At 67.2% G+C, this 57,671-nt stretch carries 47 protein-coding genes (1 of these 47 running past the window's edge); 24 read left to right on the top strand and 23 right to left on the bottom strand.

The features are described 5' to 3' along the window. Positions 1 to 377 (top strand): thiolase C-terminal domain-containing protein (locus tag ACLP9N_RS39050; RefSeq protein WP_442412402.1); only part of this gene is annotated, 377 nt, incomplete at its 5' end. On the opposite strand, the gene ACLP9N_RS39055 is transcribed toward ACLP9N_RS39050, so the two are convergent. Further along, complete coding sequence (locus ACLP9N_RS39055) at positions 366 to 1,727, bottom strand: alpha/beta hydrolase fold domain-containing protein (RefSeq protein ID WP_442412403.1); 1,362 nt, start codon at positions 1,725 to 1,727, stop codon at positions 366 to 368. The two genes, ACLP9N_RS39050 and ACLP9N_RS39055, sit on opposite strands and share 12 nt — an antisense overlap. A gap of 218 nt (positions 1,728 to 1,945) precedes the next feature. Here ACLP9N_RS39055 and ACLP9N_RS39060 point away from each other — a divergent pair, with 218 nt between their 5' ends. Beyond that, positions 1,946 to 3,196 carry a cytochrome P450 gene (locus ACLP9N_RS39060; protein WP_442412404.1) on the top strand — a complete coding sequence of 417 codons (1,251 nt, stop codon included), beginning with the start codon at positions 1,946 to 1,948 and terminating at the stop codon, positions 3,194 to 3,196. Between the two features lie 10 nt (positions 3,197 to 3,206). On the opposite strand, the gene ACLP9N_RS39065 is transcribed toward ACLP9N_RS39060, so the two are convergent. Continuing rightward, positions 3,207 to 3,938 (bottom strand): maleylpyruvate isomerase N-terminal domain-containing protein, encoded by a 732-nt coding sequence (locus tag ACLP9N_RS39065; RefSeq protein WP_442412405.1) that lies wholly within the window; start codon positions 3,936 to 3,938, stop codon positions 3,207 to 3,209. 192 nt (positions 3,939 to 4,130) lie between these two features. On the opposite strand from ACLP9N_RS39065, the gene ACLP9N_RS39070 reads away from it, so the two are divergent. Together ACLP9N_RS39070 and ACLP9N_RS39075 are read left to right on the top strand one after the other, a co-directional pair. Beyond that, on the top strand, positions 4,131 to 5,279 hold the full coding sequence (locus ACLP9N_RS39070) for an amidohydrolase family protein (protein WP_442412406.1): 1,149 nt from the start codon (positions 4,131 to 4,133) through the stop codon (positions 5,277 to 5,279). A 99-nt stretch (positions 5,280 to 5,378) separates the two neighbouring features. After that, positions 5,379 to 6,842 carry an aldehyde dehydrogenase family protein gene (locus ACLP9N_RS39075; protein ID WP_442412407.1) on the top strand — a complete coding sequence of 488 codons (1,464 nt, stop codon included), beginning with the start codon at positions 5,379 to 5,381 and terminating at the stop codon, positions 6,840 to 6,842. Here ACLP9N_RS39075 and ACLP9N_RS39080 read toward each other — a convergent pair. Continuing rightward, entirely contained in the window at positions 6,829 to 8,358 is a 1,530-nt protein-coding gene (locus ACLP9N_RS39080; RefSeq protein ID WP_442412408.1) for a class I adenylate-forming enzyme family protein, read from the bottom strand. The genes ACLP9N_RS39075 and ACLP9N_RS39080 overlap by 14 nt on opposite strands. A 137-nt stretch (positions 8,359 to 8,495) precedes the next feature. On the opposite strand from ACLP9N_RS39080, the gene ACLP9N_RS39085 reads away from it, so the two are divergent. The 4 genes from ACLP9N_RS39085 (at position 8,496) to ACLP9N_RS39100 (ending at position 12,551) form a co-directional block, all read left to right on the top strand. After that, a complete protein-coding gene (locus tag ACLP9N_RS39085) occupies positions 8,496 to 9,176 on the top strand; it encodes a TetR/AcrR family transcriptional regulator (RefSeq protein WP_442412409.1) in 681 nt (226 codons plus the stop codon). 140 nt (positions 9,177 to 9,316) lie between these two features. Continuing rightward, positions 9,317 to 10,177 (top strand): mycofactocin-coupled SDR family oxidoreductase, encoded by an 861-nt coding sequence (locus ACLP9N_RS39090; protein WP_442412410.1) that lies wholly within the window; start codon positions 9,317 to 9,319, stop codon positions 10,175 to 10,177. Continuing rightward, positions 10,174 to 11,400, top strand: a complete 1,227-nt coding sequence (locus ACLP9N_RS39095) for an acyl-CoA dehydrogenase family protein (protein WP_442412411.1) — start codon at positions 10,174 to 10,176, stop codon at positions 11,398 to 11,400. Before ACLP9N_RS39090 ends, ACLP9N_RS39095 begins: the two co-directional genes overlap by 4 nt. 11 nt (positions 11,401 to 11,411) lie before the next feature. Beyond that, entirely contained in the window at positions 11,412 to 12,551 is a 1,140-nt protein-coding gene (locus tag ACLP9N_RS39100; RefSeq protein WP_442412412.1) for an acyl-CoA dehydrogenase family protein, read from the top strand. Between the two features lie 14 nt (positions 12,552 to 12,565). Here the strand turns inward: ACLP9N_RS39100 and ACLP9N_RS39105 are convergent, their stop codons facing one another. The 5 genes from ACLP9N_RS39105 to ACLP9N_RS39125 all read right to left on the bottom strand — a co-directional run bounded on the left by ACLP9N_RS39105 (position 12,566) and on the right by ACLP9N_RS39125 (position 16,596). After that, positions 12,566 to 13,336, bottom strand: a complete 771-nt coding sequence (locus ACLP9N_RS39105; protein ID WP_442412413.1) for an enoyl-CoA hydratase-related protein — start codon at positions 13,334 to 13,336, stop codon at positions 12,566 to 12,568. A gap of 18 nt (positions 13,337 to 13,354) precedes the next feature. Beyond that, positions 13,355 to 14,029, bottom strand: coding sequence for an NUDIX hydrolase (locus tag ACLP9N_RS39110; protein ID WP_442412414.1), 675 nt, complete (start codon positions 14,027 to 14,029; stop codon positions 13,355 to 13,357). Further along, a complete protein-coding gene (locus ACLP9N_RS39115; protein ID WP_442412415.1) occupies positions 14,026 to 15,234 on the bottom strand; it encodes an acyl-CoA dehydrogenase family protein in 1,209 nt (402 codons plus the stop codon). The genes ACLP9N_RS39110 and ACLP9N_RS39115 overlap by 4 nt, the downstream gene beginning before the upstream one ends. A gap of 15 nt (positions 15,235 to 15,249) precedes the next feature. Next, a complete protein-coding gene (locus ACLP9N_RS39120; protein WP_442412416.1) occupies positions 15,250 to 16,395 on the bottom strand; it encodes an acyl-CoA dehydrogenase family protein in 1,146 nt (381 codons plus the stop codon). A gap of 75 nt (positions 16,396 to 16,470) precedes the next feature. Further along, entirely contained in the window at positions 16,471 to 16,596 is a 126-nt protein-coding gene (locus ACLP9N_RS39125) for a hypothetical protein (protein ID WP_442412417.1), read from the bottom strand. Positions 16,597 to 16,812: 216 nt separating this feature from the next. On the opposite strand from ACLP9N_RS39125, the gene ACLP9N_RS39130 reads away from it, so the two are divergent. Beyond that, the gene (locus tag ACLP9N_RS39130) at positions 16,813 to 17,616 is read left to right on the top strand and encodes a TetR/AcrR family transcriptional regulator (RefSeq protein WP_442412418.1); all 804 of its coding nucleotides are present in this window, start codon (positions 16,813 to 16,815) and stop codon (positions 17,614 to 17,616) included. 30 nt (positions 17,617 to 17,646) lie between these two features. On the opposite strand, the gene ACLP9N_RS39135 is transcribed toward ACLP9N_RS39130, so the two are convergent. The 5 genes from ACLP9N_RS39135 to ACLP9N_RS39155 form a co-directional block, all read right to left on the bottom strand. After that, the gene (locus ACLP9N_RS39135) at positions 17,647 to 18,858 is read right to left on the bottom strand and encodes a CaiB/BaiF CoA transferase family protein (protein ID WP_442412419.1); all 1,212 of its coding nucleotides are present in this window, start codon (positions 18,856 to 18,858) and stop codon (positions 17,647 to 17,649) included. Continuing rightward, entirely contained in the window at positions 18,855 to 21,278 is a 2,424-nt protein-coding gene (locus ACLP9N_RS39140) for a CaiB/BaiF CoA transferase family protein (protein WP_442412420.1), read from the bottom strand. Before ACLP9N_RS39140 ends, ACLP9N_RS39135 begins: the two co-directional genes overlap by 4 nt. Before the next feature lie 141 nt (positions 21,279 to 21,419). After that, positions 21,420 to 22,454, bottom strand: a complete 1,035-nt coding sequence (locus ACLP9N_RS39145) for an NAD(P)H-dependent flavin oxidoreductase (RefSeq protein ID WP_442412421.1) — start codon at positions 22,452 to 22,454, stop codon at positions 21,420 to 21,422. Then, positions 22,429 to 23,226 (bottom strand): enoyl-CoA hydratase/isomerase family protein, encoded by a 798-nt coding sequence (locus ACLP9N_RS39150; RefSeq protein ID WP_442412422.1) that lies wholly within the window; start codon positions 23,224 to 23,226, stop codon positions 22,429 to 22,431. Before ACLP9N_RS39150 ends, ACLP9N_RS39145 begins: the two co-directional genes overlap by 26 nt. Continuing rightward, entirely contained in the window at positions 23,219 to 24,508 is a 1,290-nt protein-coding gene (locus ACLP9N_RS39155) for an FAS1-like dehydratase domain-containing protein (protein ID WP_442412423.1), read from the bottom strand. Before ACLP9N_RS39155 ends, ACLP9N_RS39150 begins: the two co-directional genes overlap by 8 nt. A gap of 484 nt (positions 24,509 to 24,992) precedes the next feature. Between ACLP9N_RS39155 and ACLP9N_RS39160 the strand changes: the two genes are divergently transcribed. After that, the gene (locus ACLP9N_RS39160) at positions 24,993 to 26,450 is read left to right on the top strand and encodes a class I adenylate-forming enzyme family protein (protein WP_442412424.1); all 1,458 of its coding nucleotides are present in this window, start codon (positions 24,993 to 24,995) and stop codon (positions 26,448 to 26,450) included. A gap of 27 nt (positions 26,451 to 26,477) precedes the next feature. On the opposite strand, the gene fadD4 is transcribed toward ACLP9N_RS39160, so the two are convergent. The 6 genes from fadD4 to ACLP9N_RS39190 all read right to left on the bottom strand — a co-directional run bounded on the left by fadD4 (position 26,478) and on the right by ACLP9N_RS39190 (position 35,650). Next, on the bottom strand, positions 26,478 to 27,995 hold the full coding sequence (fadD4, locus tag ACLP9N_RS39165) for a fatty-acid--CoA ligase FadD4 (protein WP_442412425.1): 1,518 nt from the start codon (positions 27,993 to 27,995) through the stop codon (positions 26,478 to 26,480). 23 nt (positions 27,996 to 28,018) lie between these two features. Then, the gene (locus ACLP9N_RS39170; RefSeq protein WP_442412426.1) at positions 28,019 to 29,152 is read right to left on the bottom strand and encodes a hypothetical protein; all 1,134 of its coding nucleotides are present in this window, start codon (positions 29,150 to 29,152) and stop codon (positions 28,019 to 28,021) included. A gap of 49 nt (positions 29,153 to 29,201) precedes the next feature. Further along, positions 29,202 to 30,206 carry a hypothetical protein gene (locus tag ACLP9N_RS39175; RefSeq protein ID WP_442412427.1) on the bottom strand — a complete coding sequence of 335 codons (1,005 nt, stop codon included), beginning with the start codon at positions 30,204 to 30,206 and terminating at the stop codon, positions 29,202 to 29,204. 24 nt (positions 30,207 to 30,230) lie between these two features. Continuing rightward, complete coding sequence (locus ACLP9N_RS39180) at positions 30,231 to 31,442, bottom strand: cytochrome P450 (RefSeq protein ID WP_442412428.1); 1,212 nt, start codon at positions 31,440 to 31,442, stop codon at positions 30,231 to 30,233. Between the two features lie 117 nt (positions 31,443 to 31,559). After that, complete coding sequence (locus ACLP9N_RS39185) at positions 31,560 to 33,059, bottom strand: aldehyde dehydrogenase family protein (protein WP_442412429.1); 1,500 nt, start codon at positions 33,057 to 33,059, stop codon at positions 31,560 to 31,562. Further along, complete coding sequence (locus ACLP9N_RS39190) at positions 33,056 to 35,650, bottom strand: NAD-dependent epimerase/dehydratase family protein (protein ID WP_442412430.1); 2,595 nt, start codon at positions 35,648 to 35,650, stop codon at positions 33,056 to 33,058. Before ACLP9N_RS39190 ends, ACLP9N_RS39185 begins: the two co-directional genes overlap by 4 nt. A gap of 271 nt (positions 35,651 to 35,921) precedes the next feature. On the opposite strand from ACLP9N_RS39190, the gene ACLP9N_RS39195 reads away from it, so the two are divergent. From ACLP9N_RS39195 to ACLP9N_RS39250, 12 genes are all read left to right on the top strand, one after another. Beyond that, on the top strand, positions 35,922 to 37,073 hold the full coding sequence (locus ACLP9N_RS39195) for an acyl-CoA dehydrogenase family protein (protein WP_442412431.1): 1,152 nt from the start codon (positions 35,922 to 35,924) through the stop codon (positions 37,071 to 37,073). Between the two features lie 9 nt (positions 37,074 to 37,082). Beyond that, positions 37,083 to 38,084, top strand: coding sequence for an acyl-CoA dehydrogenase family protein (locus ACLP9N_RS39200; RefSeq protein WP_442412432.1), 1,002 nt, complete (start codon positions 37,083 to 37,085; stop codon positions 38,082 to 38,084). Further along, positions 38,081 to 38,881 (top strand): enoyl-CoA hydratase/isomerase family protein, encoded by an 801-nt coding sequence (locus tag ACLP9N_RS39205; protein ID WP_442412433.1) that lies wholly within the window; start codon positions 38,081 to 38,083, stop codon positions 38,879 to 38,881. The genes ACLP9N_RS39200 and ACLP9N_RS39205 overlap by 4 nt, the downstream gene beginning before the upstream one ends. 2 nt (positions 38,882 to 38,883) lie before the next feature. After that, positions 38,884 to 39,732: an SDR family oxidoreductase gene (locus ACLP9N_RS39210; protein WP_442412434.1), complete on the top strand. Its 849-nt coding sequence runs from the start codon at positions 38,884 to 38,886 to the stop codon at positions 39,730 to 39,732. Between the two features lie 39 nt (positions 39,733 to 39,771). After that, the gene (locus ACLP9N_RS39215) at positions 39,772 to 41,448 is read left to right on the top strand and encodes an AMP-binding protein (RefSeq protein ID WP_442412435.1); all 1,677 of its coding nucleotides are present in this window, start codon (positions 39,772 to 39,774) and stop codon (positions 41,446 to 41,448) included. Continuing rightward, entirely contained in the window at positions 41,445 to 43,067 is a 1,623-nt protein-coding gene (locus ACLP9N_RS39220) for a pyruvate, phosphate dikinase (protein WP_442412436.1), read from the top strand. The genes ACLP9N_RS39215 and ACLP9N_RS39220 overlap by 4 nt, the downstream gene beginning before the upstream one ends. Positions 43,068 to 43,090: 23 nt before the next feature. Continuing rightward, positions 43,091 to 43,942, top strand: a complete 852-nt coding sequence (locus ACLP9N_RS39225; protein WP_442412437.1) for a mycofactocin-coupled SDR family oxidoreductase — start codon at positions 43,091 to 43,093, stop codon at positions 43,940 to 43,942. 74 nt (positions 43,943 to 44,016) lie between these two features. Continuing rightward, positions 44,017 to 44,940, top strand: coding sequence for an alpha/beta fold hydrolase (locus ACLP9N_RS39230; protein ID WP_442412438.1), 924 nt, complete (start codon positions 44,017 to 44,019; stop codon positions 44,938 to 44,940). 293 nt (positions 44,941 to 45,233) lie between these two features. Next, positions 45,234 to 46,361 carry an ABC transporter substrate-binding protein gene (locus tag ACLP9N_RS39235; protein ID WP_442412439.1) on the top strand — a complete coding sequence of 376 codons (1,128 nt, stop codon included), beginning with the start codon at positions 45,234 to 45,236 and terminating at the stop codon, positions 46,359 to 46,361. Next, positions 46,358 to 49,045 carry an NAD-dependent epimerase/dehydratase family protein gene (locus ACLP9N_RS39240; protein ID WP_442412440.1) on the top strand — a complete coding sequence of 896 codons (2,688 nt, stop codon included), beginning with the start codon at positions 46,358 to 46,360 and terminating at the stop codon, positions 49,043 to 49,045. The genes ACLP9N_RS39235 and ACLP9N_RS39240 overlap by 4 nt, the downstream gene beginning before the upstream one ends. An 8-nt stretch (positions 49,046 to 49,053) precedes the next feature. After that, on the top strand, positions 49,054 to 50,049 hold the full coding sequence (locus ACLP9N_RS39245) for a hypothetical protein (protein ID WP_442412441.1): 996 nt from the start codon (positions 49,054 to 49,056) through the stop codon (positions 50,047 to 50,049). Further along, positions 50,046 to 51,080: a hypothetical protein gene (locus ACLP9N_RS39250; protein WP_442412442.1), complete on the top strand. Its 1,035-nt coding sequence runs from the start codon at positions 50,046 to 50,048 to the stop codon at positions 51,078 to 51,080. Before ACLP9N_RS39245 ends, ACLP9N_RS39250 begins: the two co-directional genes overlap by 4 nt. A 12-nt stretch (positions 51,081 to 51,092) precedes the next feature. On the opposite strand, the gene ACLP9N_RS39255 is transcribed toward ACLP9N_RS39250, so the two are convergent. The 4 genes from ACLP9N_RS39255 to ACLP9N_RS39270 all read right to left on the bottom strand — a co-directional run bounded on the left by ACLP9N_RS39255 (position 51,093) and on the right by ACLP9N_RS39270 (position 55,208). Then, complete coding sequence (locus tag ACLP9N_RS39255; protein WP_442412443.1) at positions 51,093 to 51,644, bottom strand: TetR/AcrR family transcriptional regulator; 552 nt, start codon at positions 51,642 to 51,644, stop codon at positions 51,093 to 51,095. Between the two features lie 59 nt (positions 51,645 to 51,703). Next, complete coding sequence (locus tag ACLP9N_RS39260) at positions 51,704 to 52,705, bottom strand: hypothetical protein (RefSeq protein ID WP_442412444.1); 1,002 nt, start codon at positions 52,703 to 52,705, stop codon at positions 51,704 to 51,706. Positions 52,706 to 52,807: 102 nt separating this feature from the next. Next, a complete protein-coding gene (locus ACLP9N_RS39265; protein WP_442412445.1) occupies positions 52,808 to 53,566 on the bottom strand; it encodes an enoyl-CoA hydratase-related protein in 759 nt (252 codons plus the stop codon). Between the two features lie 127 nt (positions 53,567 to 53,693). After that, positions 53,694 to 55,208: a class I adenylate-forming enzyme family protein gene (locus ACLP9N_RS39270; protein WP_442412446.1), complete on the bottom strand. Its 1,515-nt coding sequence runs from the start codon at positions 55,206 to 55,208 to the stop codon at positions 53,694 to 53,696. Positions 55,209 to 55,623: 415 nt separating this feature from the next. Here ACLP9N_RS39270 and ACLP9N_RS39275 point away from each other — a divergent pair, with 415 nt between their 5' ends. Next, positions 55,624 to 56,826, top strand: coding sequence for a cytochrome P450 (locus tag ACLP9N_RS39275; RefSeq protein WP_442412447.1), 1,203 nt, complete (start codon positions 55,624 to 55,626; stop codon positions 56,824 to 56,826). After that, positions 56,823 to 57,671, top strand: the 5' portion of a protein-coding gene (locus tag ACLP9N_RS39280) for a CaiB/BaiF CoA transferase family protein (RefSeq protein WP_442412448.1). 405 nt of this gene lie beyond the right edge of the window; 849 of the gene's 1,254 nt are visible here — the first part of the coding sequence; its start codon is at positions 56,823 to 56,825; its stop codon lies beyond the right edge, outside the window. The genes ACLP9N_RS39275 and ACLP9N_RS39280 overlap by 4 nt, the downstream gene beginning before the upstream one ends.

Raw genomic sequence — 57,671 nt, forward strand, 5'->3', positions numbered from 1 at the left:
CCGCCGCGACCGCCTACGAGCAGGCCGGCGTCGGCCCGAACGACCTCAACCTGGTCGAGCTGCACGACTGCTTCGCCACCGCCGAACTCGTGCACTACGACAATCTGATGCTGTGCGACGAGGGCGGTGCCGCCGACTTCTTCAACTCCGGCGCCACCTGGCGCGACGGCTCGACACCGGTCAACGTCTCGGGCGGGCTGCAGTCCAAGGGCCACCCCATCGCGGCCACCGGCATCGCCAACATCTGGGAGATCTGCCACCACCTGCGTGGCGAGGCCGGCGACCGCCAGATCGCCAAAGCCAAAGTCGGCCTGGCCCACGTGATCGGCCTGGGCTCGGCCTGCGGCGTCCACATCCTGGAAAAGTCAGCCGCCTAGCCCGGACACCGCGTCGGCGTGCTCGCCGGCGGCCTCGCGGTCGGTGGTGTTGCGAACGAACGTCAGGAATCGGTCGATGGCCTCGACGGTCGCCGCGGTGCGGGCGGTCGGCAGCACATCGAAGGAGTGCTGGGCGCCGGGAAGTTCCGCATAGGCGACCGGGTTGCGCGAGACCGCACGCAGCGCGTCGGCGAAGGCACGCGCCTGCTCGTGATTGGTGAAGGTGTCGATGCCGCCGTGAATGACGAAGATCGGCGGCGCGTCGGGCCGCAGCTGTGACAGGGGTGAACCCTGGTCCCACACCTCGTACGCCTCGTGCTGCGGCGCCCCGATCACGATCCGGCTCAAGAACTCCTCCTGCTGCGCGGGTGAGTCACCCGCGCGATCGAGGAGGTCGTACACGCCATAGAGGGGAACGGCCGCGCGCACCGAGGTATCGGCGTCTTCGAAACCCGGCTGAAAGACGGGGTCGTTGGCGGTCAGCGCCGCCAACGCGGACAGGTGCCCCCCGGCCGAGCCACCCGCCAGCACGATGAAATCGGGATCGCCTCCGTGGTCCGCGATTTCGCGTTTGACCCAGGCGATCGCCCGCTTGACGTCGATGATGTGCGCCGGCCATCGCGCGGCAGGCGCCAGTGAATAATTGATCGCCACACACACCCAACCGCGCTCCGCCATGTGCGCCATCAGCGGATAGCCCTGACCCCGTTTGCTGCCTTTCGTCCATGCGCTGCCGTGAATTTGGATGAGCACCGGCGACCGCGCGTCGAGCGGCAGATCGTTGCGCCGCCAGATATCCAGGTGATTGCGTTTTCCGAAGTCTCCGTAGGACAAATCCTCCCGGTGCAGATATCGGCTACGTTCGGTGAAGCGCGGAAACCAGATGTCGCGCAGGGAAAGTTGGGATTCGTCAGGGAGATCTGGCGGCAAGCGCTTTCGGTATCCCGCGCCTAGCGAACTCCGCAGACTCGCATCGAGAACATCAGCGGCGCGCAGCGCGTCCCGCCGCGCCGCCCACAGCCCGTACCAAGCGCTGAGCGCAACCGCAAACCCCAGCACTCCCCGCGGAGTGCGCAGCGCGCCCCGACCGACAAGCCCTGCGGCCGAGGTTGCCTGGGCTACGAGGACGTGCATCGGGAACTCGCTGACCACAAGGCTGACTACGGTGAGCGGGACGACGCCGGCGGCAGAGGCGAGGCCGGGCAGTGGGCGTGCCAGCAACCGGGTGGGGCGTCGGGACCGCGCCACACCCGCGATCAGCGCCCAGAATGCGGCGCGGCGCAACAACGACCGTGCGGAAGACTCCGCGCGTTCCCCACTTGCATCCGACCACCGCGGTCGCAGTCTCATGCTTCACCAATAAAACTATGTTGACTATGTCGTCAAGGACGTTAGCCTAACCTCGCGCTTGCGACAAAGCTCCACTTTTCCGGGCGGCAACCGCCCCGGCCACGCCAGCGCGCCGCACCCGCCCTTCGCGAGATTGCCATTTGCGGTTTGGTCACTCTTCACACGCCCGGGCATCCGTTCTAATTGACCGGGTGACGCAGGACTCGAAGGAGGCAGCGGTGACGACGGTCGACGGGGACAAGCAAACCGAGTTCGATCACCATTCACCGGAGTATGCCGAGCACTCGACGGCCATCAACGCCGAGCTTCGTGCGCACTGCCCGGTGGCGCACAGCGATGCCCACGGCGGGTTCTGGGTGGTTACCCGGTATGAGGACGTCGTCCGGGTGGCCAAGGATGACGAGACATTCGCGTCGGGCCACACGGTGAACGGGGTGAGTCCGCTCGGGGTGACGATCCCACCGGCACCGGTCCCGCACTTCCCGATCGAGATGGATCCGCCGGAGTACACGCCGTACCGCAAGTTGCTGAATCCGATGTTCTCCCCCGCGGTGAGCGAAAGCTGGCACCCACGCATCAATCACTGGGTCGATGTTTGCCTCGACGAGGTGATCGAGACCGGCTCGATCGATCTGGTCGGTGACTTGGCGAATCCGGTTCCCGCGTTGTTCACCTCGGAATTCCTCGGCCTGCCGCTCGAAGACTGGCGGGAGTACGCCGACGTGATGCACGAGATGATCTACACCCCGCCGGTCGAACGGGACGAACTACTCAAGCGGTACTTCAGGCTGATCGGCGGAATTTTCGCAGTCGTCGCCGACCGCCGGGCCAACCCCCGTGACGATGCGATCAGTGCGCTGGTCAAAGCCGAGGTCAACGGAAAGCCGATGCCCGACGAGATGATCGCGTCCATCATCAACCTCGTCGTCGTCGGCGGATACGACACGACGACCGGCGTCGCCGCGAATGCGCTGATCTACCTGGCCGACCACCCCGAGCAACGTCAACTTCTGATCGATGACCCGTCGCGAATTCCGCAGGCGTGCGAGGAGTTCCTGCGGTGCTTTACTCCACAGCAAGCCCTCGCGCGGACGGTGACCAAGCCGGTCACCCTCGGTGGCGTCGAGCTGCGGCCGGGCGAGCGCGTGCTCATGAGCTGGGCGTCGGCCAACCACGACGAAACCGTATTCGAGAACCCGGACGAGGTCATCCTCGCTCGATTCCCTAACCGCCACACCACTTTTGGCATCGGGATCCATCGCTGCCTCGGCTCGCACATCGCCAGGACAGAACTCGCCGCCATGGTCAGTCGCGTGCTGGAACGCCTGCCCGACTACACGGTCGATCATTCCAAGGCGGTGCGCTACCCGAGCATTGGCATCGTGAACGGCTGGATCACGGCGCCCGCGACGTTCACGCCCGGGCGTCGTCTCGGCGCCGAGCACCTTCCGGCGCCGGCTCGATCATAGAGCCCTGGCCTTACAGGACGAATTCGCGGTCGCGCATGTGCGCGGGCACGCGGGGGTCCCGTTCGTGGATCTCGTGTTCGGGCAGCGGGGCTTCGGAAATGACCGGAAGATAAGGCGCCGGGTCGGTCCCCCAGTTCCAGCGGCCGATTTCGGCGGCCGACCGGCGGCCGGACATGGCGCGCACGAATTCGAAGCGGTCGGCAACGACGCAACGCACGGCGCGACCATCGCCGATGATGGTGCCCCACTGCTCGACCGTCACGCGGAGCGGCGGCAGGCCCCTGGCCGCCGCGCGGTCGGAGAACCGTCCGGATAACTCGTCAAGCGCCACCTTGACCGACTCGTCGTCACGGGCCGCGGGGCGATTCAGCGCGGTGCGCAGATCGTGTTCGCACATCGCGGCATCGGCGATGTAGAAGCCGGCGACCGCGGGGTTTGCGCGGAGCACACCCTCCAGCTCGCCCGACGCCGACTTCCAGCGGTCGAGCAGCTCCGCGAGCGTCTGTGAGCGGGCCGCCTCCCCGGCGGAGGGAGGAAAGAGCGCGGCGGAATCCGGCGGCGATGCCGCAGTCCCGACGAGGTGGGCTACCACGTCGCGGACGGTGGCGCCGGGCGCCGTCGGTAACGGGGTGTTGGCGCCGCCCTCGGGAACGGAATTCAGCAGCTCGACGATGCGGCTACGGGTTTGGGCCCAAATCGCGCCATGGTCGCGATTCCCCGCCGGCGTCGTATCGGTTCGCACGCGCCCTCCCTTGGTCGAATCGGATTGAGGATAGAGACGTCCCGTCACGGCGTGGAAGTGCCGGTCGCGGTCGCCGGTGCAAATCCTGTTCTCAGCCGGCCCGGTCAAATCTGGCCGCAATAGTGCGACGATCGACACAGCGGGCGGGCAGCGTGTTCGCCACCGAATCTGCGAGCGACCAAAGGAACACCGATGTTCACATTGTTCAGCGTCGACGACCATATCGTGGAGCCGGCTCACGTGTGGGTGGACCGTGTGCCCGCGAAGTACCGCGACCGCGCCCCGCATGTGGTGGAAGTCGACGGTCGCCAGGTGTGGCAATGGGACGGCGGCCAGGAACTGACGATGGGCCTCAATGCCGTGGCGGGCAAGCCGCGCGAAGAGTGGGGCATGGAGCCCGCTCGGTTCGAAGACATGATTCCGGGCTGCTACCAACCCGAGGAACGTCGCAAGGACCTGTTGTCCAACGGAATCTTCGCCTCCGTGTCGTTCCCGACGTTGCCGGGCTTCGGCGGCCGCAAGTTCGCCACCTTCGACGACAAGGATCTGGCCCTGGCGTGCGTGCGGGCCTGGAACGACTACATGCTCGAGGAGTGGTGCGGCGCCGGACCGGACGTGTTCGTGCCCATGCACATCCTGCCGGTCTGGGACATCGACCTCGCCGTCCGGGAGCACGAGCGCTGTGTGGGTTTGGGCAGCAGAGCGATCTGCTTCATCGAGGACCCCCACCTCGTCGATCTGCCGAATTTCCACAATGGCTACTGGGAGCCGCTGTTCGCCGCCGCGGAGGCTGATGAGACGCCGATCTGCATGCACATCGGGTCCGGTGGGGCCGCGGTGTCGCTGGAGGGCGTCAACCCGATGACCGAGATCGCATCGGCGTTCGCCTATGCGATGCGCTCGTCGGTCAATCTCATGGTGAGCCCGCTGCTGCGGAAGTACCCCGACGCCAAGGTGGTCTGGTCGGAAGGCGGCATCGGCTGGATCCCCGCCGCACTGGAACGCGCCGACCGGCAGTGGGAACGTCACCAGTACTGGTCGCACGTGCAGAACGCGCATATCAAGCCGTCCGAGGTCGCGGAGCGCAGCATGTACTTCTGCATGATCGAGGAGCCGATCGGGATCAAGTATCGCCATGACTTCCGGGTCGACCGCATCCTGTGGGAATCCGACTACCCGCACGCCGACACTCCGTTCCCGAAGACGCAGGCGTCGGCGAAGGTCGTCTTCGACGGAATTCCCCAAAACGAAATCGATCTCATGACGCACAAGAACGCCGAGGAACTCTTCCGCTTCCCCCTGTCGCAAGAATTGATCGCTCAGTACCAGGCCTCGGCATAACCGCTCGGCGGCCCACGTCGCTTGCCGGCTGCGGAGTGCGACTTGACTGATGACATCCGACGTCGGCCTGCACGGGTCGCGAACTGAAAGGTGACCGCGGTGAGTCTGACTCTGCCGGAAGCTTTACCGCGCCCCCGGTTGATCATCGGAGCCGAAGAGGTCGAGTCGGGCGGGGGTGGGCGCTACGAGCACCGCTACCCCGGTTCGGGTGAGGTGCAGGCGGTGGTGCCGTTGGCCGGTCCGGCCGAGGTCGACGCCGCGGTGGCCGCCGCCAAAGCGGCCTTTCCGGGCTGGCGCGCCCTTCATCTCGACCGCCGGCGGGACATTCTGCTGGACATCGCGCGGCGCCTGCTCGCCGAGGGTAAGCGTTTCGCCGATATCGCCACCTATGAAATCGGCATCGCCAACCAGATGGCGGGCAGCAGCGCACAGATAGCCGCCGACTGGTTCACCTACTACGCAGGCTGGATCGGTAAGAGCGCCGGTGAGGTGATCCCGATTCCAGACGGCAGTGCGCTCGACTACACCCTGGATGAGCCGCTGGGCGTGATCGGCACCATCATCCCCTGGAACGGCCCGTTGGTGTCGATCGGCATGAAGGTGGCGCCCGCCCTGGCCGCGGGCAATTGCGTGGTGCTCAAGCCGCCGGAGAACGCGCCGTTCACCGCGCTGCGGTTCGCCGAAGTCGCGGCCGAGGCCGGCCTGCCGCCCGGGGTCCTCAATGTCATCGCCGGCACCGGCGACGCGGGCGCAGCGCTCTGTTCGCATCCCGGCGTCGACAAGATCACGTTCACCGGCGGCGGGGAGACCGCCCGGAAGGTGCTCAGCGCGGCGGGACAATCACTCAAGCCGGTGGTGCTGGAACTGGGCGGCAAATCGGCCAACATCGTGTTCCCCGACGCAGACCTGGCCACCGCGATCCAAATCGCGGTGTTCGGCGGCCTGGTCACCCTGTCGGGCCAGGGCTGCATGCTGCCCACCCGGCTGCTGGTGCACAACGACATCTACGACGACGTGGTCGCCGCGGTGGCCGGGGCCGCCGCGCAAATCCCGGTCGGCGACCCGTGGGACGCCGCCACCCTCATGGGGCCGTTGGCCAGCGACCCGCAGCTGGGCCGCGTGTCGGCGATGGTCGAGGCGGCCAAACGCGACCGCAGCGGCATCCTGCTCCACGGTGGCGAGCGGCTGACCGCGCTGGGCGGCGGGTATTTTTACGCCCCAACGGTTTTCGGCGACGTCGAGCCCGGCAGCGACCTGGCTCAGCACGAGGTCTTCGGCCCGGTGCTGTCGATCCTGCGGTTCAGCAGCGACGCGCAGGCCGTCGAGATCGCCAACGACACCGCCTACGGCCTGGCGTCGTATCTGCACACTAAAGATCTGCGCCGGGCACACACACTGGCCGCGGCCATGGACGCCGGTGGCGTGGCGATCAACGGGATGCCGGTCGTTCCCGCCGGGGTCCCCTTCGGCGGGGTCAAACAGAGCGGGTTCGGCCGTGAAGGCGGGCGGTGGGGACTGCGAGAGTTCCAGCGCGTCAAGAACGTCTACGTCAGCCTGGCCTAGGCCGGCTGCGGCCCAACTCCGTCCGTACCACCTTGCCGAGCGCGTTGCGCGGTAACGCCTGCATGATGACGAACTCGTCGGGAACCTTGCTGTGCGACAACAGCGCTCGAGCGTGCGCGCGCAATTGATCGGCATCGGCCGCAGTCCCGGGACGTGGCTCGACGAACGCAACGATCCGCTCACCGAGCCGGTCGTCGGGCTCGCCGACGACCGCCACCTCGCGAACGGTGTCGAGACCGCCCAGGACGGTTTCGATCTCGCCGGCGGTGACGTTGACACCGCCGCGGACGATCACCCCCGTCTCCCGGGCGTGGACGTACACGGCGCTGTCGGCGTCCAGCGAGCCGAAATCGCCGGTGGCCAGGCAGGTGCCCGTCGGCCGGGCCCGCATGCCGTCCTGGGTCCAGACCCAACGGGGTGGGCTGAAGAGCCCCGGCCACGGCCCGCCGGTGGCCGGGCAGACGTACAACCTGCCGCGATGGCCCGGACCGAGCACCTGCCCGCTCCCGTCCCGAACTTCAATCCTGATGTGGGGCAACGCAACGCCGCTAGATCCCGGGCGGTGGGGAGCGCCGGGCGCCTCCAGACACACCGCCCCTCCGGCTTCGGTCAGCCCGTATGAGCCGAGCACCCCGACGGCGAACTTTTCTTCGAAGCCGGCGCGCAGGCTCTCGGAGAGGTCCGCTCCCCCGCTGCCCGCCCACCGCAGCGAGCGCAGCGAGTCGGGTGAGATGCCGTCGTCGTGCACCAGGTCGTAGATCGTGGTGGGCACCAGCGCGCTCAGCATGGTGAGTTGGTCGCGCGCGCAAGCTTGGGCGACTCCACGCGCGCTGAGCTGGGTGAGTATCACGACGGTCGCCCCGGCCAGCAACGCGGCCATCGGCCCGACGACCATCACGTTGTGGATGCTGAGCGGCAGGATCGCCCCGACGCGATCATCCTCGCGGAACCGTGTCGCCGTCGCGGCGGCGGTCAGCGAGGCGCCGGCGCGCGTGTGGACCACCGGTCTGGCCGTCCCCGTAGTGCCACTGGTGAACGCAATGGCGCAGGGCAGGTCGGCCGCGGGCGGCCGATCCTGTAGCGGAGGCGAGGCGTCCCCGAGGATCGTCGGCAAGTCGACGACGTGCCAATCGCTCGGTTGGCCGACCGGATCCTCGACCACGACGAGCGCGGGCCGCACCAGGGCGCACAGCCGCTGCCGCTCTGCCTCGGGTGCTGCTGGGCTGATGCCGACCCAGACCGCACCAAGCAGCAGGCAGGCCAGGTACAGCTCGAGCGCGGCCGCCGAGTTGGGAACGATCACCACGACTCGGTCGCCCGCGGCCACGCCATGGCGGGCAAGCGCCGCGGCCCGGCGCCGAACCAGCGGCGCCAGTTCTGCGTATGACACGCTGCGCGTGGCGTCCCGCAGCGCCGTGCCGGATCGGTTAGAGGACTCGATCAGCCCCAGCACGTCGGGCGCGGCCGGCACGGAGGCGGCACCTGGGGCCGCACCTGGCGCCGACGGGGGACTCATTGGACCATCACACGTCCCGCGGCCGCATAACGCCAGTGCTCGACCGCAAAGCTGGTTCTCGGAATTCGAGGGGCCCGACACTGCAGGCGCTACAGTGTGACCTGTACCTGAGCATTAGGGAGACCTAGGCGATGACCATGGCCGGTCACGAGCGGCGATCCCCAGCCCGTTCCGCGGACGAAGGCCCCGCCGGTGAAATCCCGGACGCCGCCACCCCGGATGCCTGCGAAGCGGACAATACCGATCCCGAGCGCGAGCGGCTGCTCAGCGCGGCGATGCAGGTGCTGGAACGCAGCGGCTGGTGGGGGTTCAAGGTCGAAAGCGTCCTCAGGCAGGCGAACCTGTCGACCCGCAGCTTCTACCGGCACTTCGAGAAGAAGACCGACCTGCTGCTGGCGCTGCTCGAGATGGAGCTCGGCCGCGCCGCGGTGGCGCTGCGAAAACGCACCGTTGCCGCCGATAGCCCGGCGGACAAGGTGCGCACCTATATCGCCGCCACCATCGACATGGCGTACCGCGAAGATCTGGTCAAGCCGTCATCGCTGTTCGCCTCCCACTGGCGAGAACTGTTGCCGGAGTATCCCGAGGCGATCCATCGCTGCACCGAGACTCTCATCGCCCCGTTGGCCGAGGCGATCGAATCAGGCGTTGCCCGTGGTGAATTCACCTCTTCGGATCCGCTCGCGGACGCCCGGGCGATCTTCTATCTGGTTGCGGGCATCACCGCAGACCAGGCGACCCTGGGCGGCGCCACACCGCGCGAGGAAATCGAGCACATGGTGCTGCCGTTCATCGACCGCGCCATCGGCCTGCGGTAGTTCTTGCCGATATCAACCATGCGGAGGTTCACGCCGCCCCGCAGCTGAAATTTCCGTTCTCACCCAACGGTGCCAATTCCGGCAGGGAATCCCGCCATGCTGGTTGCCGATGGACGTCAGGAGAGAAAGGGGTGCCGACAGTGAGTCGACGGGGCCGGGTTGCGGGAAAGGTCGTGCTGATCACCGGAGCCGGTGTGGGACAGGGCCGCTCCCATGCCCAGCTGTTGGCCGAGGAGGGGGCCGACATCGTCGCCATCGACGTGTGCGCCCAGACCAGCAAACGGGTCCGTTATCCGGCGGCGACGCCGGAGGATCTCGAGCGCACCCGGGAGCTGGTCGAGAAGGCGGGCGGGCGCTGCCTGACCATCCGGGCCGACGTCCGCGATGCGGCTGCGATGGACGCAGCCGCGGCACAAGCGGTCGAGCAGTTCGGCCGACTTGACGCGGTAATCGCGAATGCCGGTGTCATCACGTTCCATCCCGAGGGCTCGTTGGGCATTTCGCCGGAGATCTTCGACCTCGTCGTCGACACCAATCTCAAGGGAGTTTTCAACACGATCCGGGCCACCGCGCCACACCTCATCGCCGCCGGCGGTGGATCGATGGTGTTGACCAGTTCGGTGGCCGGCATCAAGGGCCAGGTGCCCTACGCCCATTACGTGGCCAGCAAGCACGGCGTCGTCGGACTGATGAAGGCGTTCGCCAACGAACTTGGCCCACAACGGATCCGGGTGAACACGATCCATCCCACCGGGGTCAACTCCGCGATGGGCTCCGATCCGAGCGTTCCCGAAGTCGCCGCCGCGCAACCCTTGTTCGTGCCGGGCGCGACGAATGTCCTGCCCGACCTCGACACCCCGGTCGGCGAGGAGTACGTGCCGATCGGCGCCATCGAACCCGGGGAGGTGTCAAAGACCGTGCTGTTCCTGATCTCCGACGACTCGCGGTACATCACCGGGGTTCAGCTGCCCGTCGACGCGGGCAGCACGAACAAGCCGTGAGGTCCGGCGCGGTGGAGCAGGAGTCGCTCGAACAGTTCCGGACCCGGGTGCGCGGCTGGTGTGAGGAGCAGGTTCCCAAGGGCTGGCGCGAGACCCAGGCAGACGCCGACGACGAAGCGGTGGTCGCTTTTCAACGTGAGTGGCGCGCGACATTGGAGTCGGGCGGTTTCCTGGCGCCGCACTGGCCGAAGAGTATGGGCGGCTGCGACATGCCGCTGCCTCAACAGGCCATCCTGGCCGAAGAGCTGGCGCGGGCCGACGCACCGCGGCTGGGGCTCTACCAGGTCGCGATCAACAACGCCGCTCCGGCCATCCTGCACTTCGGCACCGACGAGCAAAAGAATCGTTTCCTCCCCGGGATCCGCAACGGCGAGGTGTGGTGCCAGGGGTTCTCGGAGCCGGGCGCCGGTTCGGACCTCGCGTCTTTGGCCACCCGGGCGGACCGCCGCGGCGACGTATACGTGCTCAATGGCCAGAAAATCTGGACCAGTTGGGCCAAGCACGCCGACTGGTGCTTCATCCTCGTGCGCACCGACCGCGACGCCCCGAAGCGGCGAGGCATCAGCTATCTCCTGATGGACATGCGCAGCCCGGGCATCACCGTGCGGCCCATCAAACAAGCCACCGGCGCCGCCGAGTTCTGCGAGCTGTTCCTCAACGACGTCGAAGTGCCGGTGGCCAATCTGCTCGGTCCGGAGAACCAAGGCTGGCAGGTTGCCGCGACGACCCTCGCATCGGAGCGCGGCATCGCCATCCTCGAGCTCGCCGAACGGCTGCACCGCAACGGATTTCAGCACCTCGTCGATGGAGCCGCGGGCTGGACCATGGAGGACGGCTCACCGGTACTGGCCGACCCGGCGGTCCGGGAGCGGCTCGCCGGCTTCTACGGTGAGGTACAGATCCTGCGGGCGATGTGCCAGCGCCTGATCGAGTCCATGATGTCGCGCGGAGGGGTGGGCACCGAAGCCTCCATCATCAAGCTGTACTACAGCGAACTACTGCAGCGCTTGATGGATTACGCGACGCAATTGCAGGGACTGCCCGGCCAACTCCAATATTCGCTGCTGCTCTCCGCGGGTTGGGAAACCGGCAATTGGCTGGGCGATTTCCTGAACTCTTTCTCCTGGACGATCGCCGGCGGCTCCAACGAAATTCAGCGCAACATCATCGGCGAGCAGCGCCTCGGATTGCCGCGTGAGCCGCGCGCTCCGGGCGACAGCTAAGGAGACCACCGGTGAACGAACTCGACGACTTGCGTGACATGGTCCGCAACCTGCTCGATGATCGAGCCTCGTCGGAGCGGGTGCGCACCGCGCTGGCGACCCCCCAGGGTTACGACATCGAGCTGTGGCACACCGCCGCCGAGCTGGATCTCCTCGGTCTGCTGGTGCCCGAGGAGTTCGATGGTGTGGGAGCGGGTCTTGCGGAGATTGCCGTGGTGCTGCACGAATTGGGGCGCCGCACAGTACCTTTGCCACTCATCGCCAGCGCGGTCCTGGCCCCGACGGCCCTGCTCGGCGGTGAGAACCGCGCGCTGGCCGCCCAGATGCTGCCGGCCCTGGTGACCGGGGAGCGCCGCGCCGCTGTGATCGTAGGCGGCCCCGAAGGCCAGCTGCCACAGACGAACTGGGCCCTCAAGTGGGCCCGGCGAAACGGGCGGTTCGTCATCGACGGTGTGGCTGGCTTTGTACTCGACGCACCGGGTGCCGATGACCTCATCGTCGCCGCCCGCGGCGAGGACGGGGTGCTCATCGCCGCCGTTGACGCCCGGGAGGCCACGGTCACCCCCGCGGCCAGCACCGACCAGACCCGCAGGCTCGGCACGGTGACGTTCGACGGCGTCGCGGTGCCGGCGGCCCGAGTGCTGGCCATCGCCGACGCCGCCGACGCTTTGGTCGCCCGGGTGCAGTCGGCGGCAGCGTTTGCGATCGCGTGCGACGCGGTGGGCGTGGCCGAGCGAACCATGGAGCAGACCGCGGCGTATGCGCAGGTGCGCCAGCAGTTCGGCCGACCGATCGGTTCCTTCCAGGCGATCAAGCACAAGTGCGCCGATATGGCGGTGGCCGTCGAGTGCAGCCGGGCCGGCATTACTCTGGCGCTCGACGCCCTGTGCCGGCCACCGGACGAGCAGGATGACGGCGCGGCGGCGGTGGCGGTTTCGTCCGCCAAGGCGTACGCGTGCGACGCGGCCGTTCGGGTCTGCACCGACGCGGTGCAGGCACACGGCGGAATCGGCTTCACGTGGGAACACGACGCGCATCTGTGGCTCAAGCGGGCCCTGCTCGACCGGGCCCTCTTCGGGTCGCCGTCCTGGCATCGCCGTCGAGTCGCCGCCGCGGTGCTGCCCGCAGAAACGGCACTCGGCGCCGGGTAGCTGGCCGCGGGCGGCTACCGCCACTGCCAGTGCGGAGGTCGGCGCTCGAGGAACGCCCGGCGCGCCTCGGCGGAGTCCTGCAGGGCGAGCAGCCGGTTGGTGTAGTCCTGCTCGATTCGGTAACCCTCGTGCACCGGCAGGTCCTCGGTGCGGTCCATGGCCTGCTTAGCCATCCGCAGGGCGAGGGGGCTCTTCGCGGCCAGTTCGCTCGCCACCCGCTGCACGGTGGCTTCCAGCTCGGCATGTGGCACGACGTAGGCGATTCCCCCGTAGCCGGCCATCTCGTGGGCGTCGACAATGCGGCCGGACAAATAGAGTTCGCGAGCGCGCATGGGGCCGACCATTCGACGAAGGTGTGCGCTCGCACCGAGCAGTCCGACGTTGATCTCGGTGGTCCCGAACCGGGCTCGCTCGCTGGCGACCACGATGTCGCTCAACGCCGCAAAGGACAGTCCGCCACCGATCGCCGGCCCGTCAACCGCGGCGACGACGGGCACCGCGCAGTGGGCCAGCGCCTCCAGCGCCCGGCGAGCCACGGTGCCCCGGTCTACCGCCTCGGCCGGACCGATTTCCCGCTCGGCGTCGATCTCTTTGAGGTCGGCCCCGGCGATGAAGGCCTTCTCACCGCCGGTCCGGAACACCGCGACCGAAACCCGTTGGTTTTCCAAAGATTCGAATGCGAAAGCTATCTCCCCGAGGGCCTGGCGGTTCAGCGCGTTGACCGGCGGCCTCGAGAAAGTCACCGTCGCGATTGATCCCTCGACGACCGTTTCGACCAATTCCATGAAGCACTCCCATGCTCGCTACGTGGACTTCTCCAGGCGCCAACCGGCGCGCGCCAGCACCAGTCGATGGCGCTCACCAGGGGCCGTGGCGTCGGCGGTGTCGTATCCCGCATCACCGTGCCAGAGCACGACACGGCATTCGTCGGTCGCCCCCAGTCGGCTCTCGTAGCTCTCGACCGGGGTCCGATTGATGCCTTCGATGGCGGCCGCGCAGCAGGAGTAGTCGTTCAGGAAGTGCAGCGTCATCCACGTGGGCGGCAGCAACAAGAACTCGCGCCGGGCGTGTGCGCTCAAGGCGTCGCCGGGGCGCAGCCAGCGGTAGTCGATGATTTCGGCACCGTCGACGGTCACCTGCGTGCGCTCGGGGGCGCGCCCGAACAGCATCCACGTCACGAACCGTTTCGGTACCTCCATACCCGGGGTCCACCTGGCCACGGGATACAAGTCCGTTGCGCCCACATCGATCCCGGCCTCCTCAGCGGTTTCCCTTACGGCCGCCCGCCTGGCCGCCTCCAGGCTGTCAAACGGATGACCAACGGCGTCGGCGGGATCGACCCGCCCGCCCGGGAACACCCACGCTCCCGCAGCGAACGAGGCATCGCGGGTGCGCCTTAGCATCAGCACCTCCATGCCTGCCGCCAGGTCGCGACCCAATGCCACCGTCGCAGCGGGCACCGCTGAGGAGTCGCTCACCGCGGGGGCATCGCCGGGTCGTAGGGCAGACCGAGAACCTGCTCTGCGACGGTGTTGCGCTGGATCTCGGAGGTGCCGGTGCCGATGGTGGAGGCCCGGGTCCGCAGGAATCCCCATACCCAGCGCCCCCGTTCGACGCTGTGCGCGTCGCCGCGACCCAGCGTCCCGTAACTTCCGAGCAGGTCAACGGCGAACTCGTGCAGGTCCTGCTCGAAGGCGGTGATGAACAGCCGCGACGTGGACGCGCCGGGGCCGGGTTCGCCCTTGGCCAGGATAGACTCGATGGTCCGCATGCCCTGGTAACCCATGATGCGCACGCGAATCTCGAAGTCCGCCAGCCGATCTCGCACGATCGGATCGCTGGTGGCGCCCCGCGACCTGGCCAATTCGATCAGTTCGGTCAAGACCCGGCGGTACATGGCGGCCTGGTTCATGGTGCCCGCCGCCCGTTCGTGACCGAGGCTGGTCCGCACCAGGCGCCAGCCGTCGTTTTCCTCGCCGATACGGTTGCTCACCGGCACCCGCGCGTCCTCGAAGAAAATCTCGGAGAAGTCTGCGCCTCCGGTGATGTCCCGCAGCGGGCGGATGGTCACCCCGGGCGCGTGGGCGTCGATCAGGAGGTAGCTGATCCCCTTGGCGCGAGACTCGCGTGATCCGGTCCGCACCAGGGTGAAGAGGATGTCGGCGATGTCCGCGGCGGTGTTCCACACCTTCTGCCCGTTGACGACGTATTCATCGCCGTCCCGCCGCGCCGTGGCGCGCAGCGCCGGCAAATCCGACCCGGCTTCCGGTTCGGAGAATCCCTGCGCCCACACCGTGTCCCCGCGCAGCATGGACGGCAGGAACCGGCGCTTCTGTTCCTCGGAGCCGTGGGTAATCAGGGTGGGCCCCACGATGCCCAGACCGGTGCCGAGCGGCCCGGGGACGCGGGCGCGTACGTATTCCTCTTGGTAGATGATCTGGCGGGCGAACGGCAGATCCATCCCGCCGTATTCGCGGGGCCAACTCGGTCCGGCGAAACCCGCGTCGTAGAGCTTGGCCAGCCACGCCTTCTGCCACGCGAGGCGTTCGGCGGGATCCTTCGGTCGCCGGCCGGGGTGCTGGTCGCTCAGCCAGGAGCGCAGGGCCGCCCGGAATTCCTCGTCGGTGTCGGACGCAGCGGCTCGCACGCCGGGCATGTCCGCATCTGCGATCACTTCGGTCACGTCAGACTCCACTTTTCAGATGCCCACCAGCTCGGCGATCCGGGCCCGGTGCACCGAGGGCGCCCCGAAGAGCAGCTCAGAGGTCTTGGCGCGCTTCAGATACAGATGGGCGTCGTGCTCCCAGGTGAAGCCGATGCCGCCGTGAATCTGGATGTTCTCCTTGGCCGCGTGGGTGTAGGCGGCCGAACAGCACGCCGAGACCAGCGATGCGCAGATCGCGAATTCCTCCTCGGCGGAGGCGTCGTCCGAGGCGTTGTCGGCCGCGTCGGTGGTCAGTGATGCGGCGTAGAGCACGGCGGCCTTGGCGGATTCGATGTCGAGCAGGACGTCGGCACACTTGTGCTTGATCGCTTGGAACGATCCGATCGGCCGATTGAACTGCACGCGGAACTTGGCGTATTCGACCGCGGCATCAAGGCAGGCCTGCGCACCACCGACCTGTTCGGCGGCCAGCGCGACGTTCGCCACGTCGATCGCCTTGCGCAAAAACGATGTGGCGTCTCCGCGGGGTCCGATCCGCTGGCCGCGGCAGTCTTGCAGGTCCACGCGGGCCAGCCGCCGCGTCGGGTCCAGCGCGTCCAGGCGCGTGGTGGTGAGTCCCGGGGTGTCTCCGTCGACGGCGAACAGGCCGAGCCCGTCGTCCGCGCGGGCGATGACCAGGATGACCTCGGCGGTCTGGCCGTCGATGACGAACATCTTCGTTCCGGACAAACGCCACACACCGTCGAAGCGCTTCGCCGAGGTGGTGATGTCGGGCAGGTTCCAGGAGCCGTTCTCGTCGCAGATCGCCAAGGTGGCGGTCAACTCGCCTTGAGCGATGCCCGGGAGGTATCGGCGGCACGCCTCGTCGTCCCCGCTAGCGAGCAGCGTTTGCGCGGCGAGGCCGATCGTGGAGAAAAACGGCGCGGCGAGCAGGCTGCGGCCCATCTCTTCGAAGACCACGACGAGTTCGGTCAGTCCGTACCCCGCTCCGCCGTACCGCTCGGGCAGCGCGAGGCCGTGCAATCCCAGTTGCGTGGCCATCTGACGCCACAACTCCGGGTCATAACCTGTGTCAGAATCCATCCAACGCCTTACCGCCTCCCTCGGCGCCTTTTCGGCCAGGAACCCCCGCACCAGATCGCGGAGTTCCTCCTGCGCGTCGGTCAACGTGATGCCCATGCAAGCCTCCGGATCCAGACTGTCTTCGGCTGTTTGGTCTCCCGCAACTCTGGATCAGTCCCCATCATTTGGGACTCAGCGCACCGGACAGGCGGCGGCCCCCGCCTCGGGCGCGTCCTCCTCGTCGAGTGGAAAATCGTTTTGCCACAACGTGCTTACGGCGCTTGCCGCCCACTGTGATTCATCCAGCTGGATCTCCACCTCAACAACCTTCCTGCCGCTGCGTCGAGACGTTACCGCCGGTGGCGACCCGGGTGGGCTCTCGGCGGTGCAAACGCGCTTTGCGCCGGCGACCGGGGGCAGTACCGACGAGGTCGGCCGTGGTGGTAAACATAGTAAGCTAGGTTGCGCCGAGCGTTGGAAAGGCTCCGGTGCGCAGGACCTGAAACACCATGGTCGGCGCTGAAAGGTGACAACATGCAGCAGACGCAGCGGGCGGCCGGTGACTCGCTCAGATCGGCCCAGGGATCGGCCGAGGCGACGACCTCGGCGCATCACGATGCCGCTGCCGCGGCGGAAAACCACCATACGGAGCGACTGCAGTTGATGGCAGCGGCCGAGCATGTGCTGGAGCGCGGCGGGTGGTGGGGCTTCAAACTGGAAAGCGTACTGCGCCAGGCGCGACTGTCGACGAGAAGCTTCTACCGGCACTTCGACGGCAAGGACGATCTGCTCTCGGCGCTGCTGGAAGGCGAACTGCTCGCCATCGCGGATTACCTGAAGTCACTGGGAGGCGATGCGTCCTCACCCGTCGATCGGGTCTGGCTCTACATCGACGCCCTGATCGACCTGTCGTTCGATCAACGGATCATCAAGCCGGCGTCGTTGTTCGCCTTGCACTGGCGCAAGCTGCTGCCCGAATACTCCGAGGTGGTCCAACGGTGCGCGGTCGCGCTGACGGCGCCGCTGGCCGAGGCGCTCGATGAAGGACACCGGTTGGGAAATGTGGCGTGTGCTGACCCGGCTGCCGAAGCCAAGGCCATCTTCTTCCTCATCTCAAGTACTGTCTTCGACCGCCCGAATGTCACCGGGCAAGATGCGCGTGCGCTGGCCGAACACATCATCCTGCCGTTCGTGGCGCGGGCGCTGCGGGTAACGCCCCGGCGCACGGCGTCGCGGCGGTCGCTGCCCGCGCAGCCCGCGCGACCGCACCCCGGCCCGGCGGGGCTGCAGTTCACCCTGGCCAGATACGCCTGGGAGATGACCGACTGCGCGAGCTGAACCCGGCGACGGCGGTCGCCGAGTCGGCGTTCAGGTCGCCCGCCGGAGCTCGCCTAGTTCCTTGAGGATCTCTTGGGTGTGTTCGCCGAGAAGCGGCGCTCCCCGCGGGGGCTCGTAAGGCTGACCGGCCACGATCACGGGCTCACCGATGTAGGTGAAATCACCAGCCACCGGATGGTGGCCAGGCACCAGAATCTGACGCGCCGACAGGTGCGGGTCCGCCAACAGGTCGGCGGCCCGGTGGGCGGGGCCGATGGGCAGATCTTCCGCAGCGGCGAGCCGGACCCATTCGGACTGGCTCCTGGTGGCGAGGATGTCGCGGAGCTGCCGACGCAGCTCGTCTTGACCGGTGGCGAAATCGACCGGGCCGCTTTGGGTACCGCCGGCATCGACGAGGTCGCCGCGGCCGATGATTTGGCAAAACCGGTTCCAGAACTTGGGCTCGATGCAACAGAACAGGACGAACCTGTCGTCGGCGGTGCGGTAGAACTCATACTTCGCGCTGGATTGCCCGTCGGAGTCGGCGCCGGGCAGGCTGCGCCGGTCCGTGATCCGGCGTTCGTTGAGGGCGTAAGTCGCGGCGATCCATGCCGAGGCCAGGACCGAATCGGCGGCCGAGGCGTCCAGGAAGCAGCCGCGGCCAGTGCGCTCGCGGGCGAACAGCGCAGCTGCCACGTGAAGCGCCGCGTGCACCGCACCGGCGGCCGTCCCTTCCCCGCCGCTTTCGATGCCGCCCATCAGACGGGGGGTTCCGTCGGGCTCGGCGAACCCGTCGGGGCCGGCTTGCTGAGGCGTTCCGCCGGCCAACGCATTCATCATCCGGCCGTGTGTCGGGATGCTGGCATAGGGTCCCGTCGAGCCGAATCCGCTGTACTGGCAGTAGATGATGTCCTGGTTGACGCGCTGCTGGGCGGCGTAGCCGATGCCCAGCTTGTCGCAGGCGTCTCCGGCGAATCCGTCCACGAAAACATCAGCGGTGGAGAGCAATTCGAAGAAACTCGCACGGCCGGCCTCGTCGCGCAGATCCAGCACCACGCTGCGTTTGTTCTTGTTGACCTGCAGGTGCGCGGGGCTGTGATGGGGGACGATCTGGCCGAGGAAGTCACGCAGGTAATCGCCGCGGCCGGGTGCCTCCACCTTGATGACGTCGGCCCCGAGGTCCGCCAGCAGCATCCCGAGGCTGTCGCCGTTGAACAGCACCGCGGCTTCGACGACCCGGACGCCGTCGAGCAGCCGGCTCACAGCGTGACCTCCGTCCCGATGACCCGCTTGGCCTCCAACTCGGCGATGAACTGATCGGAGTAGCCACAAAGGTCACGCAGGATCTCGCGGTTGTGCTCGCCGAGCAGCGGCGACGCCGAGCGGTTGAGCCGCTGCGGTCCGGCCGAGAACCGAGCCGGGTAGCCGCAGTGCACGATCGGACCGAGCAGGGGGTGGTGGACCTCCTCGAAGAAGCCGCGGTGCCGCAGTTGCGGGATCTTCTCCTGGTCTTCGGCTTTGATGACCTTGCCGACGGGAACCCCGGCGTTCCAGAGCGTTTCGACGATGTCGTCGGCGCTGCGCACCGATGTCCACGCGGTGATCGCGGCGTCGAGCATGTCCTGGGCGCCCTTACGGCCCTGTCGGGTACCCAGGCGGGGGTCCTCGAACCACTCGGGGTGGCCCACGGTGTGGGCCAGCCGGGTCCACTGGTCTTCGGTGGCCGCCGCGATCGCCACCCAGCTGTCTCGTCGACCCTGGTCGTCCTCGTCGGCCGCCAGGTACAGGTTTTGCGGCGCCGCAGCCGGTCCCCGATTACCTTCGCGTTCAAGCAGGTTGCCATAGGCGCTGTACTCGACGACCTGCTCCGCGGCGATGGCAAGGGCCGCGCCCACCATCGGTGACTCCACCAGGGCGCCCTCTCCGGTGCGCCGCCGGTGTTCCAGCGCCATCAGCAGTGCGATGGTGGCGTGCGACCCCGCAACCGGATCGCCGGGACCGTTCGGGAATTGCGGCTCCTCGTCGGGGTGGCCCGTCAGCCATGCCAGCCCGGAGACCGCCTCCATGGTCTGGGCATACCCCGACCGGTCACGCCAAGGGCCGGAGAGCCCGAATGCCGGCATCCGCACGAAGATGGCATCCGGCTTCAGTTCCCTGATCTTCTCGTAGGTCAGGCCCCACGACTCGGTGACCCGAGGGGTGTAGTTCTCGATGACGACGTCGCAACTCTTGATGAGTTCATGGGCGGCGTCCCTGCCTTCGGAGCTGGACATGTCCAGGGTGAGGCCGCGCTTGTTGGTGTTGCCGCCCTGGTAGCTCGGGCCGGTTTCCCACCAGTGCGGCGTGTCGAATGGCTTGTTCGCGCGGAACCGCATCCCGTCGGGGCGTTGGACGGATTCGACGTGGATGACGTCGGCCCCGAGCAGGCCGAGCACATGGCCGACGATCGGTCCGGCCCAGAACGCGGTGAAGTCCGCGACGCGCATGCCGGCGAAGGGCAGTGTGGGGTCCTGCCCCTGGTCCGCCGGTATGGGCGCGCTGCGAGCCGTTAAGGACCGGTCTTGCAAGAAGTCATTGTGTTCGCCCAGTCGCGGAGCCGGCCGTGCCGGTGCGGTGCCGGCCGAGCTGTGGTGGAAGCGGTACGGCGGCGTGGGCTGCAGGAAGGTGTCGCCGGGATGCGTGGTGAAATACCCGCCTTCGACGAAGTGATCGAACATCGGCACCGTCCGCCCGTTGCCGACCGGAGCGACGGGAACGCGGAGAAGCGTTGCCAGCTCGACTATTTCGTTAACCGTACGCTCGCCCATCCAGGCATCGATGTCCTTGGCCATCGCTTCTCGCTGCTTGATGCGATGGCTGAAGTACATCAGCGATTCGTCATCGGCCCAGTCGGGTTTGTCCACCAGCGCGCAGAAGTCGAGCCACTGCTGTCCGGTGACCACCATGAACGCCACCAGTCCGTCCTTGGCTCGTTCGATCCCCGGGAAATTCTTGATCCGACCGGCGAAGGTGGGGGTGCCCGTGACGCTTTGGTAGGTCACCGGATACATAGTGTGCGTCAGGATCATCGATTCCAGGGCCGACAGGTCGACCAGTTCGCCGGTGCCGGTCCGCAGCGCACGCCAGCGAGCCGACAAGGCGGCCACGGCGGCGATCATGCCGGTCAACCAGTCGCCGGTCCGGCCACCCACCGACACCGGCGGGCGTGCCGGGTCACCGCGACCCGCGATGCCCCCGCACCATGCCTGCAAAGTGAACTCGGTCGACGGACGCTGCGCCCAGGGGCCGTCGAGCCCGAACGGGGTGATGGCGACGACGACGGCCTGCGGGGCAACGGTGCGCACCCGCACGGGTGGAAAGGCCGCGGCGACGGCGGATCCGGCCGACCAGACGACGATGTCGGCGCTTCGCAGCAACTCGGTGGCGCGTCGGCCCTGGCTCGCGTCGGGGGCGTCGATCACCACGCTGCGCTTGCCACCGGCCAGGAACTTGAAGAGGGCGCCGTCGTTCTCGCTGAGGTTTGCCCCCGAGGCCGACCAGCGCCGCAACCAGTCGCCGTCGGGGCTTTCCAGCTTGACGACGTCGGCGCCGCCGTCGGCGAGCACGCGGGTGCAGTACGCGCCGGCGACACCGGACGACAGATCCACCACGACGACACCATCCAGCGGTAACTGCACGTCCACGGGGCTCCTCAGCAGGATCGTCGGCGAGTGGCTGCACCGTCATTGTCGTCGCCGATCGGTCGCCTGTGACCCTGGCCGGGCGCAAATGAGAATCTCGGACGGAATGAGGCCCGAGAAAGAGGCCGATGGGCACGGCCGCGGTCAGGGCTGCATTGCCTCGTCGACGAGCCTGGCGACATCGGCCATGTCCGGCGTCTCGCAGGCGGCGACGTACTCGCGGCGCAGTTGCGCGACAAGGTCTGCGACGGAGGGGATGTCATCGATGAGATCGATGCCTTGCCCCGCCGACCAGAGGTTCATCCAGGGCTTGACGCCATGCGGCAGATGCGAGTAGCCGATCTTGCCGGTGGGCGCTTTTGGCAGGTTCAGCGGGTCGAGCCCCACCGCCCGCATCGATTCGGTCATCCAGTTGGCGGCCACGCCGGCGATGTCGGGGGTGTAGAGCAGGTCCGAGGAGCTGCCGTCGACCAGCATGGCCTTGTAGGCGTCGGCGGCGAGCGATTCCCGGGTGGCGATGAACCGGGTGCCCAGATAAGCGAGGTCGGCGCCGAGGATCTCGCCCGCCCGGATGGCCGCGCCGGTGGTGACCGCGCCCGCCATGACGATGATTCCGTCGAACATGCTGCGAACCTTCGGGATGAGCACCAGATGGCTGATGGTGCCGGAGTGGCCGCCGCCGCCGGCTCCGATGCACGTCATCCCGTCGACGCCCGCTTGGATCGCCTTTTCGGCGAACCGCAGCGAGGTCACGTCGTGCAGGATGATCCCACCCCAGTCGTGGACCCGCCGGGCCAGCTCGGCGGGGTCGCCCTGCGCCGAGATGACGATCTCAACGCCGTTGCGGGAGCACAGCTCGAGGTTGGCCACCAGGTCGTCCTCGCCGAACCGGGTGGCGAGGTTCACGGCGATCGGACCGATGCGCGCGCCGGGATGCTGCTCGGCGTACTGGTCGAGCTCGCCGCGAATCTGGCGCAGCCAGTCACCGAAAATCTCTATGCTGCGAGCATTTTGGCGTGGCAGGGCGCCGATCAGGCCTGCCTTGCAGGCCGCCGCCACCAGCTCGGGGCCGGACACCAAGAACATCGGCGCGCAGACCGCCGGAAGGGTCAACCGGCTGCGGAAACGCTCGTCGAGTGCCATCAGCAGCGCCTCAATGCCCGCCGAACACCGGCTCACGCCGCTCGGAGAAGGCCCGCAGGCCCTCCTTGAAGTCGGCGCTACGAACGGTCGCTTCCACCGACGCCGCTTCAAGCCACAGCGCCTCGTCAAGCCGGGCCGCTGCCCGGTAGTTGAGTAGCCGCTTGGTGTGGCCCAGCGAAAACGTCGGTCCGGCAGCCAGTTCGGTTGCCAGCCGGACCGCGACCGCGTCAAGCTCGCCGGCCGCCACCACCTCGTCGATGAGACCCCACTCCGCCGCGGTGACGGCGTCGACCGCCGTGCCGCGCAGCAGCATCTGCTTGGCGCGGCGCAGTCCGATCAGGCGCGGCAGTAGAAATGAACCACCGCTGTCCACGGAAAACCCGCGCTTGCAGAACACTTCGGCGAAGCTGGCGTCATCGGCGGCCACGGTGAAGTCACACACCACCGCCAAATGCAGACCCAAACCGATCGCCTTGCCCTGCACCGCTGCAACGGTGGGCACGGGGCAATCCCACAACGCGGCGATCATTCCGTGCGCCCCGGTCGCCAATCCGCGGCTCAGCTGACCGGCCGTCGGCTTGGAGTCCACCGTGTTGGCGGCGACCAGATCGGCACCGGCGCAGAAATGGCGCCCGTCGGCGCGGATCAGGATCGCCCGCACTTCGCCGGCGCCGTCCACCTGCTGCACCGACTCCCGCACGGCGGCGCAATCCTGCTGCCGCAGGGCATTCCCCTTGTCCGGACGGTCGAGGCTGATCGTCAAGACCGCACCGTCGACGTCCATCCGAACGCCGACCGCGTCAGCCACGGCCGGCCTCCCCGGCGAGCTCGCCGTGCCGTTCGAACATGCGCACCGCGTCACGCTGCAGCTCGCGCGGGGTCTCCGGCAGCATCGCCGCCCCGAGTTCCCGGCTGGTTAGCGAGATGGTGGCATCGGCCTGTGCGGTGGCATCGCCGCGCTGGTTGCGGACCTCGACCGACACGTCGACGAGGGCCATGCCGTCTTCCTGGCGCTTCCCGTCGATGCGGCCCGTCAGGTACTGGATGTCGCCCTGATAGTTGAACTTGCGGATCTCGTCGTGCTGGCGCAGGACGAATGCGCCGTCCCCCATCCAGTCGGTGAGGAAGTGGTGGATCCAGCACTCACGCAGGACGCCGTAGTCATATGCGCGCGGATTACCGATGGCTTTGGCCCACTCCGAATCCCAGTGCACCCGTTGCGCGACATCAGGAACGCCGTATTCGTTGTCGATGTAGAACGCCGGAATCCGCTGGCGGTTCTTCCAGGCCAGCCGGGACGTCTTGAGGCCGTATGGCACGAACCCGTAGCCACCCGCGTGGAAAACCATCATGTCCGTGGTGGTCAGCGGGCCCTTGGCCATGGTGCCCATGTCCTCGCCGGCGCTCACGTCCTCCCAGTACCGCGGCTCACTGCCGCGTGCCTTCTCGGCGGCATACACGGCGTCGAGCGCGGCGATGTCGTCCTTGGTGTAACAGGGGTCGGGGATGTCGCTGTACTTGCCCTTCTCCCGGGCTTTCTTGCGCTCAGTATAGATGACCAGGGTGCGGTACACGCCCACCACCTCGGCGTGCTGATTCATCTTGACGTCGCGCAGGATCCGGATGACGGACCGCCCGGCGAATTCGGACTGCTTCTCCTCCACCGACTCCAACCCGGAGAAGCTGTAGAGGGTGTCACCGGGGTAGACCGGCCGATACCACTCCCAGGTGCCGCCGGAAACGAACGCGTGGATGCCGCGGTAGCTGCCACCCCGCAGTTCCTTGGATACCTTGTCGCCGCGCAGGGGTGCGTTGAGCACCGCGGCCATGATCTGTGGTGCAACCTGACTCCCCCAGCGCGTATTCGCTCCGTGGCCGGGGTCGGTGTAGAGCGGGTTGTCGTCGCCGTAGCCGTGGGCGAAATTGCGGATCGCCTCGGGGGTGGCCGTGGACAGCAGCTCCTGGTGGCGGGTCGCCGACCAGACACCCAGCGCAGCGCGGTCCTTCTCGATGTCGGCGTCGTCGATCTCGAAGGCGGTGGCCTCGGCGAATTTGTCGGCGGTGCCGTTAGCGGGGCTGGTTTGCGTCATTGGTTACTCCTGGCGGGTGAACGGCTTTTCTTTCGTGAATCGGCGGACGAGACCACCCGGCGCCCCGAGTCCGGCGAGGGCACGCCGCGGCTTGTCTGGAGCGGAAGCCTCCGACACCGGCGGGGTCAATGCCGTCGTCGTCCATCGGGGTCACGCCGGGTTCGGGCCTTTCTCGTTCGGCGCCCAGCCGAGGAGGGCGGGTGCTCGGTTCAACGAGATTAAGACAACCCTCTACCGCGTCGTCAAAGCAAGCCGAAAGCCGCCCCGGGGCGGCAAATCGCGTTCTCACCTTGGGCAACGCGCGTCACTGAAGGGGGATTTCGAGAGAGCCGGTCCGTTCGAAAATACTGCTTTCGCGCGCGACAAGGCCGCGGTGTCGCGCGGCGGCGGATCCGGATCGTACCGTCAGGAGCGATCCTGCGGCGACACGACGGCCCGCACGATCCAAGCCGGTTAAGACGCGTTTCGTCTCGAAGGAGAGCTCATGACGGCGGCCCCGGCGTTACCCGGTGTCTCAGACATCCTGGCCCGCTCGGCGGCGGCCGCCCCGACCGGTACGGCCCTCATCGCCGATGGGGTCGAACACACCTTCGCACAACTCGCCGAAGCGGCCGAAGTGATTGCCGCACAATTGTATCCGGGCACCCGCGTGCTGATCAGGCTGGCCAACAGCGCCGCCTCGGTGGTGGCCGTCCATGCCGCCTGGCGAGCGGGCTGTTCGGTAGTTACGGCCAGCACGATGGTGCCGGAGTCCGAGGTGGCGCGGCGCGCCTCCGAGACCTCCGCCGCCAGCATCATCGCGCCCGGCGCCGACGGCGGTTTGAGCGCGCAGGTCGAACACACCGGTTCGCGCCGACCCGGGCCGGGCGGCGAGGCGGTGGTCATCTTCACCTCGGGCACCACCGGAACGCCCAAAGGGGCGTCGCTGACCTTCGCGGCCCTGCGCGGCAGCCTTGTCGGCATCGCCTCGGGCACCGGCCTCGACGACGCGGGACGGCCCCCGAAGATTCCGGCCCGGGGACCACGGCTCGTGATGGTCCCGATCGCCCACATGGGCGGGCTGCTCGGCACCTTGACGGCGTGGTGGCTCGGTAAGCCGGTACTTCTGGTCACCAAGTTCTCCGCGCAGCTGGTGGTCGACCTGACCCACCGCTATCGCCTCGGCACGCTGCCGTTGACCCCGGCGATGGCTTGGGAACTCACACAACTCGGCGAGGATGCCGAGCTTGCCGGCGTCGATCACGCCATCGTCGGAACGGCGGCACTGCCGGAGGCAACGCGCCTCGCGTTCGAGGCGAAGTACGGCATCCCGATCCTGCGCAACTACGGGCAGACCGAATTCGCGGGTGCGATCGCCTTCGAACGGCCGGATGACGTGAAGGCCGGCCGCCGGCCGGAGGGCACAGTGGGCCGGGTGGCGCCCGGGGTCGAGGTGGCGATTCTCGACCCGGCCGACCAGCGGCTGCCGGTCGGGGAGATCGGGGAGATCGCGGCGCGGGCCGCCTCATCGATGTCGGGTTATCTGGACGCCAGCGGCGACCCCGCCGACCCGGGTGCCTGGCTGCGCACCGGCGACCTGGGCAAGTTGGACGCCGAGGGCTTCGTCTACGTCGTGGGCAGGGTCCGCGACATGGTGGTATGCGGCGGGTTCAATGTTTATCCGGCCCAGGTGGAAGCGGCGCTCAACGACCTACCGGCGGTCGCCGACTCCGCGGTGGCCGGGCTGCCCGACGAACGTCTCGGCGAGGTGCCGGTCGCCGCGGTAGTGCTTACTCCGGGTGCCACGGGTGATCCGGACGCCATCCGTCAGGAGCTGCGGTCGCGGCTGGCCCCGTACGAACTGCCACGACGGTTGGTGTTCGTGACCGCGATACCGCGCCTGGACACGGGCAAAGTGGACCGACCCGGCGTCGCCCTGCTGGTGCAGGCCGTGCAACGTTGAGCCAGCGTTCATTGGATACCGGCGGCCCTACGAGTACTTGTCGATCAACGTCCGCTTGTAGAGTTTGCCGGCATCCGTGCGCGGGAGCGACGGCTCGAAGGAGATCGACCGCGGGCACTTGTAATGTGCCAGCCGGTCCCGCAACCACTTCATCAGCTCGCCGGCGAACTCCTCGGTCGCGCCGGACGGATCGCTCACCTGGACAACGGCTTTCACCGACTGTCCCATTTCGGGATCGGGGATGCCGAACACCGCCGCGTCGAGCACCCGGGGGTGTGTGATCAACAAGTCCTCGGCCTCCTGCGGGTAGATGTTGACCCCGCCGGAGATGATCATGTGGTGGCGGCGATCGGTGAGGTAGAGGTATCCGTCTTCGTCGAGGTATCCGACGTCGCCGACCGTGGCCCAATCGCGGGGGTTGCGCGAGGCGGCGGTTTTGGCGTCGTCACCGAGATAGGTAAACGGCAGCCCACCCTCGCAATAGATGTCGCCGGCCTGCCCGGGCGGCAACTCGTTGAAGTCTTCGTCCAGGATGTGCAGCACGCCGGTCAGGGCTCGGCCGACGGATCCCGGGTGAGCGAGCCATTCCTGCGCCGTGATGAACGTCGTCCCGGCACCCTCGGACGACGAATAGAACTCGTCGATGATCGGCCCCCACCAGTCGATCATGGCCTTCTTGATCTCGATGGGACAGGGCGCCGCGGCGTGCACCACTCGCCGCAGGCTCGACAGGTCGTAGGAATCACGGACGGCCTGAGGCGATTTGAGCATGCGGACGAACATCGCCGGAACGAACTGTCCGTGGGTGATCCGGTAGCGGTCGATGGCCTCCAGCGCACCGCGTGGGTCGAATTGCTCCATCACCACGGTGGTTGCGCCGAATGACTGAGCAGTCATCGACCAATAGGCGGGGGCGGTGTGATACAGCGGTGCCGGGCTTAGATACACCGAGTCGCCGGTGATGCCGACCTTGTCGAAGAGTGGTGCGAGCAAAAGCGGCGCCTCCGCCGGTGGTACGTGCGTCAGCTCCCGGACGATGCCTTTGGGGCGTCCCGTCGTGCCCGACGAGTACTGCAGCAGTTCGCCTTCACGCTCGCCGGCTACCGGCGTAGTGGGGCGGTCAGCGACACACTCGGGGTAACGCTGCCATCCGTCCAGTTCGTCGTCGGCGATCAGCCGCAGAGCCGGCAGGGCGTCCCCCAGGTGCTCGCCGAGCTCTTGGCACACGGACCGTGTTGCGCGCGAACCGATCACGGCCTTGGCGCCGCCGTTGGCAACGATATAGGCGGCTTCCGCAGCGGTCAGGTGGGTGTTGACCGTCGCGTAGTACAACCCGATGCGACGCGCGGCCCACATCACCGCGTGCAGGTGCTCGTTGTTCTCCATGACGACGGCGATCGAGTCGCCCTCGCGTAGGCCGGCCGCGCGGAAGTGGTGCGCCAAACGGTTGGCCCCTGCTTCCATGTCGGCGAAGCTCACCTGTTTGCCGGAGGGGTGCAGGATGAGCGCCGGTCTGACGGAGTCAATGTGCTCGCGGATCTGCACGATCCCCCTTCGCGGCCGATCGGTCAATCCTCATCGACTTGCCCCTTCAACGCCTCGTAATTGGCCAACGGCGCCGTCCCCTCCCCCGCGAACCGGTCGAGCAGCAGATCCGTTGCGGCAGCTGCCGACCAGCCGCCCGCCTCGGAAGCCTCGATGCCGCGCTCGGCGAGCGTCTCGGCCAAGGCTTTGCAGGGACGCGAAAGTGTGGGGAGGTCGGCATGGAGGGCGGCGACGACCGCGGCCGCGTCGGCGGCATGCGAACCGTTGTCAGACGGTGCTCGACCCGCCCAGCCGGCGACGTACAGCCCCGCGGCCGGCGTCGAGCCGATCAGCACTCGGCCGTTTTGCTGGGCGACGTGGCCTCGGTCCTCGACAAATTCTCTCCATCGGAACGACTTCGCACGAGGCCGGAGCAGCAGTTGGGCCCGCAGGTCCTCGCTGATGACCCTGCCGTACGGGTCGGGCCCGTGCAGGCAGCGCAGGGCGCGCGCCCGGTTGCGCCCGACGACACCCACCGGCGTCAGCCCCGTGCGCACGATCAGCTTCCCCGGAAGCTGCTTGGGCAGGCCGAGTTCCGGCCTCGGTCGCGGGTCCACCAGCTGCACGTAGCGCAGCCCGCTGTTCGTCAGGCGGTCTGCCGCTTCATCGGAAGCCGCCGGAGGTCTTCGGCCGCATAGCACTTCGGCAACGCGCACCGACTCGGAGGAGACGCCGATGAGAACCGCACTGTCCACCGCGAGGTCGAGTTCGGCCACGTGCACGTCGGCGTTGCCGGTCAGCCAGGCTTCGACGTGGCTGACGGTTCCGACTCCCACCGAATCGCATCCCGCGATGTCCAAGGGCAGGTCGCGGGGCGCGCCCGTGGCCAGAACCACCGCATCTTCGGTGCGTCGCAGAGCGTCGAGCGGTAGCCTGGTCCCGATTTCGACGTTGCCGAAGAAGGTCACGCGGCCATCGCGCAGAACGGCGTCGACGGTATTGGCAACGTCGCGCAGTCGCCGCGCTCCGGCGGCCGGGCCGTGCCGTAGCAAGCCGTCGGGTCGCGCGGCCCGGTCTATGAGCTCGACCGTCGCATCCAGCGCACGGTCCGCCAGAAGCGCCGACGCTACCGCGAATCCGCCCGGACCGGCGCCCACTACGGCGACGCGAATTGTCATGCCCGAAGTCTGAAGCGTTCGCACTCGCGTGATGCGTCGTTCAGTACGGTCACGCCGTCGCTGTCGTTTTCAGGGCACCGGTCTCGATAAGCCTGCCGTTGTAGGTTTCCATCAGCGCTTCGGTGACCGCGGGCTTGCGGGTTTCGCCGGCTTGGTGGACCCAACCCTGACGCCAGCGATGCCCCTCCTCCAAGTCGTGGCGGACCGGGCAGCGGCCACCTTCGTTGGCCTCCCAGACCCACGTCTGACCACCTCCGTTGTAGATCACTCTGGTGGGGAAGGTCTTCTCATCAAGCGCCTCACCGTCGAGTTCAACCTCGACGTGGATGTCGCGCGGGATGAGCGGCGGTCCATCGGTGCGGTGCACGATCATGATTTTGAAGTCGTCAGTACCATGCACGAGGTGCCCGGAATGCACTGTACCATCCTCGAATTCGGTCGCGAACCCCACCCATGCGGCTTCGCACTTCGCGATGTAGGGACTCGCTATATAGTCGACACCCTCGCCGATGTGGATGCTGCCGTGGAAGACGAGACCACTCACGTCGGTGCCCTTGATGCGGCCGCGGACCCGGAACAACCGCGACGAGTACGCAGAGGGGACATCCTGGTCGGGTGAGAAGAACTGCAAGCCCTTGCCGACGAGATCGCCGAAGAGCGAAACCTCGTCCCCTTCGTTCCATTCCATCTTGCCGTCCCAGGTCAGCATCAGTGGGGTCCCGTCGGGTGTCCACACGCCCCACTTCCCCTCACGCTCACCATGTTCCACCGGACCCGAGTAGGAATTGTTCTGGTCCTTGGCATAGGTGAAGTCCTGGCCGACCTTGGATTCGGAGAGGTGCAGATACCTCGCCTTGCTCGGGTAAAAGCCACGGATAGGCCACCAGTAGTCGCCGGCGGCAGATCGTACCGATCCGTATAAGTACTGCATTCCCATCGGCACCCCGTTGACATCGCCCCATAGCCGTGCGGGATCGGTGTCGATGATCGCGCCGACGGGCGCGTAACCGTAGTGACCGCTGGTCCGGACCGGCGGAGGCGCGTTGAGCGGCATCATGTTTCCCTGTGCTGCGATGTCTCAGTGGTTGTCGTCAAAGACGACCGGCGCCTTGTTGGGTGCGCGCAGGCCGATGCCCTGCACGCGCGCTTTGTGACCCGTCTCGGGGTCGAGCCGCAGCCCTGGTAGCCGGTCGAACAGCGCGGTCATCGCCGCTGTCATCTCCGCGCGCGCGAGATGGGCACCCAGGCAGGCGTGGGGTCCCCAGGCGAAGGCGATGTGCGGCTTCTTCTCCCGGAAGATGTTGAAAGAATCGGCATCATCCCAGCGGGTGTGGTCCCGGTTGGCCGCGCCGATCGACACTTCCAGCACGCTACCTTTGGGAATGGCGACTCCGCCGATTTGCAGGTCCTCCAGAGCGATTCGGCTGATCGACATGAGCGGCGGCTCCCAGCGCAGGCCTTCCTCGATCGCCTGTGGCAGCAGGCTTCGGTCGGCGATGAGGGCATCGAGCTGGTCCGGACGCTGCAGCAGGCCGAGCAGCGTGCTGGCGGTAGAGCGCGCGGTGGTTTCGCCACCGGCGGGCAACAGCAACCGCAGGAACGAGACGATCTCGATGGTCTCCAGCCGGCTGCCGTCGAGTTCGGCGTTGGCCAGCAGGGTGATCAGATCTTCGCCGTCTCCGCCGCGGCGCTCCTCGATCAACGGTGACAGATAGCCCTCGAGTTTGCGGGAAGCCACCAGTGCGCGCTCCATGTCATAAAAGGCCGCGACCGTCTCGCCGGCCCAGGTGTTGAAACGCTCGATGTCCTCGTACGGCAGGCCCATCATCTCGGTGATGATGTACACGGGGAACAACAGCGTGAATTCGCGGTACAGGTCTGCCGATCCCTTGCGATGGAACCGATCGATTAGACCGTGGACCGCCGGTTGGATCGCCGTTTCCTGCCAGCGGTCCAGGGAGCGGCGCGTGAAGGCCTGCGAGATGAGGCCGCGGTGCCGCCGGTGTTCGTCTCCATCCATGCCGATGATGTTGCGGCCCCAGACGCGGCCGATGGTGTCCAGCCAGAATTTCGAGGACAGCCGTTCATCGGTGAGCGCCTGCTGGCAGTGCTCGTAGCTGAGTGCGCACGAGAACGACGCATTGAACGCCTCGTCCTTGCGGTAGTCCTCCTGGCCGAGCAGTTCGGCCTGCTTTCGGGGATGCACCGGTGCGCGCCGGCGCGCCTCCCCCAGCGGGCCGTACAAATCGACGATCCGCGAGCGCGGGGTCTCCGCCGCCGCCGCCGACACATACGCGCTGTCGTCGGCGCCGCGAATGTAGGCACGCAAGTCTGAGCCGGTGCTCGTGGTCATAATGTCTGCTCCCAGGGGATTACGGTTGCCGTCGATTCCACTGCGCGGCACGCTTCAACCGGCATGGAATTGGATCGTTTTCGTCTCGGTGAAGTCGTCGAGCACGTCGGCCCCGAGCTCGCGGCCCACGCCCGACCGCTTGTAGCCGCCGAACGGTGCCCAAGGGCTCATCCCCCCGGTGCCGCCGTTGATGCTGACGTTGCCGGTCTGGATTTGCTGCGCCATCGCGAAGGCCGCAGCCGGGTCGGCGGTCCAAATCGAACCGGACAGGCCGTACGCGGAGTCGTTGGCGATTCGCACGGCCTCGTCGTCGTCGTCGAACGGGATCGCCACCCCGACCGGGCCGAAAACCTCTTGCTGAGCCACCGTCATGTCGCTGCGAACGTCGGCCAGCAACGTGGGTTCGTAGTAGTAGCCGCGAGTCATGTGCGGAGGGCGACGGCCGCCGGCCACCAGCCGCGCGCCCTGATCCAGCGCGCCGGTGACGTACTTCTCCGCCCGAGCGCACGCACTGTCCCGAATCAACGGCCCGACAACGGTATGCGCATCGGTGGGGTCACCGATGGGCAGGCGTTTCAGCATCGCGCTCATGCGCTCGAGGTAGTCGTCGTAGAGCGAGCGGTGCACCAGATGCCGCGTCCACAGCGCACAACCCTGGCCCGAGAACAACGTCAGTTCCTGAGCGCCCCTGGCCGCCGCGGCGTCGAGGTCGGCATCGGCGCGGACGATCATCGCCGACTTTCCGCCGAGCTCGAGCGTGACGTGTTTAAGCGTGGCGGACGCCTGCGCCATGACCTTGGCGCCGACGGCATCGGATCCGGTGAACGCGACCATGTCCACCCGCGGGTCGGTGGTGAGGTGCTCCCCCACGTCGATTCCACCCGTGACCACGTTGAGCACCCCCGGCGGCAGCTTCGCTTCCTGCGCCGCGGCACCCAACAGCAGCGCCTCCAACGGCGTGAAATCCGAGGGCTTCAGCACCATCGTGCACCCTGCGGCCAGCGCGGGGCCGACCTTGAGGAGGTTGACGAAGAACGGGGCGTTGAACGGCGTGATGCCGACGACCACGCCGCGCGGGGAGCGTTGCACGACGCCGGCCCCCAACACGGACGCGCCGTGGCGGTTCCGGAAGGTGGCGACCGGCAGGGGGCGCAGCGCTTCGAACGCGGCGCAGCGCTCGATGAAGAAGTCGAAAAGGCGCATGGGCGCATCGAACTGGCTGGGACGTGCGACCGACACCGGGATGCCGGCTTCGGCCACCACCAATCCGACGATGTCGTCGGCCCAGCCGGCGAGCACGTCGCGCAGCCTGGCCAGTGCCCTCGAACGCTGCGCGGGAGTCATTCTCGGCCAGGGCCCCTCGTCGAACGCGCGGCGCGCGGCCGACACCGCGGCGTCGGCGTCTGCGCAGTCGCCCCACGGGGCGGAGACGACCGTCTCTCCCGTCGCCGGATTCAGCACCGGCGTAGCTGTTTGCGTTGCCCGCCACCCACCGTCGACGAACAGGCCGTGGTAGGAAGACCTGGCCGGGGCAGCAGCGGTCGGCGTGCTCATTCGACCCTGGTCACGACGCCCGACGCGCCGTCCACCTCGACCACATGGCCCGTTCTCAGCACCTTGCTTCCGGTGAAGGTCCCGACGACACAAGGGATTCCGAACTCACGTGCCACGACGGCAGCGTGCGACATCTCTCCGCCGGTATCGACGATGACCGCCGCGGCATAGGCGAAAAACGGCGTCCATCCGGTGTCGGTGAACGCGGTGACCAGCACCTCTCCCGGCTCGAGTTCGTCCATGGAATCGACCGTGAGGACGCGCACCGCGCCCTTGGCCAGGCCGGCCGACACGGCCGTGCCGCGCAGCGTCTCGCCGGGCTTCAGCTCCGCGTCGGCGCCCACGTCGGGCGTCCACGCACCGACAAAGTTCAGCGGCGGCCGCTGGGTCTCCAACCGCTTGCGCTCGGCGCGCCGCCGCGCGGCCACCGCCTTGACATCCGCCGGAGGATTCTTCAATTCGTCGCGAACGAGATAAAACACATCCTCTGGGCTGTCGATCACGCCGCACGCCGCCAGGCGGGCACCGATCTCACGGGCGATGAGCCGGTACTGGTGGGTCTGGCGAATGGTGGCGTCGCGGCCGGTTTCCCGCAGCCGCTGAAACCGCGCGCCCAGCGACGCCAGCATCCTCAGCCGCAGACCGAATCTCGGCGGTTGTTCGGCGACGCGCTCATGAGCCAGGAGCAATTTCGCGACCACATCGATCAATCTCTCGGGTGCGTCGGCGAACACCGCGTTGGCGAGCTCGGTCTCCCGCGGACCGCGGTGGCCGTATTCCGTGACCACCTCGTCGAGTTTGGCGGCGAACCTGGGGCGCTCCCGACGCAGGATGCCCAAGGCTACCGTCGCCGAATTGTCGCGCAGCGTCTGCTCGATCGCGGGATCCGCTTTGGCGAGCTCCGTCAGTGCATAGACGCCGCACGTGACACCGGCGCTTGCGAGATCGTCTGTCCCACCTCGAATCCGGGTCGCGAAACCCTTGCCGCCCTGCGACTGGATCAAGCCCATGAGGGGGACGAGAAAAGAGGAGGCCTGGGCGGCCCCAGACCAGGCGTTGGCGACTTCGTCGCGGATGCGCAGCAACCACGAGTAGAGCTGGGCGTCGGACATCGTTGCGTAGTAGGAGCGGTCACGCGCCGACCGACGCGCGTGCGCGTCGATGTTGCGTACCTCCCGGCCGAAACCGCTGAGCTGGATCGCCGCCAGCGGAAGTCGCTTGGCCATTTCCCACGCGCCGGGCTTGTCGAAGGTAGGGACGTCGGCGCCACCGCCCTCACCGAAAAGCATGTCCTGCCACGATGACGCGCCACCACCGGGCATCACCGTGCCCATGGCGTAGACAATCGACAGGTTGGCGTACACGCCGTGGCCGAAGGCACCGACGGGTTCCTGGCGCAGGGCTCGTCCGAGTTCACCGTCGATGCGCAGCACGTCGGCGGCCTGGGCTCCGGCCGCCCGCAGCGCATCGATCGCCAACTCCAGCGACAGCGGCGTCATCGGCCCCGGAAAGGCCTCCGAGGTGTTCGCGGCCGTGAACACCTGCCAGTTCGGATGGACCGTGGTGTCGAACTCGCCGGCAACACCGTCCGCCGCTGCGGGGCGACGCTCGCGGCCGGTGGGGGGCTCGGGCACGGACCCCCAGGGCCAGCGCCACGGGATCGGCACCCGCCGGGTCGCGAAGAAGACATGAGACCGGTTGGTGCGCGAGAAGTCTTCGACGCACTGCCGCGACGACCAGGCACACCGAAACCCCAACTCGTCGGTCAGCCGCGTGGTGTCGACCAACGGGAAGTTCAGGAACGCTTCGACCGCACCCGGATCGAGGGAAAACCACCCGCGGTCCCACAGGAAGCCGAGCAGCTTGTCAGCCCGATCGGCCCGGACCTCGACGTAACGCTTGCCGAGGATCTCGGCGATCTCGCGCATCGTGATCGTCTCCGGCGCGGCGAGATTGACGGGCCCGGACCACTCCGGGCGGTCCAACGCGTCGGTGAAGAACCGGGCGAGGTCGTCGGGGTGGACGAACTGGAAGAGGTTACGGCCGCCCTTCATGCCCAGGATGACCGGGGTGGCGAAGCCTTCCTGGGTGACTCCGGTGGTCGCCCGCCCCATGATGTTGGTGGCCCGCACCATCAGAGCGTTCAGCGACCGCGCGGCGATCAGCGCCTCGGCCTCCGCCTTGTGCACGGAGTAAAGCTGCTTGGCCGAGGGCCGAAGCGGGTCGCGCTCAGTCAGTAGCGGCGGGTTGTCGGCGTTCGCCCCGTAAGCCATCACCGACGATGCGGTGACCAGTCGTGAGACCCCCGCACGCTCCATCGCCGTGACGACGGCTTGCGTCCCACCGACGTCGATCGCCCGCGTGGCCTCGGCGTCGTGCATGGGATGTGTCGTCCACGCCAGGTGCACGACCGCGTCGACGCCGGACATGGCCTTCGCCACCGCGTCGGCGTCTCTGATGTCGGCGCTGACGTGCCGGTAGTGCGGCGACGGCACGGAGTGCGGGCGCCGGGACAGCCCGACGACGTCGTGACCTCGGGCCAGGATCTCGGGGATGATGCAGGAACCGAAGTCCCCGGAGGCGCCCGTCACCATCACATGCATAAATAGTCGCCCGTCGTTGTGAAGTCCGTTCCCCGAAATCTAGGTTGCGGCAGGTCACGGTGTCAATGCCCCCCGAGTAGAGATTCTCTAGATTCTTGGCGGGCCCACCGGGATCGACCGATGCGTGATTTCCCTCCTCTTTTCGCGTATCCGTGACAATAACCGGCCGTCGCGGCCCGATGCGCCGAACAACACCTTGATTTGATCCAGTTTATCTAGATAAACTGTGCGCTGCGTGTCACGACAGCCAGGAGACCAAGTGGACCTGTCCTTCACCGACGAGGACCGTGCCTTCCGAGGGGAAGTGCGCTCGTGGCTTCGGGACAGCATCCCGACCGACGAGCGCCCAGACGATTTCACGGGCGCACGGGCTTGGGACATGGCCTGGCAACGCAGGCAGTTCGACGGGGGCTACGGCGGCATCGCCTGGCCGCGTGAATACGGCGGCCGGGGGTTGCCCCTGGTTCGGCAACTGATCTGGTTCGAGGAGTACGCCAAGGCGGGTGGACCCGACATCGGCTGCGGCTTCGTCGGCATCAATCATGGCGGGCCGACCCTCATCGCCCGCGGCAGTGAGGCGCAGAAGCGGCACCATCTCCCGAAAATTCTTGCCGGAGAGGAAGTCTGGTGTCAGGGTTTCTCGGAACCCGGTGCCGGCTCGGACCTTGCGGGCATCGCCACGAAAGGGTCCATCGAAGGCGACGAACTCGTGGTCAACGGCCAGAAGATCTGGACCAGTTACGCCCACATGGCCGACTTCCAGGAGCTACTGGTGCGCACCGACCCCGATTCGTCGCGGCATAGCGGCCTGACGTGGGTGATCTGCGACATGCACAGCCCGGGAATCACGGTCCGGCCCATCGTTTCGATGGACGGCCTGGCCGAGTTCTGCGAGGTCTTCTACGACGACGTTCGCATCCCCCTCGACAATGTGGTCGGCGAGATCGGCGACGGTTGGTCGGTGGCGATGTCCACCCTCGGCTTCGAACGCGGCACCGGTTTCATGAAGCTGCAGACCGAACTGTCCGTGGCGCTGGAGCGTCTCATCGGGGACGCGGCGAGCCTTGGGGCACTCACCGATTCAGGCTTCCGCACACAGCTCGGGGATCTGCGCGCCGATGTGCTGGCGATGCGGGCCATGACCTACGCGGCGGTGTCCGCGGCAGCCCGGGCCGATGTTCCCGGCCCGGAGGGTTCGATGATCAAGATCTTCTATGCCGACCTGGCCCAGCGGATGCACCGCACCCGCATGGACATCATCGGCGTCCACGGTCTCGACCGCGGGGGCGGCTATGGCCACGACATCGGCGAGTACCTGTACTCCTACGCGCACACGATCGGCGGCGGCACATCCGAAGTCCAGCGAGACATCGTGGGTGAGCGCGTCCTCGGCCTGCCTCGGAATCGTTAGGAATCGGCCGTGGACTTCCTTCCCGATGCCGACCAGGATGCCTTGGTCGAGGCGACCCGTCAGTACATCCAGTCGCGGGTGCCGCTGACCGATGCGACCGCCCGACTCGACGACGTCCGGTGGAAGGAAATCACCGAAATGGGTTGGCTGGGACTGGGGGCCCGCGAGGATGCGGGCGGCGCCGGGGCAACCCTCCTCGACGAGGTCTTCGTATTCCGGGAAATCGGCGGCGCACTGGTCCCGGGTCCCATTCTGTCGACGCTGGCGGCCGCACGGTTGGCGGCGTGGACGGGGAATACCGCGCTGGCGAGGGACTTGATCGGCGGCCAGGCGCGAGTCGCACGCGCCATCCCCGTGCCCGGCGGCGAGGAGCTGCTGGTGCTCGACGCGGACGATTCTGCGCTGCTCATCGTGGTCGACGGCGACCGGGTGGCCCTCTACCCCACGCCGCAGCATCTGGGCTCGAACCCGGGCCTCGAGGACGGCACGTCGGTGAGCCACACCAGCCGCGGGGAACTCGCGCTCGCCTCGATCGCCTCCGACGACGGCCAGACGGTAAGCCGGGTGCGCCGCGTGCTGTCCATCCTGACTTCTGCGCAGCTGGCCGGGATCTGCGGAGCCACCCGGGACCTGGCCACCGACCACGCGAAGAACCGGGTCCAATTCGGCAAACCCATCGGCGCTTTCCAAGCCATCAAGCACAAGTGCGCGGACATGGCCACCCAAGCGTTGGCCGCGCAGAGCGTGACCTTCTTCGCCGCACTGACCGAGATGGCAGGGGCGACGCGTTCCGATTACCACGCCTTGGCAGCCGCGGTGTGCTGCCGCCGCGCCGCCTTCGCGAACGCCAGGGCCAACGTTCAGATCCATGGAGCGATGGGATTCACCGTCGAAGACAGCGCCCACCGTTTCGTCAAACGGACGCACACTCTCTGTGCCACAGAATCTTTCGACCGGGCAGCCGAGTCGCTGTGCGGACTGCCCAGCGTCCAGACAAGTGAGGAAGCATGATCACGGCCGAACTGAAGACCGATCTCGTCGACGGGGTCGGTGTGGTGTCGCTGAATCGGCCACACCGCCACAACGCCATCACCGACGCGCTGTTCGACGAGATGTGCGCGGCACTGCGGGGCTACCTCGGTGACCCGGCTGTCCGGTGTTTGTTGATCCGTGGCGAGGGACCCTCCTTCTGTTCCGGGCGGGACACAGCCGAGTTGGGCAAGCGCGCCGTCGGCGAAGACGACTTCACGTTCGTCAGCGAGCACCAACGGATTCGGTTGGAGGTGCTCGAATCGCCGAAACCGGTGGTCGCGGCCGTGCAGGGCGCCGCCTTGGGGGGCGGCTTCGAGATTGCCCTGTCCGCCGACATGCGGATCATCGCGGAGGACGCCGCCTTCGGTCTTCCCGAGGTCGGACTGGGACTGGTGCCGGACACCGGCGGCACGCAGCTGTTGCCGGCGCTGGTGGGCCCGGCGCGCGCGAAATACCTGGTGCTCGGCGGGGTCCGCATCGACGCCCGCACCGCGTTCGCGTGGGGCCTGGCCGAAGAGGTCGTCCCCGTGGACCAGCTCTACGACCGCGCCCTGGCGCTGTGCCGTCACCTCGCGGCCCAGCCGCGACTGGCAATGTCGATGGGCAAGATGTTGGTCAACCAGGCCACGGCCGGCGACATCCGCAACGGCCTAGGGCAGGAGTTGCTCGCCCAGACCGCCCTGTTCCGTTCCGAGGAATACCTGAGCATCAAGGAAAGCGCCCTGCGGCGTCGGAAGACGTCCGGCGACAACGCGCCTGGAAGCGACGGAGCCTGACGATGCCGTTACCGGCACCTCCTCCGGTCGGTCGGGCCATGCTGCCGCCGGATACCTACGCCGGCCAGGTCGTCGTCGTCACCGGCGGCGGGACCGGGCTGGGCAAGGCGATGGCCGCCGAGTTCGCCCGGCTGGGCGCGGCGGTAGCCATCGCCAGCCGCAAGGCCGAACACCGCGAGACCGGAGTCAGGGCGCTGAAAGAGCTGGGCGCCAACGCGCTTGGCGTCGAGCTCGATGTGCGGAACGAGGGCGCGGTCGCCGCGACTTTCGACCAGATCGAACGTGAGCTGGGGCCCGCCGACGTCCTGATCAACAACGCCGCAGGGAATTTCCCCTCGCAGGCCGTGAAAATGTCCGCCAACGCCTGGCGCAGCGTGGTCGACATCGTGCTCAACGGCACGTTTCTGTGCAGCACGGAATTCGCCCGCCGGGCCATCGCGCGATCCGCACCCGGCGCCGTCCTCAACATCGGCGCCACCTACTCGTGGACTGGCGGCCCCGGCACCGCGCATTCGGCGGCCGCCAAAGCCGGCGTCACAAACCTGACACAGTCCCTGGCCGTCGAATGGGCGCCCAACGGCATCCGCGTGAACTGCCTTGCCCCCGGCCTGTTTCCCCACGGTGACCTGCCGCCGGTGCTGCTGGCTCGGCAGAATCCCGAAGCCGACGGCAAACGCATTCCCGCCGGCCGAGTCGGGCAGCCGCACGAATTGGGCTGGGCCGCAACCTACCTGTGCTCACCGTATGCCGCGTACCTGACCGGTCACACCCTCGTCCTCGACGGTGCGAATTGGCTGCGCCGGGGCCTCACCATGCCCGAGTTCACACCCATCGACGAACAATTCCCGTAGCGAGCGGTGTGGCTTTGAAATGAAAGGACCAGCGAAACGGTGACAATCGCCGCGACTTCAGCCGACGTGCCCGCCGCGCGCGCGCAGCCAGGTGCACCGCCGGTGTGGGCGCCCGGGCAGGCCGACACGGTGATCGCCGTCCTGTCTCGCGCCGTCGAACGGTCCCCCGACAAGGTGTTCCTCGACTTCGCCGGAGAGAGCTACACGTACTCGCAGGTGTGGGACCTGTCGCTGCGCCGCGCCGCCGGTCTTGACCTGCTCGGCATCGGCCCCGGCCACACCGTGGTCTGCATCCTCGACAACAACGTCGACGCGATCGTCTCCTGGTTCGCCGCCAACTTCCTCGGAGCGATCTGGGTTCCGGTCAACACGGCGCTCAAGGGCGACTACCTGCGTCACCAGATCGGCGATGCCGCAGCGGCGGTGGTCCTGGCCGAATCGGACTATACACAGCGGGTTTTCGACGTCGCCGACGAACTTCCCGACCTCAGGCAACTGGTGGTGCGCGGGAAGGTGCCGGAATCGTCAGCATCGTCGGAGTCGTTTCCGGTTCCCGTTACCTCCCTGGATGCCATCACCCCCGAGCGGGGATTGTCCGCACCCGTCGCGGCGGCTCCGCCTGATCTGGCGATGCTCATCTACACCTCGGGAACGACCGGCCCCTCCAAGGGCTGCATGATCAGCCACAATTACATCTGCAACGTCGCCCGCAACACCGCCGCCATGCGCAACCCCGCCTTCACGTTGTGGACGCCGTTGCCGCTGTTTCATCTCAACGCCGCCGGGACGTCGGTGCTGGCGACGGCGGTCAACCAGACCACCGTCTCGATCGCCGAGCGATTCTCGCTGTCGGGGTTCTGGCCTGAGATCAAACGATCCGGCGCTCAGCAGGTTTCGATTCTCGGCATCATGATCACGCTCATCGCGACGATGCCCGACACCCCCGAGATGGCCGAGTGTTTCGGGCAGATCGAACACGTCGGCGGCGCGCCGTGGACTCCCGAGTTGATCGCCACCTGGAAACAACGGTTCGGCGTACGAAGCGCCGGGAACTCGGTCTTCGGGCTCACCGAGGCCTCGTTCATCACGAGCAACCCGCAAGGCCGCGAGGCGCCGCTGGGTGCTTCCGGGCGTCGTAACGACGACTTCGACGTCCGCATCGTCGACGACGCCGACGTCGAAGTCCCGGACGGTCAGGCCGGCGAGATCATCGTTCGCCCGCGCAAACCGCACGTCATGTTCGAGGGGTACTGGCGTCGACCCGAAGCGACCATGGCGGTGCTGCGAAACCTGTGGTTTCACACCGGTGACATCGGACGATTCGACCCCGACGGGTGGTTCTGGTTCGTCGACCGAAAGAAGGACTACCTGCGGCGGCGCGGCGAGAACATCTCCAGCTACGAGCTCGAACGCACCTTCCGCACCCATCCCGACATCGCCGATGTGGCAGTCCATGCCGTGCCGTCGGACCTCACGGAGGACGATGTCAAGGTGACGGCGGTACGACGCGACGGCGCCGACCTGACCGAAGAGCAGTTGTGCCGTTGGTGTCTGGACAAGCTGCCCTATTTCGCCGTCCCCCGGTACATCGAGTTCCGGGCCGGGCTTCCCCGTAATGCCACGGGCAAAGTGCTGAAGCACCAGCTGCGTGACGAGGGTATCACCGCGGGCACATGGGACATCACCAGCTCCGACGTTGAGGTCGTGAGGCGATGAGCGGCGGCCGGCTTACGCCGTTCGAGCACCCACCCGTCGTCCTACTCGACGGCACGGCGGCCCTGTCGCGAGAAGTCCTCGGCAACAAGGGCTACGGCATCAACGCCATGCGCCGCGAGGGCCTACCCGTGCCCCCGGGGTTCGGCATCACCACCGAGGTGTGCGCGCGCTACTTCGAAGAGCCCGACGCGACCGCCGACGCCATCCGCGACGACGTACGCGCCGCACTGCGCCGCCTGGAAGCGGAGACCTCGCGGACCTTCGGAGCCGGACCGCGCCCGCTGCTGGTGAGCGTCCGCAGCGGCGCCGCACTGTCCATGCCCGGCATGCTGGACACCGTGCTGGACTTGGGCATCGATGACGCCGTCGAATCGGCACTCGCCCAGCTGCACAGCCCCGAGTTCGCCGCCGACACCCGTCGGCGCTTCTGCCACATGTATCGGCGCATCGTGCTCGGCGACGAGGAGGGCGAAGTGCCGGACGATCCCTTCGCACAGTTGGGCGGGGCCATCGGTGCGGTGTTCAGATCATGGCACTCACCCCGCGCCGCCGCCTACCGAAAGCACCACGGACTCAGCGAGACCGGTGGCACGGCCGTGGTGGTGCAGGCCATGGTCTTCGGCAACATGGGGTCGAAATCCGGCACCGGCGTGTTGTTCTCGCGTAACCCGATGACCGGTGCCGGCGAACCGTTCGGTGAATGGCTGCCCGGCGGTCAGGGTGAGGACGTCGTGTCCGGCACCTTCGACGTCGAGCCCGTGTCCGCGCTCCGCGACGAGCAGCCGGCGATCTACGACGAGTTGCTGAAAACGGCCGTCACGCTGGAGCGCATCGCAAAGGACGTTCAGGACATCGAGTTCACCATCGAACAGGGCAAGCTCTGGCTGTTGCAGACCCGGGTGGCCAAGCGGTCCGCACAGGCCACGGTTCGCTTGGCCCTGGCGCTGCACTCCGAAGGCTTGATCGACGACGCGGAAGCGCTCCACCGCGTCGACCCGGCGCAGATCCAGACGCTGTTGCAGCCCTCGCTGCAGCCCGAAACCCGGCTTGCGGCGCCACTTCTGGCGAAGGGTCTGCCGGCCTGTCCCGGCGTGGCGTCCGGCACGGCATACGAGGACGTCGACGAGGCAATCGATGCGGCCGAGGATGGCGAGGACGTGATCCTGGTGCGCTCCTGCACCAGTCCCGATGACATCCACGGAATGATGGCGGCGCGGGGAATCGTCACCGAGATCGGCGGCGCGACCAGTCACGCGGCTGTGGTGTCGCGCGAACTGCATCGGCCGTCGGTCGTCGGGTGCGGCACCGGGATCGCCCGGGCTCTGGCCGGCAAGCAGATCACGGTCGACGGTACCGAGGGCGAAGTCCGCGAGGGCAAGCTCGAACTGACGGCGTGGTCCGGGGACGACACCCCCGACCTGGCCGAGCTCGGCAGGATCGCCCGCCGGCACAGCCCGCTGGGCGCGCACGCCGCCGGCGATCACCCGGCGCTCCACGACAACACCGAAGCAGGCGTGCGCGCCGCACTGGACGCCGGCCTCACGGACGTCGTCTCGCCGCATCCGCTGGTCACGATGCTGATCGCCGCGCGCCTGCAGGCCAACACAATAACGGATTAGCTCCCATACCGAGGAGGAAGAACATGGGCCGGGCCGAAGACAAGGTCGTCTTCATCACGGGTGCCGCGCGCGGGCAGGGCCGCAGTCACGCGGTGCACCTCGCCGAAGAGGGCGCCGACATCATTGCGGTGGACATCTGCGCGGACATCGCCAGCAACGAATATCCGCTCGCGCGCCCCGAAGACCTCGACGAGACGGCACGGCTGGTCGAGAAGACGGGCCGGCGCATCGTTCCCATCCAAGCGGACGTGCGCGACCGCGCGGCGCTCGCCGACGCCCTGAGCCGGGGCGTCTCCGAACTCGGCAAGCTCGACGTCGTCGTGGCCAACGCGGGAATCTGTCCGCTGGGCGAAGGCCTCCCGGTCGAAGCGTTCGTCGATGCCGTCGATGTCGACCTCATCGGGGTGATCAACACCGTGCACGTCGCCCTACCGCATCTGCACGGCGGCGCGTCGATCATCATGACCGGTTCCGTGGCGGGCCTGCTCTCGAGCGCATCTTCCGGGTCGGGCCCGCAGGGACTGGGTGGCGCGGGCTACAACCTGGCCAAGCGGGTGATCGTCGAGTACAGCACCACGCTCGCGGTCAAGCTGGCGCCAAAGGCGATTCGCGTCAACGCCATTCATCCGACGAACTGCAACACCGATATGTTGCAGAGCGAACCCATGTACAAGGCCTTTCGACCCGACCTGGCCGATCCCACGGTCGCAGAGGCCGAAGTCGGCTTCCGGTCGATGCAGGCCATGCCCATTGCGTGGGTCGAGCCGTCGGACATCTCCTATGCCGTGGTGTATCTCGCGTCCGACGAGTCCCGCTACGTCACCGGCGTGCAACTCAAGATCGACGGCGGGGCCACCATCCAGCGCGGCGGGTGAGCGGGACGCGTGACGGTTCCCGGGCCGTTGCCGCTGCGGCTACAGTGGGAGAGCCACTCACGCTGCCTGCATCGATGCCGGGAGGTGCACCCGTGTTCCCCCGCCTGCGGCGCACCGATGTCGACACCACGCCGTCCTGGTTCGCGGCCGCCCTCGAAGACAGGCCCGAGCATCGCGATGTCGAAGTCGCAGGCTGCCGGATCCACCTGCGCGCCTGGGGTGACACCGCGCTGCCGCCGTTGGTGCTCGTGCATGGCGGCGGAGCGCATTCGGGATGGTGGGATCACGTCGCGCCGTTCCTATCCCGCACGCACCGGGTCATCGCGCCGGATCTGTCCGGACACGGCGACAGCGATCCCAGGACGGCCTACCACCTGGACACCTGGGCGCGGGAAGTGGTCGCCATGGCGGCGGCCACGGGGGCGTCGGGACAACCGACCATCGTCGGCCACAGCATGGGCGGCTGGGTGACCGCCACGGCCGCAAACCATTACGGCACGCAAATCGACAGCATTGTCGTGATTGATTCGCCGCTGCGGGATCGTGCGCCGGAAGAGCAACGACTCCGCAACCGCAAACATCGCGGGTATCGCACCAGGGACGATATCGTCGCCCGGTTCACCGCAGTGCCGGCGCAGGAGGTCATACTTCCTTACGTCAAGAGCCACATCGCGGTCGAGTCGGTGCGAAAGACCGTCGACGGGTGGGTGTGGAAGTTCGATCCGGCGATCTTCGGCGGCGATCTGCTCGATCAACAGACGCCCGCCGAGCAAGAGATGCTGGAAGACGTGATGGACCAAATGCCATGCCGGATAGGTTATCTGCGTTGCGAAGCCGGTTTGGTGCCGACGGCCATGGCCGACAAGATCCGCTCCATCCTGCAGCTCAGGGGGCCGTTCGTCGAGCTCGCGCAGGCCGGCCATCACCCCGTGCTGGACCAACCACCGCCGCTTGTCGCCACCCTGCGCACACTGCTCGAGTTCTGGTCGATCACCTGACCAGGCCCGGCGTAAAGTCATTGACGACAAAGGACATTGGGGTATCGCCCCGGCTTCCGAACGATGCCCGGAAACGTCCATTCCACCCTTCAGCAAGATGCGACAAGGCGTCGCCAAGAATATAGATAATTGCGACCCGCAGCATTGACTTTCCGGTGTTATCGGCCTTAGAGTCGTCCCTGCATCACCATCGTCTGCTCTGCCCGCGGCGCAAGTCCGCGGCGATCCTGTCGAACGAGGAGACCGCAATGCTTTCGTCCGCCGACCCGGCCCAAGGCGGGATGTGCTGAGGCGTGGCCACCGTTTACCACGGACGACCGATCGAGCCCTACCGGCTCGGGGTCCTGATCGACCTCCCCGAACATCCGGGACTCAGCGACTGCTGGCCGGACGCGGTACGTCTGGCGTGCGAGGAGGCGAAGGCTCGTGGGCTGCTTGAACGCGACGTCGAGGTGGTGGTGCGCGAGGTGTACGCGCAGCCGTGGGCGTCCGCCCATGGACTCATCAGGGCGTACCGCGAGCTGGTCGAGGAGGCCGACGTCCTCGGGGTCGTCGGCCCCTTCACGTCCGACAACTGCCTGGCATTGCTGCCCGAGATCGAGCGCCTGCAGGTCCCCACGGCGACGATTTGTGGGTCCACCCGCTTCGTCGGTGACTACGCGTACGCTTTCGCCAACGGAGGTTTGGCCGACGAGCCCGCGGTGATGGCGGCGTGGCTGGACGCAAACGGCCACCGCAGGATCGCCGTGCTGCGGGAGCGCACACAGATCGGCGAGGAGTACTCGGAGTTCTTCCGCTACGAGCTGCAGGCCCACAACCTGGTCGTGACGGCCGAACCCCAGGTGTACCCGGCGACCAGTGTCGAGGAGCTGGTCGAGGCCCTCAACGTCTGCCGCGACTCCAAGCCCGACGCCCTGGTGTACCTCGGCCTCGGCGGAGTCAACCAGTGGGTTCGCCCGGCTCTCGAACAGATCGGGTGGGATCCCCCGCGCATCCAGACCACCGCCTTCGTCAGCGCGACCTACAGCGAGGAACGCGCCCAGCGGTTGGAGGGCTGGGTCGGGGTCGACCAGTACGACGAACGCAACGAGGTGTTCGCGGCCGTCCGGCGAAGATTCCTTCGGCGTTTCGGCTACGACTACGCCACCTCGGGACTGTCGACGGGCTACGACATCGGCCATGCGTTCGCGCTGGCTCTCGGCAGGATGCGGTACGCCACCCCGACGGCGCTGCGCGACGCGATGGACACCCTGCGCCGCATTCCCGCCTGCACCGGCGGGCCGGGCACCATCATCACACTCGGGCCGTCCGACCACCGCGCCTACAAGGGAGCCGACTTTTTGGTGGTGCGCCGGGCGCAGGGCGGTTCCACCACGCTCGAAGGTGTCGCCCCGGTAGTCCCGTGGCATCAGCCGTCATGAGGATCGCCGTCACCGGCGCCAGTGGCGTCTTCGGGCGCGGCATCGCCGCCCGGTTGCGCTCCGAGGGGCACGAGGTGGTGGGGCTGGCCAGGCACAAGCCCCGTAACTGGTTCTCCGACAGCGCCTTTGTCGAGGGCGACATCCGCGATGCCGACAAGGTGCGGCGCGCGGTCAACGGCGCGGAGGTCGTCGCACACTGCGCCTGGGTCGTCAATTCCAATCCCGACGAACAACTCACCCGCGACATCAACATCGGCGGCACGCAGAACGTCCTTGATGCGATGAACCAATCGGGAAGCCGCAGAATCGTTTTCGCATCCTCCGTGCTGGCCTACGGGGCCCCTACCACGGCCGGGGGGCGCCTGAAAGAGGACGACCCGCTGAATCCCTCGCCCGATCACTTCTACGCCTTCCACAAGGCCTGCGTCGAAGGCATGCTCGCCGAGTGCGGCAAGGAGTGGGTTGCCGTCCGTCCCGGCATCGTAGTCGGTCGCGACGTCGACAACACCGTCATGCGCCTGCTGGGTTCGCCGGCGTTTCCGAACGTCGAAGGCTCGGCGGACCGGCCGATGCAGATCGTGCACACCGACGACGTGCACAGAGTTTTCGTTAGGGCGGTGCTGGGACAAGAAACCGGACCGGTCAACCTGGCGGCCGCGGGCGAGCCCACCGTGCGTGACATCACCGCAAAACTCGGTCGCCGGCTGTTCCCCGCCAGCAAGCGGGTGATCGACGCCGGACTCGGCGCCCTCTATCGACGCGAACTCGTCGAAGCGTCCCCCGCCGAGTTCGAGCTGCTGTTGAACTTTCCCATCATGGACACCAGCCGGCTGGTGGACGAGTGGAGCTACACGCCCGCGTGGAATTCCGACGAGTGCCTGGACGATTTCGAACTCGCCGTCCGTGGCCGAATGGTTCTCGGCAAGAAAGTCTTCACCTTGCCCTGGCGGATGCCGCTGGTGCACGACATGCCCGCGGTCGATGAGCCACCGGCCGACGGCGTGCGGCTGCATCCCGCCGGGCCCGACGGTCTCAACGGCGAGTTCGACAGCCCGATCGACCCCCGGTTCCCCACCTTCGTCGCCACGAACCTTTCCGAGGCGCTGCCGGGACCGTTTTCTCCGGCGTCCGCGTCGGCCACCGTACGGGGCCTGCGGGCGGGCGGGGTGTCGATCGCCGAACGGCTGCGGCTACCCGGGGTGATTGGAAGGGAAATCGCCACGAGGTCCGTGGGCACCTTCGCGCACCGCGTCTACGGTGGGGTGAGTTCGGTCTACTACATGGGCAGGTCGATGCCGGGCACCAATCCCCAGAGCATGACCGATCAATTCTTCGGCCGACAACTGGGCGATACGCCGGTATTCGGGCCCGAACGCCCCCACGAGGAGAAACAAGGGATCGGTCGGCGGTTGAGCGACCTGATCGGCGTCGGACTGACCGGCGTCGGGCTCTTGGCCGGGTCGACCTCCGAGTCAAAGTCTTTCGTGCGCGACATCGATCGGCTCGAAGGGCTGTTACCTCAAGACCTCGCCGACCTCGACGACAACCGGCTGGAAAGTCTCATCACCCTCGCCCGCGATCTGGTGGTGCATGGCTGGCTCCTGGCAGGGTGGGCCGCGATGCTGTGCACGGCAACCGCGACCGCCGCGACACGCCTCGGCGGTGGTGCACTGCCCGCGCCCGGTCGGGATGTGGCCAGCGGTCAAGCTCTCGCGAGCCTTCAGCGGCTGAGCGAGTTGGCCCGTGCCAACCCGGCAGCGGCCGAAGCGCTTTCGGCCGAGCATGACGTGCTCGCCGTAGTCCAGGAGCGGGCGCCGGAGCTGTACCGGGCAATACTCACCGAACTCGCCCGGGTCGGCCACCGCGGGCCCGCCGAATGCGAGTTGCGCTCTGCCACCTACGGCGACAACCCCGAACAGTTTGCCCGGATGATCGCGAAATCGCTTGTTCCTCAGAAAGGCACGGACGAAGGTGGGGCGTCCGAGTCCCCGACGTCGATGCGCGGTCGGCTGGCGGCACGGCTCGCAGCGCGCCAACTGCGTGACCGGGAGATCCGGCGCGACAAGGTCGTACGGGCCACGTCCATTCTGCGGAGGCTGCTGCGCGAACACGCACGGCGCCTGGTCGCGCGCGACCTGCTCGACGAGGTCGACGATGTCTTCTTCTTCCAAGTCGACGAACTGGAGGCGCTGCCGCCCGACGCCCGGGCAATAGTGGCGCGTAGGCGCACCGAGATGGCGCTACTTGCCGATGCACGACCACCGCAGGCTTTCAGCGGATCGTGGAGCCCTGTGGCCGACGTGAAGCAGCTGCAGCCCGGACAGCTGTTGAAGGGCCTGGGTGTGAGCGGAGGACGCGTCAAGGGCCGCGTCCGCGTCGTCGATCAGCACACGATCGACGACCTGCAGCCCGGCGAGGTACTCGTGGCCGAAGTCACCGACGTGGGATACACGCCGGCATTCGCCTACGCGGGCGCCGTCGTCACCGATCTCGGCGGGCCGATGTCGCACGCGGCCATCGTGGCGCGGGAGTTCGGCGTTCCCTGCGTGGTCGACGCCCGCAACGCCACCCGCCGGCTGCCCACCGGCGCTTTGGTTGAGATCTCCGGAACAACTGGAGAGATAAGGCTTTTAGAGGCGGCTATCGACGACACCGACTCTGACGAGCAGACCCTAGAGAAATGAGAGATGTCATGGCACACGAGCGTCTGAGCACCAGCGGGCACTTCGGATTCCAGGCGGTCGCAACGTTCATCGAGCCCAAGGCAAGCGCTCATTGGAACGACGCCGCCGGACTCGCGATGAACATGCAGTACTTCTACGGTTCCGTGCGTTCGGAGAGCGGCGACTATTGGTGGCCGATCCGCGGCTTCTACACCGATCGGGCACGATTCCTTCATCTTTCGGAATCCAAGATCGGCGGCGACTTCGTCTACGCCATCGACGAAAACAGCTCGTACGGCGGTCCGGTCGAACACCGCCTGCGGGACGGCCGTTACGAGGTGGTGACCCCCGAAGGTACGGCTTTGATGGCGGTCGACGACTCCCGGATGGAGTGGAACGACGGAAGCGAGTTGTCGATGACCGGTGACCTTGTCGGGCCGGGTCTGCAATTCTTCAACCCGGATGAGGACGACCCGTTGCTGTACACGTCGCGTCTCTTCAAGGCCGAAGGAACGATCAAGGGTATCCCCGTCACGGGCCTGGTGTTCCACGACAGCATGCACTCAAAACCGGGTCGGGACTTCATCACCGGGCCGGTCATCAGCAAACTGGAGGCCGCGTGGGTCGCGTTCGCGACGGAGTTCGAGGACGGCACAATCCACTCCGGGCACCTTGTGCACGGCACCGAGGACTTCAACCTCATGATCATCCACCGCACCGACGGCCCTTCGCTGATCGCGCGCGACATCGTCGTGGAGGCCGAGCTCGACGGTGAACCGATGTCGGACAACGCCTATCCGGCGCGGGTGAGCTACACGGGTGGTGGGGAGACCTGGGTTTGGGAAGCCATCCCGGGCGGGCGTTGCCCCGTGCGGAGGGAACTTCCCGCCGGGCACCGGTGGCGCCAGGGCTGGGCACACCACGTCGACGAGCGGCGCCGTCCGAAGACCACCGAAGCGTTGATGGAGACGTACAACGGGCGGCTGCTGGACACCGGTGCCCTGCGCGAAAGCGTGGCGCCGTGAGCGCGGGTGCACAGCCCGCGTGGAAGTGGCCGTCGCGGCGGCGGGGGAACTTCGATTTCCGGAGCCTGGTCAGCACGTGTGAATTCGCCGCTCGCGATGCCTGGTGCGAGCGCGAGTTCTTCGGGCTCCGCCCGATGGCCACCTACTGGTGGAGCTGCCTGAACGACGACGACGGCAATTACCTGGCGCCGATGCGCAAGGTGAACACCGAGCTGTCCGGCGGCCTCCAGTTGTCCTCCAACGTCGGCGAAGACAACCTCGAAATCGCGCCGGAGGCCTTTGGCGCTGCGCATCGCGGAGCGGGGGTCCGCTGGATACTGAGTGAGGACGCAACGTCGTTTCAGGTGGCCGCGCAGCCGACCCCGTCCACCCAGCCGTTCACCATCACGATTTCCGACGACGAACTGGTTTGGACGGAGGGGGAACTGCTCGACCTGCGCGGTCCCCGGCTGGGACTGGGTTACCAGTGGTACACGCCAAACATCGACGAGCGCGGCGGAAACCTCTACGCGTCGCAGCCATTTCGCGTGACGGGGCACGTGCGGGGCCGCCGGGTCCGCGGCTTCGTCTCGATGGACAATTTCTACGGCCCGACAGGCCAGGTGTACAACAACGGCCCGATCTTCAACGTGGTCGAACTGGCGTGGGTGACGTTCGCGAACATCTACGGGGACGGCTCCCACGAGTTCGGCGCGCTCTGCCTGGGCAAGGAGCACTGGGGTTTTGCGGTCGTGGCCGACCACAACGGCCCGATCGTCGAAACCACCGAACTCACTGCCGACGTGCGATTGGACCCCGACAAATACGTGGATACCGCCCTTTACACGGCGGGCGGCACCGAATGGCGCTTCACCGCCGCCAAGCGTGGTCAGATGCGATCGTTGGCCGCCGCACGTGGTGACGCCTATCACGGCCAAGCCGGTTCGGTGCGGCGGATCGGGGACGATCGGATGCCGGAAACGTCGCTCGCGTGGATCGAGACCTTCCCCCTGAATGGCCTCGACCGGCGCTACGCGGGCGAGCGACGCTAGCCCTGCGACCCTTCAACGTTCCGACAGAGCGTCGAGTCCGCTCCGGGTGATCCGCTCCAAGACCTCGCCGGCGGCGGCGAGGTCCTCAGTGTCGAGGCGGCCGCCGCCCACCGCAAGAAGACCCTCCACGAGCGCCCGCAGCGCCACTGCCACACCGCGTGCGGACCGTGTGCCGGAGGCCACCGACTGCCAGAATTTATCAAATTGCGGTTCGTACGAACCGAGTTCGCTCAACTCGGGATGTCGCGAAGTGTCCTGCTGGATGACGCTGAGGTACTTGGCGACGTTCGGATGCTGCCGGCGAAGCGCGATCGCTTCCGCCAGCAGTGCCGATACCCGATCCGCCAACATCGGCCGATCGGCGGTTGCCACGGTGAAGGCGCTCAACACATGGTCTTGAGCCGCGTCGGCCGCCGCGATGTACAGTCCCGTCTTGTTCCCGAAGTGGTGATACAAGGCCGGTGCGGTCGCGCCGGCGTCGGCCAGGATGGCGCGAGTGCTAGCGCCCGAATAGCCATACCTGCTGAAATGGGTTGCCGCGGAACGCAGTAAAGCGTCACGCACCGGGCCGGCCCCGCCTGGGGGCCTGCCGGAGCTACGCCGTTGAGCTTTCGATTTCCCAGTCACCCAGCGGTGAGCTTGTCCTCGGTGATGCGCCCGGGGAAGAACTCGATCCACGTGTACCCGACGGCCAGGTCACGGTCGTCGCCGTCACGCCGCGTGATGCCCCCCTGGGATGTGTAGTTCGCCCAGCGCGCCTCACCGAAATGACGCATCTTCCCGGTCTCGCTACCGGTGAACGTGTAGCCGTGCCCGTCGATATCGAAGCCGGCGGCCTTGATGAAGCCCTCGTTGTCCAGATCGTAGGTGGCTTTGACCTGGTCGGTCTTGGCGACGAGCTTGCCCGAATCGAACGTCGCCGCGCCGGACCACCCCCGCCGCCCCTTGACGATCACGCCATACTCCACACTGCCGTCGGTAAACTTGTTCCCGAACACCTCCCAGGAGATCTCGAGATCGCCGAAGTACCGGTACTCCTTCCACTCGAGGCCGTGGGTCCAGTACCCATGGTCGAGCCCGACGAATCCTTCCGCGGGCTTGCCGCCGATCGTCCCGGTGACCCAGTAGACCTGCGTCGTGTAGAAGAGCGGTTCGTCGCGTGCCGGCGCATAGAACTGGAATCCCGGCCCCTGCAGGGGTCCCGCCACATCGAGGAGTTGTCCCTCCGACCACTGGATGCCCGCGTCGTCGATGGTCAGCTCGAGCGGTTCGGTGGCGACGCCGAACTTCTCCGACATGGTGTGCATCAAGTGGTTCCGCCAGATACGTCGGGACGGCTCGATCGTCCGGATCGACTCGCCGCGCGCCGACGTGAATGTGCCCTGATGCAGATTCAGGTCGCCCGTCGAATCATTCATGAACCACAGGCCGCCGGTCATCGGGCCGATGAACTTCCGTTCCAACGCCCACATCACGCCGTCGGCGTCGCGCAGAGCACCGTAGAAGTACTGCACCTGCAGCGTCAGTCCGTGCCGGTGATGGTGCGGCTGGAGATCGGACAACTTGGGGTCGTAGGCGTCGACAACCGTTTGGAAATCGAAGTCCCCGTACACAGAAATCGGCATGATCCTCCTCTAAATATATCGATCGCTATATTATTGCACGGCGAGTAGAATGTCCAACGTCAGCGGGAAATGACTTGTGAGCAACCGCGCATCGGCTGCGGATCAACGTCCGCGGAATCGCGGTTTTCTGTGCTCCCGGAACGCGCGCACGCCCTCGCGCAGGTCCTCGCTGCGGTGCACCGCCTCTTGTCCCTGGAACTCCGCGGTCTGGGTCTCCCGCAGCTCGGATAAGGTCGCGGTCCGCAGGGCCCGCTTGATCCCCCGGTAGGACAGCGTCGGGCCGTCGGCCAGGGCCTGCGCCAGAGCCTCGAACTCCGCGTCGTAGGCCTCGTCGGGGACGACGTGCGATATCATTCCCCACTCGAATGCCGTTGTCGCGGAGATTTTTTCGGCGAGCAGAGCCATCCGCGCCGCCCGCCCGCGGCCGATGGCCGCCGGCACCAGCGCCGAGGCGCCGCCGTCGGTCATCAAGCCGACCTTCGTGAACGCCAGCTGGAAGAACGCCGATTGCGCCGCGACGGCCAGGTCGCAGGCCACTGCCAGAGAGCACCCCACCCCGACGGCCGCACCCCGGACGCCGGCCAACACCGGCTTCGGCGCCTCGATGATGGCCCCGATCACTTCGGCCGCGGCCGCGGCCGCGCCGTCGGTCTCCTCGCCGCTGAGGTCTCCCCCGGCGCAGAACGCGCGGCCGGCACCGGTCAGAGTGATCACGCGGACCGAATCATCGGCGGCCGCGGCCGAAACCGCATCCCGAAGCGCGACGAGCATGGGCGTGTTGACGGCATTGAGCTTCGTGGGCTTGTCGAGCACGACGCGCAGTACAGCGCCGTCGCGGTGACACGAAATGCCCGCGGCCACCGCTACCGGCCCACATCGCGGCAGATGATGTGCCCCATGACCTCGGCGCTACGCACGTTCGGCATCCCCTTTCATGACCCGAGGCACCGACCTGAGTATTCAGTATGAACTCGTGCGCCGGCCCGGATCAGCCGTTCGCCGCGGGAGCGCCTTTGCGCAGTTCGTCCAGCATTGTGATCACCCGCTGTCGATCCACCTTGAGCGCCGCCCCGCGTGGCAATTCGTCGACGATGTAGACCTCCGCCGGCACCTCGTAGGGGGTCAGCGAAGACCGGCAGTGCGTCCGCAACTCCTCCGCCGTCGCAGTGGCACCCGGTCTCAGTTCGACTGCAGCGATGGGGATTTGGCCCAGCCGCGCGTCCGGAAGCCCCGCGACCGCGGCGTCGCGCACTGCCGGGTGGGAACGCAGGGCGCGCACCACCGCGTCGGGCGCAACCTTGAACCCGCCGCGCACGATGACGTCGTCTGCCCGACCGTCGATGTAGAGGTAGCCGTCGTCGTCGAGGTGTGCGAGGTCACTGGTGGTGACCCACCGATCCGCCGATCCCCCGACTTGCGGAGAGGCCACCTGCAGTCGGCCCGTTTCCCCCACTGGAAGGACCTCGCCGTCGTCGTCGATGACCTGCAGGCGCACCCTCGGGAAAGGCCTGCCGACGCTGCCCTTCTTGTCCGCCCAGTGAGCGAAGAAGTCTTTCTTCGTCCATCCCGCAACGGCTCCCGAGAATTCGGTGGCACCGTAGACGACGAGGATCGGAATACCGAACTTGTCGTAGAACGCGTCGACGAGGGCCGGCTCCACCGGGCTGGTACCGGCGTTGACGGCGCGAATACTGCTGAGTTCTTCGCGGGTGATGTCGGAGTCGAGTACCGCCCGCAGCGCGGGCGGGGGGAGGCCTACCAGGGCAGGACGGTGCTCGGCGACGACGGCACGCCAGGCAGGTAGGTCGAACCGCTCGAGCAGGACTAACGGACGCGCGGTTACCAGCGCCTGCAGCAGGCCCCACAGCCCTCCGATGTGGACGATGGGCAATACGACCAAGCCGACGGTTCCGGTCAGCGGCGCGCGTTCACTGCCGTCGGGCCGGTTGTTGTGGCGCAGCGCGGCGGACAGCGACGCCTCCAACTGCACGTACCTCAGTGGTACGCGTTTGGGGGCTCCCGTGGTTCCGGACGTCAACATCTCGACGGCCACCGCCGGATCGCCGGGCGCAGGCTGTTGCCTCCGCTCGGAGCGCCTGACGAGCGCCCCTTCGTCCAGGCTCCACGCCGCTGCTTCGAGTTCGGCCACGGCCGAGGTGAACGTGTCCTCCGCCCACAGGGCGCCGGGTGCCAGCACGAAGGCGGTCTGTGCATCGAGCAGGTCGGCGCTGAGCCGCTCCGCCGGCTGCAGAGGGCTGATCGTCACCAGCGTGCGCCCGCCGCGGATGATCGCGATGAGCGCGGCCACCGATTCCATCCGGTTGCCCAAAACCACGGCGACACGGCCACCTGCCCCGCATCCTGCGGCGCCAAGCTGCTCGTCGAGCTGCTCGGCCAACGTCCGGATCCGCCCCCATGGGATCCAGCGGCCGCCGGTTTGCAGCATGTTGGCGTCGTCATCGGCTTGCCACAGCCGTCCCAGCGCATCGGGGATGCTCGTCATGCCAACTCTCTAGAGGGCGGGATAAGGCCTTCCCAACCTAGCCCACGTGGTTTACTAGGTCAACTTACTATCCTGCTCGCGCCGATGGTCGGGAGGCGACGCGAGGGGGCGGCGCGCCCGGGCGCGCTCATAACCCGCCGACGAGGGCCCGACGCAGCACGATCAGCATGAACCTCACTGCCTCGCAGGATTTTTGAGCAAGGCCCGAGTGCTTTGAGCATTTGCGTCGAAGCCTCGACGCGGTGGGCAAGGGGCCGCATGAGTTTCTCTAGACAGAGGCGATGCTCCCGTCTATGGTCTGAGACGGCTCGCCAGAAATTACAGACAGTGTTGCCGGAATTGGCGGAGGCTATAGTCCCGCTGAGGGACTCCGCGCGGATCTTCTCGATCGATCACCCGGCGGTGGAGGAAACGAATGACTCAAGAAGGCGAATACCCGTTACTGGATTACAAATTCATGCGCGGCCCCGACGCCGGCGGGTCGAACTTCCTGAGACTTGACGAGTGCCAACGGCAGGCCCGGCCGTTCTTCCGCGCCAATGACGAGAGAAAGTACTGGGTCTTCACCGATCACGACGTGATACTCGAAGCGCTTCAGGATCCCGGACTCTTCTCGAACGGCGCCGTGGTGCCACTGGAGCCGGATCCGGCTTACAAGTGGATCCCGATGATGATCGACCCGCCGGAACATGGCAAGTGGCGGCATCTCCTCGGCCTGTACTTCTCCCCTGGGCGTGTCCGCAGTTTGGAAGACGAACAACGTTGCTTCGCAAGAGATCTCATCGACGGTTTCCGCGAAAAAGGTTCGTGTGATTTCTATGCCGATTTCGCCGCCGTCTTTCCGACCACCATTTTCCTTCAGATCATGGGTCTGCCGATCGCGAAACTGCCGGACTTCATGAGGTGGGAAGACAAGATCCTGCATTCGACGGCGGACAGCGATCCGGACAGATCGATCGCCATGGCCACCATGATGGAGGTGGCGGGCTACTTCTCCGAGCTCATCGCCGACAAGCGCGCGAACCCGGACAAGCGCGGCGATGACATCGTCAGCCATGCACTCGACTGGCGGATAGACGGCGAGCCGCCGGCGGACGCGGATCTGTTGTCTTGCATGCTGTTGCTGTTCATGGCCGGACTGGACACCGTCGCGTCGCAGCTGTCGTATTCTTTCCTGCACTTGGCGACTCACGACGCGGACCGCAAGCGGATCGCCTCGGAGCCGTCAATCATCCCGCACGCGGTGGAAGAACTGGTGCGGGCGTATTCGATCGTTCAGACGGGGCGGAAAGTCACGCGGGATGTCGTCTTCCATGGTTGCCCCATCAAAGAAGGCGAAGTGGTCGAGCTGCCTCTGGGCATGGCCAACCGCGACCCGCACGAGCACGTGCGCGGCGGCACGGTCGATTTCGACGCACCGCGTCCGCGCCACATCGGCTTCGGCGCAGGTCCGCACCGGTGTCTGGGTTCGCATCTTGCGCGCCAGGAAATGGCCGTGGTCCTCGAGGAGTGGCATCGGCTCATACCGGAGTACGAACTCGCGGACGAATCAGCGGTAACCGAGCACGCCGGGGGGGTTTTCGGTATCGACGCGCTGCCCTTGCGGTGGGTGGTATGAACCCAACCGGGGACGAGCCCGCGCGCCCGATGCGGGGCGTGCGCGTCCTCGAGGTAGCCCAGTACACGTTCGTGCCGGCAGCCGGCGCCGTGCTTGCCGACTGGGGCGCCGACGTCATCAAGGTGGAGCATGCAGAACGGGGCGACGCCCAACGCGGGCTCGTCCGAGTGCTGGGCCTCGAGACAGCCAGCAAGGGGTCGTCGTTCTTCCCCATCATGGAGGGACCCAACCGCGGCAAACGCAGCATCGGACTGGCGGTGGATAATCCCGCCTGCCGACCGTTGCTGGAACGACTGGTGGCTTCCAGCGACGTGTTTCTCACCAACTATCTCCCCGGTGCACGCAAGCGTCTCGGCATCGAGATCGCCGACATTCGCGCGATCAATCCCGACATCATCTACGTCCGTGGCAGCGGTTTCGGCCAGCATGGCCCCGACGCCGACAAGGGCGGGTATGACAGCACCGCGTTCTGGGCGCGCGGCGGCAGCGCGGCCGGTCTGACACCTCCGTCTTCCCCACGAAGCCCGCGCATGCCCGCCGGCGCGTACGGGGACTCACTGGGTGGAATGACCATTGCCGGTGGCATCGCGGCGGCCCTCTATTCGAGATCGGTGACGGGGAATCCGTCCGTCGTCGACGTCTCCCTGATCGGAGTGGGCGCCTGGGCAACGCAATTCTCGATCAACCTCGCCCTGCTGGCCGGCGGGCCGCTGCCCAAAGAGGAACCACCCGAGCACGGCGCGGCCACCAATCCGCTCATCGGCGCATACCGCACCGCCGACGGCCGGTTCATCGAGTTGGCCATGCTCCAGCCCGGCGTCTATTGGCCGGAATTCTGCCGCCTG

Origin of the sequence: Mycobacterium sp. (assembly GCF_052144515.1) — a bacterium.
In the GTDB taxonomy this organism is placed as follows: domain Bacteria; phylum Actinomycetota; class Actinomycetes; order Mycobacteriales; family Mycobacteriaceae; genus Mycobacterium.

Excerpts from the sequence above, each read along its gene's own strand:
- ACLP9N_RS39130 (WP_442412418.1), top strand. The coding sequence starts at position 16,813 with ATGCAGCAGACGCAGCGGGCGGCCGGTGACTCGCTCAGATCGGCCCAG.
- ACLP9N_RS39220 (WP_442412436.1), top strand. The coding sequence starts at position 41,445 with ATGAGCGGCGGCCGGCTTACGCCGTTCGAGCACCCACCCGTCGTCCTA.
- ACLP9N_RS39225 (WP_442412437.1), top strand. The coding sequence starts at position 43,091 with ATGGGCCGGGCCGAAGACAAGGTCGTCTTCATCACGGGTGCCGCGCGC.
- ACLP9N_RS39205 (WP_442412433.1), top strand. The coding sequence starts at position 38,081 with ATGATCACGGCCGAACTGAAGACCGATCTCGTCGACGGGGTCGGTGTG.
- ACLP9N_RS39160 (WP_442412424.1), top strand. The coding sequence starts at position 24,993 with ATGACGGCGGCCCCGGCGTTACCCGGTGTCTCAGACATCCTGGCCCGC.
- ACLP9N_RS39120 (WP_442412416.1), bottom strand. The coding sequence starts at position 16,395 with ATGGGCATCACGTTGACCGACGCGCAGGAGGAACTCCGCGATCTGGTG.
- ACLP9N_RS39230 (WP_442412438.1), top strand. The coding sequence starts at position 44,017 with ATGCCGGGAGGTGCACCCGTGTTCCCCCGCCTGCGGCGCACCGATGTC.
- ACLP9N_RS39080 (WP_442412408.1), bottom strand. The coding sequence starts at position 8,358 with ATGAGTCCCCCGTCGGCGCCAGGTGCGGCCCCAGGTGCCGCCTCCGTG.
- ACLP9N_RS39260 (WP_442412444.1), bottom strand. The coding sequence starts at position 52,705 with ATGCCGATTTCTGTGTACGGGGACTTCGATTTCCAAACGGTTGTCGAC.
- ACLP9N_RS39210 (WP_442412434.1), top strand. The coding sequence starts at position 38,884 with ATGCCGTTACCGGCACCTCCTCCGGTCGGTCGGGCCATGCTGCCGCCG.
- ACLP9N_RS39240 (WP_442412440.1), top strand. The coding sequence starts at position 46,358 with ATGAGGATCGCCGTCACCGGCGCCAGTGGCGTCTTCGGGCGCGGCATC.
- ACLP9N_RS39270 (WP_442412446.1), bottom strand. The coding sequence starts at position 55,208 with ATGACGAGCATCCCCGATGCGCTGGGACGGCTGTGGCAAGCCGATGAC.
- ACLP9N_RS39275 (WP_442412447.1), top strand. The coding sequence starts at position 55,624 with ATGACTCAAGAAGGCGAATACCCGTTACTGGATTACAAATTCATGCGC.
- ACLP9N_RS39245 (WP_442412441.1), top strand. The coding sequence starts at position 49,054 with ATGGCACACGAGCGTCTGAGCACCAGCGGGCACTTCGGATTCCAGGCG.
- ACLP9N_RS39055 (WP_442412403.1), bottom strand. The coding sequence starts at position 1,727 with ATGAGACTGCGACCGCGGTGGTCGGATGCAAGTGGGGAACGCGCGGAG.
- ACLP9N_RS39085 (WP_442412409.1), top strand. The coding sequence starts at position 8,496 with ATGGCCGGTCACGAGCGGCGATCCCCAGCCCGTTCCGCGGACGAAGGC.
- ACLP9N_RS39070 (WP_442412406.1), top strand. The coding sequence starts at position 4,131 with ATGTTCACATTGTTCAGCGTCGACGACCATATCGTGGAGCCGGCTCAC.
- ACLP9N_RS39105 (WP_442412413.1), bottom strand. The coding sequence starts at position 13,336 with ATGGAATTGGTCGAAACGGTCGTCGAGGGATCAATCGCGACGGTGACT.
- ACLP9N_RS39175 (WP_442412427.1), bottom strand. The coding sequence starts at position 30,206 with ATGCCGCTCAACGCGCCTCCGCCGGTCCGGACCAGCGGTCACTACGGT.
- ACLP9N_RS39155 (WP_442412423.1), bottom strand. The coding sequence starts at position 24,508 with ATGACGCAAACCAGCCCCGCTAACGGCACCGCCGACAAATTCGCCGAG.
- ACLP9N_RS39185 (WP_442412429.1), bottom strand. The coding sequence starts at position 33,059 with ATGAGCACGCCGACCGCTGCTGCCCCGGCCAGGTCTTCCTACCACGGC.
- ACLP9N_RS39170 (WP_442412426.1), bottom strand. The coding sequence starts at position 29,152 with ATGACAATTCGCGTCGCCGTAGTGGGCGCCGGTCCGGGCGGATTCGCG.